This window comes from Pseudomonas sp. PS02290 (assembly GCF_029960075.1).
Taxonomy (GTDB): Bacteria; Pseudomonadota; Gammaproteobacteria; order Pseudomonadales; family Pseudomonadaceae; genus Aquipseudomonas.
Genome location: NZ_JASCOY010000001.1, coordinates 228,444 through 283,880 on the forward strand (window position 1 = coordinate 228,444; position 55,437 = coordinate 283,880).

At 60.4% G+C, this 55,437-nt stretch carries 56 protein-coding genes and 1 pseudogene (1 of these 57 cut by a window edge); 31 read left to right on the forward strand and 26 right to left on the reverse strand.

Going from position 1 to position 55,437, the window contains the following annotated elements; all coding sequences use genetic code 11:
• Positions 1 to 432: the end of a DNA-processing protein DprA gene (gene dprA / locus QMX88_RS01050; RefSeq protein ID WP_282365456.1), read on the forward strand. Its footprint begins 681 nt before the window's first position; 432 of the gene's 1,113 nt are visible here — the last part of the coding sequence; its start codon lies off the left edge, out of view; it ends in the stop codon at positions 430 to 432.
• A 39-nt stretch (positions 433 to 471) separates the two neighbouring features.
• Positions 472 to 1,029, forward strand: coding sequence for an L-threonylcarbamoyladenylate synthase (locus QMX88_RS01055; protein ID WP_282365457.1), 558 nt, complete (start codon positions 472 to 474; stop codon positions 1,027 to 1,029).
• 28 nt (positions 1,030 to 1,057) lie between these two features.
• Here QMX88_RS01055 and QMX88_RS01060 read toward each other — a convergent pair whose 3' ends face one another.
• On the reverse strand, positions 1,058 to 2,035 hold the full coding sequence (locus QMX88_RS01060; RefSeq protein WP_282365458.1) for an NADPH:quinone reductase: 978 nt from the start codon (positions 2,033 to 2,035) through the stop codon (positions 1,058 to 1,060).
• 225 nt (positions 2,036 to 2,260) lie between these two features.
• Between QMX88_RS01060 and hemF the strand changes: the two genes are divergently transcribed.
• Together hemF and aroE are read left to right on the forward strand one after the other, a co-directional pair.
• Positions 2,261 to 3,181 (forward strand): oxygen-dependent coproporphyrinogen oxidase, encoded by a 921-nt coding sequence (hemF, locus tag QMX88_RS01065; RefSeq protein ID WP_192174409.1) that lies wholly within the window; start codon positions 2,261 to 2,263, stop codon positions 3,179 to 3,181.
• Entirely contained in the window at positions 3,181 to 4,011 is an 831-nt protein-coding gene (gene aroE, locus QMX88_RS01070) for a shikimate dehydrogenase (protein ID WP_282365459.1), read from the forward strand. The genes hemF and aroE overlap by 1 nt, the downstream gene beginning before the upstream one ends.
• A gap of 141 nt (positions 4,012 to 4,152) precedes the next feature.
• Here the strand turns inward: aroE and choX are convergent, their stop codons facing one another.
• Complete coding sequence (gene choX, locus QMX88_RS01075) at positions 4,153 to 5,079, reverse strand: choline ABC transporter substrate-binding protein (protein WP_192174411.1); 927 nt, start codon at positions 5,077 to 5,079, stop codon at positions 4,153 to 4,155.
• A 38-nt stretch (positions 5,080 to 5,117) separates the two neighbouring features.
• The gene (gene betC, locus QMX88_RS01080; RefSeq protein ID WP_282365460.1) at positions 5,118 to 6,623 is read right to left on the reverse strand and encodes a choline-sulfatase; all 1,506 of its coding nucleotides are present in this window, start codon (positions 6,621 to 6,623) and stop codon (positions 5,118 to 5,120) included.
• A 114-nt stretch (positions 6,624 to 6,737) separates the two neighbouring features.
• Here betC and QMX88_RS01085 point away from each other — a divergent pair, with 114 nt between their 5' ends.
• On the forward strand, positions 6,738 to 7,688 hold the full coding sequence (locus QMX88_RS01085; RefSeq protein ID WP_282365461.1) for a choline sulfate utilization transcriptional regulator: 951 nt from the start codon (positions 6,738 to 6,740) through the stop codon (positions 7,686 to 7,688).
• 193 nt (positions 7,689 to 7,881) lie between these two features.
• On the opposite strand, the gene QMX88_RS01090 is transcribed toward QMX88_RS01085, so the two are convergent.
• The 3 genes from QMX88_RS01090 to trpB all read right to left on the reverse strand — a co-directional run bounded on the left by QMX88_RS01090 (position 7,882) and on the right by trpB (position 10,547).
• Positions 7,882 to 8,385, reverse strand: coding sequence for an anti-virulence regulator CigR family protein (locus QMX88_RS01090; protein ID WP_282365462.1), 504 nt, complete (start codon positions 8,383 to 8,385; stop codon positions 7,882 to 7,884).
• A 75-nt stretch (positions 8,386 to 8,460) separates the two neighbouring features.
• Entirely contained in the window at positions 8,461 to 9,321 is an 861-nt protein-coding gene (gene trpA / locus QMX88_RS01095; protein ID WP_282365463.1) for a tryptophan synthase subunit alpha, read from the reverse strand.
• On the reverse strand, positions 9,321 to 10,547 hold the full coding sequence (trpB, locus tag QMX88_RS01100; protein ID WP_282365464.1) for a tryptophan synthase subunit beta: 1,227 nt from the start codon (positions 10,545 to 10,547) through the stop codon (positions 9,321 to 9,323). The genes trpA and trpB overlap by 1 nt, the downstream gene beginning before the upstream one ends.
• Positions 10,548 to 10,667: 120 nt before the next feature.
• Between trpB and QMX88_RS01105 the strand changes: the two genes are divergently transcribed.
• On the forward strand, positions 10,668 to 11,567 hold the full coding sequence (locus QMX88_RS01105) for a LysR family transcriptional regulator (RefSeq protein ID WP_282365465.1): 900 nt from the start codon (positions 10,668 to 10,670) through the stop codon (positions 11,565 to 11,567).
• Here the strand turns inward: QMX88_RS01105 and QMX88_RS01110 are convergent, their stop codons facing one another.
• The gene (locus tag QMX88_RS01110; RefSeq protein WP_282365466.1) at positions 11,568 to 11,891 is read right to left on the reverse strand and encodes a DUF883 family protein; all 324 of its coding nucleotides are present in this window, start codon (positions 11,889 to 11,891) and stop codon (positions 11,568 to 11,570) included.
• A gap of 182 nt (positions 11,892 to 12,073) precedes the next feature.
• Between QMX88_RS01110 and QMX88_RS01115 the strand changes: the two genes are divergently transcribed.
• Positions 12,074 to 12,289, forward strand: coding sequence for a dodecin (locus QMX88_RS01115; protein ID WP_065987998.1), 216 nt, complete (start codon positions 12,074 to 12,076; stop codon positions 12,287 to 12,289).
• A 161-nt stretch (positions 12,290 to 12,450) separates the two neighbouring features.
• Positions 12,451 to 12,675 carry a DUF1161 domain-containing protein gene (locus tag QMX88_RS01120; RefSeq protein WP_192174418.1) on the forward strand — a complete coding sequence of 75 codons (225 nt, stop codon included), beginning with the start codon at positions 12,451 to 12,453 and terminating at the stop codon, positions 12,673 to 12,675.
• Between the two features lie 88 nt (positions 12,676 to 12,763).
• Here the strand turns inward: QMX88_RS01120 and QMX88_RS01125 are convergent, their stop codons facing one another.
• A complete protein-coding gene (locus tag QMX88_RS01125; RefSeq protein WP_192174419.1) occupies positions 12,764 to 13,765 on the reverse strand; it encodes an LLM class flavin-dependent oxidoreductase in 1,002 nt (333 codons plus the stop codon).
• A gap of 292 nt (positions 13,766 to 14,057) precedes the next feature.
• Here QMX88_RS01125 and QMX88_RS01130 point away from each other — a divergent pair, with 292 nt between their 5' ends.
• Entirely contained in the window at positions 14,058 to 14,489 is a 432-nt protein-coding gene (locus QMX88_RS01130) for an OsmC family protein (protein WP_282365467.1), read from the forward strand.
• A gap of 131 nt (positions 14,490 to 14,620) precedes the next feature.
• Positions 14,621 to 14,854 (forward strand): DUF1161 domain-containing protein, encoded by a 234-nt coding sequence (locus QMX88_RS01135; RefSeq protein ID WP_192174420.1) that lies wholly within the window; start codon positions 14,621 to 14,623, stop codon positions 14,852 to 14,854.
• 75 nt (positions 14,855 to 14,929) lie between these two features.
• Here QMX88_RS01135 and QMX88_RS01140 read toward each other — a convergent pair whose 3' ends face one another.
• Entirely contained in the window at positions 14,930 to 15,346 is a 417-nt protein-coding gene (locus tag QMX88_RS01140; protein WP_282365468.1) for a PA0061/PA0062 family lipoprotein, read from the reverse strand.
• 108 nt (positions 15,347 to 15,454) lie between these two features.
• Between QMX88_RS01140 and QMX88_RS01145 the strand changes: the two genes are divergently transcribed.
• A complete protein-coding gene (locus QMX88_RS01145; protein WP_282365469.1) occupies positions 15,455 to 16,519 on the forward strand; it encodes an aminopeptidase in 1,065 nt (354 codons plus the stop codon).
• 61 nt (positions 16,520 to 16,580) lie between these two features.
• Here the strand turns inward: QMX88_RS01145 and QMX88_RS01150 are convergent, their stop codons facing one another.
• Both QMX88_RS01150 and QMX88_RS01155 read right to left on the reverse strand, forming a co-directional pair.
• A complete protein-coding gene (locus QMX88_RS01150) occupies positions 16,581 to 17,231 on the reverse strand; it encodes an HAD family hydrolase (protein WP_282365470.1) in 651 nt (216 codons plus the stop codon).
• 8 nt (positions 17,232 to 17,239) lie between these two features.
• Positions 17,240 to 17,788 carry a gamma carbonic anhydrase family protein gene (locus QMX88_RS01155; protein WP_282365471.1) on the reverse strand — a complete coding sequence of 183 codons (549 nt, stop codon included), beginning with the start codon at positions 17,786 to 17,788 and terminating at the stop codon, positions 17,240 to 17,242.
• 90 nt (positions 17,789 to 17,878) lie between these two features.
• Here QMX88_RS01155 and prlC point away from each other — a divergent pair, with 90 nt between their 5' ends.
• A complete protein-coding gene (gene prlC / locus QMX88_RS01160) occupies positions 17,879 to 19,930 on the forward strand; it encodes an oligopeptidase A (RefSeq protein ID WP_282365472.1) in 2,052 nt (683 codons plus the stop codon).
• On the forward strand, positions 19,927 to 20,214 hold the full coding sequence (locus tag QMX88_RS01165; RefSeq protein WP_282365473.1) for a YheV family putative zinc ribbon protein: 288 nt from the start codon (positions 19,927 to 19,929) through the stop codon (positions 20,212 to 20,214). Before prlC ends, QMX88_RS01165 begins: the two co-directional genes overlap by 4 nt.
• A gap of 152 nt (positions 20,215 to 20,366) precedes the next feature.
• Here the strand turns inward: QMX88_RS01165 and QMX88_RS01170 are convergent, their stop codons facing one another.
• Entirely contained in the window at positions 20,367 to 21,044 is a 678-nt protein-coding gene (locus QMX88_RS01170) for a dual specificity protein phosphatase family protein (RefSeq protein ID WP_282365474.1), read from the reverse strand.
• 194 nt (positions 21,045 to 21,238) lie between these two features.
• Here QMX88_RS01170 and QMX88_RS01175 point away from each other — a divergent pair, with 194 nt between their 5' ends.
• The 3 genes from QMX88_RS01175 (at position 21,239) to QMX88_RS01185 (ending at position 24,930) form a co-directional block, all read left to right on the forward strand.
• Positions 21,239 to 22,297: a PA0069 family radical SAM protein gene (locus QMX88_RS01175; RefSeq protein ID WP_282365475.1), complete on the forward strand. Its 1,059-nt coding sequence runs from the start codon at positions 21,239 to 21,241 to the stop codon at positions 22,295 to 22,297.
• 306 nt (positions 22,298 to 22,603) lie between these two features.
• Entirely contained in the window at positions 22,604 to 23,269 is a 666-nt protein-coding gene (locus QMX88_RS01180) for a carbonic anhydrase (RefSeq protein WP_407073260.1), read from the forward strand.
• A gap of 131 nt (positions 23,270 to 23,400) precedes the next feature.
• Positions 23,401 to 24,930, forward strand: coding sequence for a SulP family inorganic anion transporter (locus QMX88_RS01185; protein WP_192174430.1), 1,530 nt, complete (start codon positions 23,401 to 23,403; stop codon positions 24,928 to 24,930).
• A 22-nt stretch (positions 24,931 to 24,952) separates the two neighbouring features.
• Here QMX88_RS01185 and QMX88_RS01190 read toward each other — a convergent pair whose 3' ends face one another.
• Positions 24,953 to 25,603, reverse strand: a complete 651-nt coding sequence (locus QMX88_RS01190) for a hypothetical protein (RefSeq protein WP_282365476.1) — start codon at positions 25,601 to 25,603, stop codon at positions 24,953 to 24,955.
• A 151-nt stretch (positions 25,604 to 25,754) separates the two neighbouring features.
• Here QMX88_RS01190 and QMX88_RS01195 point away from each other — a divergent pair, with 151 nt between their 5' ends.
• Entirely contained in the window at positions 25,755 to 26,387 is a 633-nt protein-coding gene (locus tag QMX88_RS01195; protein ID WP_282365477.1) for an SCO family protein, read from the forward strand.
• Between the two features lie 46 nt (positions 26,388 to 26,433).
• Here the strand turns inward: QMX88_RS01195 and QMX88_RS01200 are convergent, their stop codons facing one another.
• From QMX88_RS01200 to QMX88_RS01210, 3 genes are all read right to left on the reverse strand, one after another.
• Positions 26,434 to 27,207 (reverse strand): MetQ/NlpA family ABC transporter substrate-binding protein, encoded by a 774-nt coding sequence (locus QMX88_RS01200; RefSeq protein ID WP_282365478.1) that lies wholly within the window; start codon positions 27,205 to 27,207, stop codon positions 26,434 to 26,436.
• Between the two features lie 65 nt (positions 27,208 to 27,272).
• A complete protein-coding gene (locus QMX88_RS01205; RefSeq protein ID WP_065987960.1) occupies positions 27,273 to 27,947 on the reverse strand; it encodes a methionine ABC transporter permease in 675 nt (224 codons plus the stop codon).
• A complete protein-coding gene (locus QMX88_RS01210; RefSeq protein WP_192174435.1) occupies positions 27,947 to 28,954 on the reverse strand; it encodes a methionine ABC transporter ATP-binding protein in 1,008 nt (335 codons plus the stop codon). Before QMX88_RS01210 ends, QMX88_RS01205 begins: the two co-directional genes overlap by 1 nt.
• Positions 28,955 to 29,336: 382 nt before the next feature.
• On the opposite strand from QMX88_RS01210, the gene katE reads away from it, so the two are divergent.
• Positions 29,337 to 31,496 (forward strand): catalase HPII, encoded by a 2,160-nt coding sequence (katE, locus tag QMX88_RS01215; protein ID WP_282365479.1) that lies wholly within the window; start codon positions 29,337 to 29,339, stop codon positions 31,494 to 31,496.
• Between the two features lie 72 nt (positions 31,497 to 31,568).
• Here the strand turns inward: katE and QMX88_RS01220 are convergent, their stop codons facing one another.
• From QMX88_RS01220 to QMX88_RS01235, 4 genes are all read right to left on the reverse strand, one after another.
• Entirely contained in the window at positions 31,569 to 32,282 is a 714-nt protein-coding gene (locus QMX88_RS01220) for a PA5502 family lipoprotein (protein WP_282365480.1), read from the reverse strand.
• Positions 32,283 to 32,439: 157 nt separating this feature from the next.
• On the reverse strand, positions 32,440 to 33,222 hold the full coding sequence (gene znuB / locus QMX88_RS01225) for a zinc ABC transporter permease subunit ZnuB (RefSeq protein ID WP_172610143.1): 783 nt from the start codon (positions 33,220 to 33,222) through the stop codon (positions 32,440 to 32,442).
• Positions 33,215 to 34,015 (reverse strand): zinc ABC transporter ATP-binding protein ZnuC, encoded by an 801-nt coding sequence (gene znuC / locus QMX88_RS01230; protein ID WP_282365481.1) that lies wholly within the window; start codon positions 34,013 to 34,015, stop codon positions 33,215 to 33,217. The genes znuB and znuC overlap by 8 nt, the downstream gene beginning before the upstream one ends.
• Positions 34,015 to 34,497 carry a Fur family transcriptional regulator gene (locus tag QMX88_RS01235; RefSeq protein ID WP_122534313.1) on the reverse strand — a complete coding sequence of 161 codons (483 nt, stop codon included), beginning with the start codon at positions 34,495 to 34,497 and terminating at the stop codon, positions 34,015 to 34,017. Before QMX88_RS01235 ends, znuC begins: the two co-directional genes overlap by 1 nt.
• A gap of 57 nt (positions 34,498 to 34,554) precedes the next feature.
• Here QMX88_RS01235 and znuA point away from each other — a divergent pair, with 57 nt between their 5' ends.
• Positions 34,555 to 35,484 (forward strand): zinc ABC transporter substrate-binding protein ZnuA, encoded by a 930-nt coding sequence (znuA, locus tag QMX88_RS01240; protein ID WP_282365482.1) that lies wholly within the window; start codon positions 34,555 to 34,557, stop codon positions 35,482 to 35,484.
• A 91-nt stretch (positions 35,485 to 35,575) separates the two neighbouring features.
• On the opposite strand, the gene QMX88_RS01245 is transcribed toward znuA, so the two are convergent.
• On the reverse strand, positions 35,576 to 36,526 hold the full coding sequence (locus tag QMX88_RS01245; RefSeq protein ID WP_192174440.1) for a homoserine kinase: 951 nt from the start codon (positions 36,524 to 36,526) through the stop codon (positions 35,576 to 35,578).
• A 34-nt stretch (positions 36,527 to 36,560) separates the two neighbouring features.
• Positions 36,561 to 36,851 carry a DUF2782 domain-containing protein gene (locus tag QMX88_RS01250; protein WP_282365483.1) on the reverse strand — a complete coding sequence of 97 codons (291 nt, stop codon included), beginning with the start codon at positions 36,849 to 36,851 and terminating at the stop codon, positions 36,561 to 36,563.
• Between the two features lie 74 nt (positions 36,852 to 36,925).
• Here QMX88_RS01250 and polA point away from each other — a divergent pair, with 74 nt between their 5' ends.
• Positions 36,926 to 39,691, forward strand: coding sequence for a DNA polymerase I (gene polA / locus QMX88_RS01255; RefSeq protein ID WP_282365484.1), 2,766 nt, complete (start codon positions 36,926 to 36,928; stop codon positions 39,689 to 39,691).
• Between the two features lie 238 nt (positions 39,692 to 39,929).
• Here polA and yihA read toward each other — a convergent pair whose 3' ends face one another.
• A complete protein-coding gene (gene yihA, locus QMX88_RS01260; protein ID WP_065987940.1) occupies positions 39,930 to 40,565 on the reverse strand; it encodes a ribosome biogenesis GTP-binding protein YihA/YsxC in 636 nt (211 codons plus the stop codon).
• Positions 40,566 to 40,799: 234 nt separating this feature from the next.
• Here yihA and QMX88_RS01265 point away from each other — a divergent pair, with 234 nt between their 5' ends.
• From QMX88_RS01265 to QMX88_RS01290, 6 genes are all read left to right on the forward strand, one after another.
• Positions 40,800 to 41,417, forward strand: a complete 618-nt coding sequence (locus tag QMX88_RS01265) for a c-type cytochrome (protein WP_192174443.1) — start codon at positions 40,800 to 40,802, stop codon at positions 41,415 to 41,417.
• Between the two features lie 191 nt (positions 41,418 to 41,608).
• The gene (locus QMX88_RS01270) at positions 41,609 to 42,250 is read left to right on the forward strand and encodes a thiol:disulfide interchange protein DsbA/DsbL (RefSeq protein ID WP_108121293.1); all 642 of its coding nucleotides are present in this window, start codon (positions 41,609 to 41,611) and stop codon (positions 42,248 to 42,250) included.
• A 9-nt stretch (positions 42,251 to 42,259) separates the two neighbouring features.
• Positions 42,260 to 43,141 carry an endonuclease/exonuclease/phosphatase family protein gene (locus QMX88_RS01275; RefSeq protein ID WP_192174445.1) on the forward strand — a complete coding sequence of 294 codons (882 nt, stop codon included), beginning with the start codon at positions 42,260 to 42,262 and terminating at the stop codon, positions 43,139 to 43,141.
• A complete protein-coding gene (locus QMX88_RS01280; RefSeq protein WP_282365485.1) occupies positions 43,138 to 45,240 on the forward strand; it encodes a GGDEF domain-containing protein in 2,103 nt (700 codons plus the stop codon). Before QMX88_RS01275 ends, QMX88_RS01280 begins: the two co-directional genes overlap by 4 nt.
• A 99-nt stretch (positions 45,241 to 45,339) precedes the next feature.
• Positions 45,340 to 46,116, forward strand: coding sequence for an N-acetylmuramoyl-L-alanine amidase (locus QMX88_RS01285; protein WP_172610133.1), 777 nt, complete (start codon positions 45,340 to 45,342; stop codon positions 46,114 to 46,116).
• 92 nt (positions 46,117 to 46,208) lie between these two features.
• Positions 46,209 to 47,828, forward strand: a complete 1,620-nt coding sequence (locus tag QMX88_RS01290; RefSeq protein WP_282365486.1) for an EAL domain-containing protein — start codon at positions 46,209 to 46,211, stop codon at positions 47,826 to 47,828.
• A gap of 15 nt (positions 47,829 to 47,843) precedes the next feature.
• On the opposite strand, the gene QMX88_RS29525 is transcribed toward QMX88_RS01290, so the two are convergent.
• The 3 genes and pseudogenes from QMX88_RS29525 to algB form a co-directional block, all read right to left on the reverse strand.
• Positions 47,844 to 48,209: a sensor histidine kinase gene (locus QMX88_RS29525; protein WP_407073261.1), complete on the reverse strand. Its 366-nt coding sequence runs from the start codon at positions 48,207 to 48,209 to the stop codon at positions 47,844 to 47,846.
• 20 nt (positions 48,210 to 48,229) lie between these two features.
• Positions 48,230 to 49,631 (reverse strand): annotated as a pseudogene (locus tag QMX88_RS01295) (KinB sensor domain-containing domain); the annotation flags it as partial.
• A 10-nt stretch (positions 49,632 to 49,641) separates the two neighbouring features.
• Positions 49,642 to 50,988 (reverse strand): sigma-54-dependent response regulator transcription factor AlgB, encoded by a 1,347-nt coding sequence (gene algB / locus QMX88_RS01300; RefSeq protein WP_192174450.1) that lies wholly within the window; start codon positions 50,986 to 50,988, stop codon positions 49,642 to 49,644.
• A 256-nt stretch (positions 50,989 to 51,244) separates the two neighbouring features.
• On the opposite strand from algB, the gene QMX88_RS01305 reads away from it, so the two are divergent.
• From QMX88_RS01305 to gltP, 5 genes are all read left to right on the forward strand, one after another.
• A complete protein-coding gene (locus QMX88_RS01305) occupies positions 51,245 to 52,099 on the forward strand; it encodes a BON domain-containing protein (protein ID WP_282365487.1) in 855 nt (284 codons plus the stop codon).
• A gap of 272 nt (positions 52,100 to 52,371) precedes the next feature.
• The gene (locus QMX88_RS01310) at positions 52,372 to 52,656 is read left to right on the forward strand and encodes a hypothetical protein (RefSeq protein ID WP_192174452.1); all 285 of its coding nucleotides are present in this window, start codon (positions 52,372 to 52,374) and stop codon (positions 52,654 to 52,656) included.
• Positions 52,657 to 52,745: 89 nt separating this feature from the next.
• Positions 52,746 to 52,910: a DUF1328 domain-containing protein gene (locus QMX88_RS01315; protein ID WP_002555679.1), complete on the forward strand. Its 165-nt coding sequence runs from the start codon at positions 52,746 to 52,748 to the stop codon at positions 52,908 to 52,910.
• Positions 52,911 to 52,912: 2 nt separating this feature from the next.
• Entirely contained in the window at positions 52,913 to 53,380 is a 468-nt protein-coding gene (locus tag QMX88_RS01320; protein ID WP_192174453.1) for an inhibitor of vertebrate lysozyme family protein, read from the forward strand.
• A 699-nt stretch (positions 53,381 to 54,079) separates the two neighbouring features.
• Positions 54,080 to 55,411, forward strand: coding sequence for a glutamate/aspartate:proton symporter GltP (gltP, locus tag QMX88_RS01325; protein WP_282365488.1), 1,332 nt, complete (start codon positions 54,080 to 54,082; stop codon positions 55,409 to 55,411).
• The last annotated feature ends 26 nt before the right edge of the window (positions 55,412 to 55,437 follow it).

Sequence of the window (55,437 nt, forward strand, 5' to 3'; positions counted from 1 at the left end):
ATCATCAGCGGTTTGTCCCTGGGCGTGTTGGTGGTCGAGGCCAGCGTTGCCAGCGGATCACTGATCACGGCACGGCTTGCCGCCGAGCAGGGCCGTGAGGTCTATGCCATCCCCGGCTCGATCCATCATCCGGGCGCCAGGGGTTGTCACCAGCTGATCCGTGAGGGGGCAGTGCTGGTGGAAACCATCGACCATATTCTTGAGGCGCTGCAGGGCTGGAAAAACGTCGCGCCGAGTTCGGACGTCGTTGATAAGCCGTCGACCCCGCTTCATCCGCTGCTCGCCCTCTTGCACGCAGCGCCGCAAACCGGCGAGGCGCTGGCCCACAACAGCGGTTGGCCGTTGCCAAAGGTCCTGGCGGCGCTGACCGAGCTTGAACTCGACAGCAGCGTGACCTGTGAAGCCGGGCGATGGTTTGCCCGGGCACGCTGAGGTTAAACTGCCCTCCTGCGTAATTTGGGAGAACGGACGATGGTCAGCAGTTGGCGAGTGCAGCAAGCCGCACGAGAAATTCGGGCCGGGGCGGTGATTGCCTATCCAACCGAAGCGGTGTGGGGGTTGGGTTGTGACCCCTGGGATGCAGAGGCGGTGTATCGCCTGCTGGCAATCAAGGCGCGGCCTGTTGATAAGGGCTTGATCCTCATCGCAGACAACATCCGTCAGTTCGATTTCCTCTTCGAGGACTTCCCTGAGCTGTGGATCGACCGCATGGCCAGCACCTGGCCGGGACCGAACACCTGGCTGGTGCCACATCAAGGCCTGTTGCCGGACTGGATCACCGGAACGCACGACACCGTCGCCCTCCGGGTCAGCGATCACCCGACCGTACGCGAGCTGTGCGCCTTGACCGGTCCACTGGTGTCGACCTCCGCCAACCCGACCGGCCGCCCCGCAGCCCGCTCGCGACTGCGCGTTGAGCAGTATTTCCACGAGCAACTGGACATGGTGCTGAGCGGCAGCCTTGGCGGGCGTCGCAACCCGAGTGTGATACGGGATCTGGTCACCGCTGAGGTGGTAAGGGCAGGTTAATGCCCTTCCACTGTTTCGCAGGTTGAGATCAAGGCACCAGAATGATCGACCCAACCGTTCTGCGCCCTGCCAGTTCGGTATGAGCCTTCGCGGCATCGTTGAGGGGAAACTTCTGGATGTCGTCGACCTTCACCTTGCCGCTGGCGACCATTTCAAACACCTCATCCGCCATCGCCTGCAAGGCTTCCGGGGTGTTCGCGTAGGAGCCCAACGTCGGCCGGGTGACGTACAGCGAGCCTTTCTGAGCGAGAACCCCCAGGTTCACGCCGGTTACTGCGCCTGACGCATTGCCGAAGCTGACCAGCAGGCCTCGCAATTCCAGGCAATTCAGCGACGTTTCCCACGTGTCTTTGCCCACGCCGTCATAGACCACCGGGACCTTCTTGCCGTCGGTCAATTCCAGTACACGCTGGACCACGTCTTCCTTGCTGTAATCAATCACTTCCCACGCGCCGAGCGCTTTGGCGTGCGCGGCCTTCTCTGCCGAGCTCACCGTGCCGATGAGCTTGACGCCCAAGGCGTTGGCCCACTGGCAGGCGATCGATCCCACGCCGCCGGCAGCGGCATGGAACAGGATGGTTTCTTCAGGGCGGATTTCGTAGGTCTGACGAAACAGGTATTGCACGGTCAGGCCCTTGAGCATGACGGCGGCGCCCTGCTCGAAGCTGATACCGTCAGGCAGTTTGGCGATGTTCGCGGCCGGCGTTACGTGAACGTCCCCGTAGGCACCCAATGGACCGGTGCCGTACACCACCCGGTCGCCGACTTTGACGTGGGTGACTTCGCTGCCGACCGCTTCAACCAGTCCCGCGCCTTCGTTGCCCAACCCCGACGGGAGCGAAGGCGCCGGGTACAGGCCACTGCGAAAGTAGGTCTCGATGAAGTTGACGCCAATCGCCTTGTTACGCACAAGCACGTCTTTCGGCCCTGGTGTCGGGGGTTCGAAGTCTACGTACTCGAGCACTTCGGGACCGCCATACGCCTTGAACTGGATACGTTTTGCCATTTGCTTTCTCCGTCATGGATCGGACTTGCAGAGGATGACTGTCGATGCGAAAGGGCTCTATCGGACTCCTTCGTTGGCGCTTCGTCAACTGCGGCAGCCGCCATGCCGGTGATATGCTACGGGCCGAATTTCGCCGACGGGGTTTGCTGAGCAAGGCGTGCTATCAACGCCAAGCCCGGTCGAATCCCGCTCCCGACGCACGTTTCAGTTTATGCAGGTACCGCCATGTCCTTTCGCACCGATGCCGTCAAAGCCTACTTGCTCGATCTTCAGGACCGCATTTGCGCCGCGCTGGAAACCGAAGATGGCAGCGCCCGTTTCGTCGAGGACGCCTGGGAGCGGCCTGCCGGGGGGGGCGGACGGACCCGCGTGATCGAGAATGGCCATATCCTCGAAAAGGGCGGGGTCAATTTTTCCCACGTCTTCGGCGCCGGCCTCCCCCCATCGGCCAGCGCCCATCGACCGGAGCTGGCAGGACGTGGTTTCGAAGCACTCGGCGTGTCGCTGGTGATGCACCCGCACAATCCTCATGTGCCGACTGCCCACGCCAATGTGCGTTTCTTCATCGCAGAGAAAGAAGGCGAAGAACCAGTGTGGTGGTTCGGAGGCGGCTTTGACCTGACGCCCTATTACGGCGTCGAGGAAGACTGCGTTCATTGGCACCGCGTCGCCGAGCAGGCCTGCGCGCCGTTCGGCGCCGACGTCTATCCCCGTTACAAGGCGTGGTGCGATCGCTACTTCCATATCAAGCACCGCAATGAACCGCGCGGCGTGGGCGGCCTGTTTTTCGATGACCTCAACGAGTGGGATTTCGACACCAGCTTCGCCTTCATTCGCGCCATCGGTGATGCGTTCGTCGAGGCGTATGTGCCCATCGTTCAGCGCCGTAGAGACACTCCGTACACGCCGCAGCAACGGGAGTTTCAGGAGTTCCGCCGTGGGCGTTACGTTGAATTCAATCTGGTGTACGACCGTGGCACCTTGTTCGGGCTGCAATCGGGTGGCCGGACCGAATCCATCCTCATGTCGCTGCCGCCACAAGTGCGCTGGGGCTATGACTGGAAAGCCGAGCCGGGCAGCGAGGAAGCACGCCTGACGGAGTATTTCCTGCAGGATCGCGACTGGCTGGCTGAGGCGGCACAGTGATGACTGATCAGTACGTTGTCTTCGGTAACCCCATCGCCCATAGCAAGTCGCCGCTGATCCATCGCCTGTTCGCCGAGCAAACCGGTCAGGCGCTCGATTACAAGACCTCACTGGCGCCGCTGGACGGCTTCACCGCGTTCGCCAAGGCATTCTTCCAGACCGGCCGTGGCGCCAACGTCACCGTGCCGTTCAAGGAAGAAGCGTACCGGATGGCTGATCAGCTGACCGAGCGCGGCCGTCGTGCCGGGGCGGTCAACACGCTGGCGCTGCAGGCGGATGGCAGCCTGCTGGGTGACAACACGGACGGAGCCGGTCTGGTTCGGGACCTGACGGTCAATCATGGCGTAACGCTCAAGGACAAACGCATCCTTGTGCTCGGAGCTGGCGGCGCGGTGCGTGGCGCGCTGGAACCCTTGCTGGCGGAAGATCCCTACGTGCTGGTGGTTGCCAATCGCACGGTAGCAAAGGCCGAGCGATTGGCCGAGGAGTTCGCCGACGTCGGCCCGGTGCTGCCCGCCGGCTATGACTGGCTGGAGGAACCGGTGGACATCATCATCAACGCTACGTCGGCGAGCCTGTCGGACGAAGTACCGCCCATTGCGCCCAGTCTGATTCAGCCGGGCGTGACCATTTGCTACGACATGATGTACGCCAAGGAGCCGACCGCCTTTTGCCGCTGGGCCACGGAGCACAGCGCCGGACAGGCAGTGGATGGTTTGGGGATGTTGGTCGAGCAGGCCGCCGAGGCGTTTTGCCTGTGGCGCGGCGTGCGACCGGAGTCAGCGCCGGTTCTGGCGGAACTGCGGCGGTTGATGGTGCAGAACGGATAACGCTCACGTTCCAGGCTGACACTTATTTTGTGGTGGATGCCTGGTCGTCCAGACGCCGCACTGTCACGCTGCAAGCTCGCCCCCACAGACTGGTGTTGGTCCTGTAGGAGTGAGCTTGCTCGCGATGCTTCTTGTTGGCGCTTACAACTTGGCCTTAACCGCTGGCAGCGCGTCTTTGTCGTCAACGGTTTTCACGCCGTCGAGCCATTTGTCCAGCACCGCCGGATTGGCTTTCAGCCACGCTTTCACCGCCTCGGTGTTGCTGACCTTCTTGTCCACCACGGTCTGCATGATTGAGTTTTCCATGTCCTGGGTGAACACCAGGTTGGAAAGCAGCTTGGCCACATTCGGGCAGGCGTCGGCGTAACCTTTGCGCGTCACAGTGTAAACGCTGCCAGTATCACCGAAGTATTTCTCGCCGCCTTTCAGGTAGTGCATGCCTTTGATCTGCACGTTCATCGGGTGTGGCGTCCAGCCGAGGAACACCACGAATTCCTTCTTCTTCACGTTGCGCTGCACTTCGGCCAGCATCGCCTGCTCGCTGGACTCAACCAACTTCCAGTCACCCAGCTCGAACTCGTTCTTCTTGATGATTTCCTGAATCGACGCGTTGGCCGGAGCGCCCGAGCCGATGCCGTAGATCTTCTTGTGGAACTTGTCGGCAAATTTGTTCAGGTCGGCGAAGTCGTGAACGCCCGCGTCATAGACGTAATCAGGAACCGCGAGGGTGAACTCGGTGCCTTCCAGGTTCTTCGCGTATTGCGTCACGTCACCTGTGGCGATGAATTTGTCGTAGAAGCCCTGCTGCGCCGGCATCCAGTTGCCCAGAAAGACGTCGAGCTGCCCGTCCTTCAGACCGCCATAGGCGATGGGCACCGCCAGGGTGTCGATCTTGGTTTTGTAGCCCATGCCGTCGAGCAAAAAGCCTGCGGTGGCGTTGGTCGCAGCGATATCGCTCCAGCCTGGATCGGCCATCCGCACAGTGCTGCAGCTCGCGTCGGCGGCATAGGCCACGACGCTGCTCAAGCCCAAGACCCCAACCGCCAGCGTGGTGAACAGCTTATTCATGGTGTGCCCCTTTTTGATTTTCTAGGTGTTGGCAGGGTTCAAGGTTGCGGATAACGGGCCTTGCGCTCCAGATCGTCCAGATCAATATGGTTGCGCATGTACTGCTGACTGGCGTCGACCAGCGGCTGGTGATCCCAACTCTTCAGCTTGCCGATGGCCAGCGACTCGGCGACGAAGCGCCGGCGCCGCTGACTGGCGAGCACCTGGTGGTGTATCGCCGGAATGTCCCACTTGGCCTGTGCTTCGGCCAGGAACGCAGCGAACAGGTCGCGATGAGCCTCGGATCGACTCAGCTCTTCCTGCTCCTTCGGATCGTTGCGCACGTCATACAGCAGACATGGGTCCCGTTCCGAATAAATGAATTTGTACGCGCCGCGACGAATCATCATCAGCGGACTGTTGGTGCCCTCGGCCATGTACTCGCCAAACACCTCGTCGTGACCGCCCTCACCTTCCAAGTGCGGCAACAGTGAACGGCCATCGAGCGGCAAACCGGCGTCCAGTTGACCCTCAGCCAATGCCACAAAAGTCGGCAACAGGTCAGCGGTGGACACTGCGGCCTGCACACGGCCGGCCTTGAATTGCCCCGGAGCGTACACCAGCAGCGGGACCCGCGCCGACATCTCGAACCAGTGCATTTTGTACCAGAGCCCGCGCTCACCCAACATGTCGCCATGGTCGCCCGAGAACACAATGATCGTGTCGTCAGCCAAGCCTGTTTCTTCTAGGGTTTTCAGCAGTTTGCCGACGTTGTCATCAATGTAGCTGCATGCGCCGAAATAGGCGCGGCGCGCATCGCGAATCTTTTGCTCGGGCAGAGGCTTGTCCCACAGGTCATAGACTTTCAGCAGGCGCTGAGAATGCGGGTCCAGTTCGGACTGGGCCAACGGCGCGTGGGGCATCGGGATTTCGTCGTCGTTGTACAGATTCCAGTAGGACTTGGGGATGGTGTACGGATCGTGGGGATGGGTCATCGACACCGTCAGGCAAAACGGCTGATCCCCGTCTTCGCGCACATGGTCGAACAGATACTGCTGCGCCTTGAACACCACTTCTTCGTCGAAATCGAGCTGATTGGTGCGTACGCAAGGACCGGCCTGCAGCACCGAAGACATATTGTGGTACCAGGTCGGGCGCACGTCCGGCTCGTCCCAGTTCACAGCCCAACCATAATCGGCCGGATAAATGTCGCTGGTCAGGCGCTCTTCGTAGCCGTGCAGTTGATCAGGGCCACAGAAATGCATCTTGCCGGACAGCGCCGTGCGATAGCCGAGACGACGCAGGTAGTGGGCGTAGGTCGGCACATCAGCGGGAAAATCAGCAGCGTTGTCGTAGGCGCCGATCTTGCTCGGCAACTGACCGCTGACCAAGGTGAAACGCGACGGCGCGCACAGCGGGCTGTTGCAGTAGGCGGCGTCGAACACCACGCCTTCCGCTGCAAGGCGACTCAAGTGAGGCATCTTGATGGGAGAAGAGGCGTACATCGGCAACATGGGCGCGGCCATCTGATCGGCCATGATGAAAAGAATGTTCTTGCGCTTCATGTTTTCGCGGCATCCCATAGTCATTATTTATGCGAAAGTGCTCCGACCGAGGATGGTGTCCATGCCGTCCGCGGTAAAGCCCATGTGCGGCAATGCTTAGGATAAGTGCAGCTTATGTTTGAAGCCCTTGGTGCCATGTCACTGGATTTGCTTCGCGGTTTCGAGGCCGCCGCACGGCTGCGCAGTTTTACCGCTGCCGCCATCGAGCTCGGCACTACTCAGCCGGCCATCAGTCAGCAAATCAAGCGACTGGAAGAGCAACTGGCGACCCGGCTGTTTGATCGCATCTATCGCGGCATTGAGCTGACGGACGCCGGGCAGATTCTCTTCAATCACGTACAGACCGGGCTCGAGTCGATGGACGCGGGCCTCAGCGCCATCACCGAGCAGCATCAGCACGAGGTTTTGCAGGTGGCGACCGACTTCGCCTTCGCCGCCTATTGGCTGATGCCGCGCCTGCACCGTTTCCACAAGGACAACCCCGACGTCGACGTCAGCCTGGTCACCAGCGAGCGCAGTCACAGCATGCTGCGCGCGGATATCGATGTGGCCGTGTTGTTCGGCGACGGGCGATTCAAACAGGGAGAAAGCCACTGGTTGTTCAGCGAGGAAGTGTTCCCGGTCTGCAGCCCGCGATTGCTGAAGGGGCGCGACCTGCCCTTGCCCACCAAGGCGCTGAAAGACTTCGCGCTGCTGCACTTGCGTGGCGAAGGCGGCAATAACTGGTTCGACTGGAGTGGCGTGTTTCGCGCCCTGAATATCCCGCAAGCACCCGCGCCGGGGCAGCTGCGATTCGACAACTACACGCTGCTGATTCAGGCGGCGATCGGCGGCCAGGGCGTGGCCATCGGCTGGCGACATCTGGTGGATGATTTGCTGGAGCAGGGTTTGCTATGCCGCCCGATCGAAGCGAGCGCCGTCTCCGGATACGGGTATTACATCGTCCTGCCGCAACGCAAACGGCGCGTGCAGATCGTGCAGCGGTTCGTGGACTGGTTAAGAAGTGAACAGGCGTTGAGTGGAGATCTTTTGAAGGGCAAGTCGCTGCCGTCGATTGCGGTTTAGGGCCTTCGTGACAAACATTGGCGCTGATCTGGCGGCCTATCGATGGTGCCGAAGTTGTAGCTGCGACGCACGACTTGTGGGAGCGAGCTTGCTCGCGAAGAGTCCGGTAGATCCGCTAGATATCCAGCACCGGAAATGCCGTATTCGCGAGCAAGACGGAGCGCCACCCCGGTCACTCCCACATGGACGTGCCTTAGTTCAGCACGCCATCCAGAATTTCATAAACAATCCCGCTGCCAATGGCGATCAACACAACGTCCGGGCCCAGGCGGCGCCATTCGTAGCCGTCGTATTGAGGCAGATATTGCAGCGAGCGTTGGTCCAGTCGACGACCGTAACCGCGTGGCAGCGGGTGGCCTTTGACGATGTGGACGCCAAGGGGCAGCGGCTGACCGCGACCGATGACTTCCCGGTGCTCGCTGATGGTCCGGCGCACGTCGCCGAAGTCGGCAGGAGGACGCCCGCCACGCTGGTTGTTGCCACGGTTATCCGCACGCGGTTCGTTGCGATGGTCGTTGCCGTTGCCGCGATCGCCCTGCGGACCGCCTTGCGGACCATTGGGTTGGCCGTGATCCTGATGCTGGCCCAGGCCATTGTTATCTCCGCCGCGTTGATCCGGTGGTGCAGCCTGAACCAGCGCGCTGGCGCTGAGCATCAACACGCCCAACCCGGCGATCAAACGATTCGAGACTTTCATGTAGCGCACTCCTGAGCAAATACGGGCAGCAAAAAGGGGTTCAGGACGTGGTCCTGAACCCCTTCGCTGTACGGCTTAGTGTGCTGCCAGAGACCGAGATTCCTCTGTATCAGAAACTTTACCTTCGGCTACGCGGGCTTTACGCACGCCTTGCGACAACTGCGCGCACAAACCCAGCACGCCGCTGACCGCATGTTCCGGCGAAGACGCGTTGGCGATCTGATCGATCAGTGCCGAACCGACGACGACACCGTCGGCCACGCGCGCAATGGCGGCCGCTTGTTCAGCTGTGCGAATGCCGAAGCCGACACTGATTGGCAGATCGGTATGGCGGCGCAGGCGTTGCACGGCGTCCTTAACGTGATCAATCGTTGCAGAGCCCGCGCCTGTCACGCCCGCCACCGACACGTAGTAAACGAAACCGGAGCTGCCGTTGAGCACGGTCGGTAAACGAACGTCATCAGTGGTCGGCGTGGTCAGGCGGATGAAGTCCAGACCTGCGTCCTGCGCTGGGTCGCACAACTCGGCGTTGTGCTCCGGCGGCAGGTCCACCACGATCAGCCCGTCGACACCCGACGAATGAGCTTCGGAGATGAAGCGCTCGATGCCGTAGTTGTGGATCGGGTTGTAGTAACCCATCAGCACCAGCGGCGTGACGCTGTCTTCTTCACGGAATTCGCGAACCATCTGCAGCGTCTTCGCCAGGTTTTGCTTGGCGTTAAGCGCGCGAATGTTGGCCAGCTGAATTGCCGGGCCGTCGGCCATCGGGTCAGTGAACGGCATACCCAGCTCGATTACATCGGCACCTGCCTTCGGCAATCCCTTGAGGATCGCCAGCGAGGTGTCGTAGCCCGGGTCGCCTGCCGTGATGAACGTCACCAGGGCTGCGCGGTTTTGTTCTTTCAGTTCAGCAAAACGCGTTTGCAGGCGGCTCATCAGTGTTTCTCCTGCTGGGACAGATCCAGGTGGTGCATTACGGTTTGCATGTCCTTGTCGCCACGACCGGACAGGTTGACCACCATCAGGTGATCCTTCGGCAGGTTTGGAGCGCGTTTGAACACTTCAGCCAGGGCGTGGGCGGTTTCCAGCGCCGGGATGATGCCTTCGAGGCGGCAGCATTGGTGGAACGCAGCCAGTGCTTCATCGTCGGTGACCGAGGTGTATTCGACGCGACCGATGTCATGCAACCAAGCGTGCTCAGGGCCAATGCCTGGGTAGTCGAGGCCGGCTGAAATCGAGTGGGCGTCGATGATCTGACCGTCGTTGTCCTGCAACAGGAAGGTGCGGTTGCCGTGCAGTACGCCCGGAACGCCGCCGTTCAGGCTGGCGGCGTGCTTGCCGGTCTCGATGCCGTGGCCGGCCGCTTCGACACCGATGATGCGCACACTCGTGTCATCCAGAAACGGATGAAACAGCCCCATTGCGTTCGAGCCACCGCCGATGCACGCCACCAGACTGTCCGGCAGACGGCCTTCGTGCTCTTGCATCTGAACGCGGGTTTCCTTGCCGATCACGGACTGGAAGTCACGAACCATTGCAGGGTAAGGGTGCGGACCTGCGACGGTGCCGATCAGGTAGAAGGTGCTGTCGACGTTGGTAACCCAGTCGCGCAGTGCCTCGTTCATGGCGTCTTTCAGCGTGCCGGTGCCAGCGACCACCGGAATGATCGTGGCGCCCAGCAGCTTCATGCGGAACACGTTGGCTTGCTGACGCTCGATGTCAGTGGTGCCCATGTAAATGACGCATTCCAGGCCAAAGCGTGCCGCCACGGTAGCGGTGGCAACGCCGTGCATGCCGGCGCCGGTCTCGGCGATGATGCGTTTTTTGCCCATGCGCCGTGCCAGCAGGATCTGGCCGATGCAGTTATTGATCTTGTGCGCGCCGGTATGGTTGAGCTCTTCGCGCTTCAGGTAAATCTTCGCGCCGCCACAGTGTTCGGTCAGGCGCTCGGCGAAGTACAGCGGGTTTGGACGACCCACGTAATCGCGCTGGAAGTACTCCAGATCTTTCAGGAACGAAGAATCATTCTTCGCGATTTCGTACTCGCGGTTCAGATCAAGGATCAGCGGCATCAAGGTTTCAGCGACATAACGGCCGCCGAAGGCACCGAACATGCCACGGTCGTCCGGGCCTTGGCGGTATGCAGTTTGGGTCTGGGTCATGTGGACCTCCGGAGATACGAATAGAGTTAGCCGTCAGGCAATGATCACACTCTAACCAGCGCCAGCGACGATGAAAACCGATAAGATCGGGGCAACCTGTCAGGAAAACTCACACATCCCATGAGCCGAGACCTTCCGCCCCTCAACGCATTGCGTGCTTTTGAAGCCACCGCCCGTCTGAACAGTGTCAGCCAGGCGGCTGAGCAACTGCACGTGACCCATGGTGCCGTGAGTCGCCAGCTGAAAGTGCTGGAGGAACACTTGGGTGTGAGCCTGTTCAGCAAAGATGGACGTGGCCTGAAACTCACAGATGCAGGCATTCGGTTGCGGGATGCGAGTGCCGAAGCATTTGATCGTCTGCGCGGTGTCTGTGCTGAGCTTAGCCAGGGCAGCGCCAATGCACCGTTCGTATTGGGCTGCTCTGGAAGCCTATTGGCACGCTGGTTCATTCCAAGGCTGGGGCGCCTGAATGCTGACCTCCCCGACCTGCGCCTGCACCTCTCCGCAGGAGAAGGCGACCTTGACCCGCGACGTCCCGGGCTGGATGCGCTGCTGATTTTCGCCGAACCGCCATGGCCCACAGACATGCAGGTCTTCGAGCTTGCCAGCGAGCGCATCGGGCCGGTGATGAGTCCACGATTCGCGCGGTTCGACGAGCTGCGACACGCCCCGGTCCATGCGTTGTTGGGCGAGCCACTGCTGCAGACCACATCGCGGCTGCAAGCCTGGCCGGCATGGGCGACGCAAAACGGCATCGAGCCCAACGCGCTGAGCTACGGACAGGATTTCGAGCATTTGTATTATTTACTGGAGGCGGCTGTTGCAGGGCTTGGCGTGGCGATCGCGCCGGCGCCGTTGGTGGCTGACGACTTGAAAGCCGGACGCCTGGCCGCGCCATGGGGTTTCAGTGAAACCCCGGCGCAGCTGGCGTTATGGGTACCAAAGCGCGCCGCGGATGGGCGCGCTCAGCACCTGGCTCGATGGCTCAAGCAGGAACTCGAGCGATCGGGGCAGGCTTGATCAGCCGCGCTTGCACAGCAGGTAAGCTGCCAGCAGGCCGATTGCGCCAACGGCGACGCCTGCGGTAGTCCAAGGGTGCTCTTGGGCGTAGTCACGGGTCGCAACGCTGGTTTCGCGAGTTTTGACTTTGACGTCTTCGTAGACATCGCTCAACAGGCTGCGCGAATGGCCCAGCGCGCTTTCAGCGTTGGCTTTCAGGTTTTTCAGAGTCTTGCGCGACTCGTCGGAAGCGTCGGACTTCAAGCCTTCCAGCGACTTGAGCAGACTCTCGATCTCGGCTTCCATGCTTTGCAACGACGCTTTACGGGATGACGTGAATGCCATGATTTGACTCTCCTGCTGTGATGAGTGGCGTGTGTTGTTTCCGACTACAGGGTTTCGAGAAAGTGCAGTGCGTAATGCGAAGTGCCGTTTCTTCTGAACTTTTAGGCCGCATTTCGGCACAGAGATAGTGAACACAATCACTGCGGCGCTGCCACCGCGCAACACCTTTCAGGAGAACTGCCATGTCTGATCATCACACCTACAAAATGCTGGAGCTGGTTGGGTCATCGACCGTGAGCACCGACGACGCGATCCAGAACGCTATTGCCCAGGCTGCCAAGTCCGTGAAGCTCATGGAATGGTTCGAAGTGCTGGAAACCCGCGGCCACATCGAAGACGGCAAAGTCGGTCACTTCCAGGTGACCATCAAGGTTGGCTTCCGCATCGACAACAGCTGAGTCGCTGAACTTTTGGAGTGGCCGAGTGCCACAACCTTCGCTATACATACCGCGCAGTCGTGACTTTTTCCAAGGTTCATGACGCTGGTTCATGTAGTCAGGCCGCCCCGATTGGAGCGGCCTTGTTGATCCGAAAATGCGCCTGACGAGGGGATGTACCGATGAAAAAAGTTCTGTTGGCCATAGGCTTGTTGAGCATTGCGGGCACTACGATGGCCGCTGGTAAATCGTGCGATGACGTGAAAGCCGACATCGACGCGAAGATCAAAGCCAAGGGCGTCGCCTCCTACACGCTGGAAGCTGTAGAAAAAGGCAGCTCGGCGGACGGTAAGGTTGTTGGCACCTGCGAAGGCGGCAACAAAGAAATCGTTTACAAGCGCGGCTGATCTCGGCCCGCTGATACAAAAAAACCGGCGCACATGGCGTCGGTTTTTTTTGTTTATGGCAGGACAGATTTCAGCGAAAGGCCGTGACTCAGCCCCTCGCCGCTTGCGCCAAGATCTCGTAAGAGCGCAGGCGATCGGCATGTTCGTACATGTCACAGGTGAAGATCAGCTCATCTGCGTCGGTCTGCTCAAGCAGCACATCCAGCTTCGCACGAATCTTCTCCGGACCGCCGACGACCGCCAGCCCCAAGAAATCCATCACCGCATCACGTTCATGGGGCAGCCACAAACCATTCATGCTCTCGACGGGCGGCTTCTGCATCAGACTCTGCCCACGCATCAGACTCAGGATGCGTTGGTATACCGACGTCACCAGGTATTCAGCTCGCTCGTCGGTCTCTGCGGCGGCCAACGGGACGCCGAGCATCACGTAGGGCTTGTCGAGGACGTCCGAAGGTTTGAAGTGACTGCGGTAGACCCGAATCGCTTCGTGCATGAAGCGTGGCGCGAAGTGCGACGCGAATGCATAGGGCAGCCCCCGCTCACCGGCCAGTTGAGCACTGAACAGGCTCGAACCCAGCAACCAGATCGGCACATTGGTATTGGTGCCGGGCACAGCGAGAACGCGCTGATGGGGCTGACGCGGCCCGAGGTAGTTGACCAGTTCAGTCACGTCATCCGGGAAATCATCGGCACTGCCTGAGCGCTCGCGCCGCAGGGCGCGGGCGGTCATCTGATCGGAACCCGGCGCGCGGCCAAGACCGAGGTCGATCCGCCCCGGAAACAAGCTTTCCAGCGTGCCGAACTGCTCGGCGATTACCAGCGGCGCGTGGTTGGGCAGCATGATCCCGCCCGACCCAACCCGAATGGTCGACGTGCCGCCGGCCAGATAGGCCAGCAGAACAGAGGTTGCCGAACTGGCGATGCCGTCCATGTTGTGGTGCTCGGCCACCCAGAAACGGTTGTAGCCCCATTTCTCGACGTGTTGCGCCAGGTCCAGCGCATTACGCAGCGATTCCGCCGGGCCTTTGTCTTCGCGGACGGGCACCAGATCGAGCGTCGAAATCTTCACATCAGCTAATCGTTTCATAGGCCGTTGTTGATCCTCTTGAGGCTTGAATCGGCGCATCCGTAGGGGACATCACGCGAGCAAACCGGCATTAAGACTAAATATTTGCGTTAAGCCATAGGATAAGGGCGGATTTCAGAGTTGCAATGGGTAAGGCGAAATTTCCTACTAATTTGGTCGGATTTAACGTTGCGCCCGTCCGCAAAAAAGCACATGGGGCATAAGCGTTGAACTAAGTCCCGCCTACACTCCTCAGAACTTTAGAACTTTGGTCCGCGTGCGAGCGAAATCGCACTTTTCATGAGGAGACACCATGAGCATCGTCAAGAAAGCATCCGCCCACTGGGAAGGTGACCTGAAGTCGGGTATCGGCAGAATCTCTACTGAAACCGGCGTCCTGCGCGAAGCGCCGTACGGCTTCAAGGCCCGTTTCGAAGGCGGCAAGGGCACCAACCCTGAAGAACTGATCGGCGCGGCGCATGCCGGCTGCTTCTCGATGGCACTGTCGATGATTCTCGGCAATGCGAATCTGAAAGCCGACAGCATCGACACCACCGCTGACGTCACCCTGGATCAAGTTGATGGCGGCTTCGCGATTACTGCCGTGCACCTGACATTGAAGGCTAAAATTCCGGGCGCAACCCAGGAGCAGTTCGAGAAACTGACCAATGATGCGAAGGAAGGCTGCCCGGTTTCGAAAGTGCTGAACGCCAAGATCACGCTGGATGCCACGCTGGTGAGATGATTCGCGTTACTGTTGCACTCGATGGCCCGCAATTGCGGGCCATCTTCGTTATGGACGCGCCAGAACCGGCGTGCGCCCCCACGGTCACATGTTAGGCCGATGCGTATCGCACGGTGCCGAAGGAGTCGAACATGAAACGTATCGCCGCAATCCTGATTCTTGGTGCTCTGACCACCAGTGCCTTCGCTGCGCCCAAGCCGTGTGAAGAGCTTAAAGCTGAAATCGAAACGAAGATCCAGGCTCAGAGCGTCAGCTCATATACGTTGGAGATCGTGGCTAATAAAGATGTCACCGACCAGAGCATGGTCGTCGGTACTTGCGAAAACGACACGAAAAAAATCATCTACCAGAATAACGGTCGCTAGTCCGGGCGTGAGCTGAAGTATTTCGTAGGCTGTGTGTAAGCCATCTCGTGTGCGTGGCGAGGCCGAGATAACGCGTCACGGAATACAGAAAATGTCCCCCTCCTCCGCGAGCACGTTGCGTTGCTCGTCCCGCAACTGTGCGTCGATGCTGTTGGTGATATTGCGCACGTCGAGACGATAGCGGTGGCCGGCTTCGAAGCGGTCGTAGTTGATCGTTACGTAGCAGGTTCGCTCGTTGTAGATGTCCATCGACAGGCCCATGGCGCCGGGCGCGTAGTCATAGTCGTAACGCACTTCGAGCTTGTGTCTGCCGGGACTTACCTGAAAGAAGCGTCCGTCGTAGGTGCGCACGCCGTCCAGCTTGTCCGCCATCAGGGTTTTGCCGGTGAAGGTATGCAGATCGACCCACGCCTGCTGGGGATCAACCGCAGGCAGCGGCCCCGCGCATCCGGCCAGAAGACTCAGGGCAACGAGGGACAGAGGCAAGCGCATGATGAACTCCGCAGCAGGACAAGTGGCGATGATGGTTGCGTCAGAGGCAGGCTGTCCGGCATAACGCTGATGTTTGCACTTCATGAATATCGACGTTAAGGCTGCTGCATGATTCGATCGAAAAAGGCCTGGCTGCATCGCGGCCTGCCGGTGCTGGCGACTTTACTCCTCGGCGGCTGCTCCAGTCTTTCCTATTACTCGCAACTGGCCAGCGGCCAAATGGCCCTGTTGCGGGCGCGCGAACCGGTTGCCGACGTCATCGCTGACCCCAATCGCGACCCCACGCTGCGCGATCATCTGCGCACATCTCAGCAGGCCCGTGCCTTTGCCACCGAGCATCTGCATCTGCCGGATAACCGCAGCTACCGCCTTTACGCCGATATCCATCGGCCTTTTGTCGTCTGGAACGTATTTGCGACCGGCGAATTTTCCCTTGATCCTGTCACCCATTGCTTCCCCATCGCCGGGTGCGTGGCCTATCGCGGCTACTACACCCAGGGCGCCGCGCGGGGGGATGCGGCTGTTCAGAAGCTTGAGGGTAAAGACGTGTATGTCAGCGGCGTGGAAGCGTACTCAACGCTCGGCTGGTTCGATGATCCAATTATCAGCTCGATGATGAACTGGGGCGATGAGCGGCTCGCCACGCTGATCTTCCACGAGCTGGCGCACCAGCGGTTTTACGTGAAGGACGACAGCGAGTTCAACGAGTCCTACGCCAGTTTCGTGGAGCAGGAAGGCACACGTCAGTGGCGCGCGGCGCGGGGTTTGCCAGCGGACGGCGGGTCTTCGGAAACGCAACGACGCGATCAACTCACACAGTTGGCGCTCGACACCCGGGATCGGCTGAAGGCGCTGTACGCCGAGCCGCTGAGTCCGCAGGTCATGCGCGCACGCAAGGCCGCTGAGTTCGAGCGTCTGCGTAGCGAGTATCGGCAGCTGCGCGACAGCCAGTGGGGTGGCGACAAGCGCTTCGACGGCTGGGTGTATGCGCCGATGAACAACGCACGGCTGCTGCCCATTGGTCTGTACGATCAGTGGGTACCGGCGTTTGAAGCGTTGTTCAGGCAGGTGAACGGCGATTGGCCCGCATTCTATTCGGCGGTGGAAAAGCTGGGCGGACTGCCCAAGGATGAACGCAAGGTGGCGCTGCAGCGGCTGGCCCAAAAAGCCTAAGCGGCATGATCGCTCCCCCGCTCTGCGTGGAAACGATCATCGCTTGCCTGATTGAGTGCTCTCAGCTTTTGAGAAACGCCTGATGCAGTGCGCTCACCGAATCAAAATGATAGGTCGGCGCCTCGGCCTCCAGCTCTTCGCGACTGCCAAACCCGTAACCCACCGCTACCACATCCAACCCGTTGCGCTTGCCGCCAATCAAATCGTGTTTGCGGTCGCCGATCATCAGCGTCTGTTTCGGGTCGAGCTGCTCTTCATCCAGCAAATGCCGAATCAGCTCAACCTTGTCAGTGCGGGTACCGTCCAGCTCGCTGCCGTAGATCAGCTTGAAATGGCGCGTGAAATCGAAATGCCGGGCGATTTCATGGGCGAACACCCAGGGTTTTGACGTCGCGATGAACAGCGTGCGGCCCTGATCCGAGAGCATGTCCAGCAATTCGAACACGCCATCAAACACCAGATTCTCGTAAAGGCCCGTCACCTTGAAGCGCTCGCGGTAAAAGCCCACGGCCTCCCAGGCCTTCGCTTCGTCGAAGTCGTAGGCGCGCATGAATTGCTGCAACAGCGGCGGGCCAATGAAGTGCTCAAGCCGGGTGATGTCGGGTTCGTCGATGCCCAGCTTGCTCAAGGCAAACTGGATGGACCGGGTGATGCCTTCGCGCGGATCGGTCAGGGTGCCGTCCAGGTCGAACAGGATATTCTGGTAATGCATGGGTGCTCTCAGCAGGGTTTGTCGAAGCCTTCGGTCAGGTGCTGGTCTTTCAGCTTTACGTAATTGGTCGCGCTGTAGGGGAAGAAGGCGATCTCTTTCTCGGTCAGCGGACGCATTTGTTTCACCGGACGCCCGACGTAGAGGAACCCGCTCTCAAGGCGTTTGCCGGGCGGCACCAGACTGCCCGCGCCGATGATCACCTCGTCCTCCACCACCGCACCGTCCATGATCGTGGTGCCCATGCCGATCAGGATGCGATTGCCGACGGTGCAGCCGTGCAGCATGACCTTGTGGCCGATGGTCACTTCGTCGCCGATCAACAGCGGAAAACCGTCCGGGTTGAACGGCCCGGCGTGGGTGATGTGCAGCACGCTGCCGTCCTGCACGCTGGTGCGCGCGCCGATGCGGATGCGGTGCATGTCGCCACGGATGACGGTCAGCGGCCAGACCGAACTGTCGACGCCGATTTCGACATCGCCGATCACAACCGCCGAATGGTCGACAAACGCCCGCTCGCCAAGGGCCGGGGTGTGCTGCTGGAACGTGCGAATGGCCACGATAGGCTCCTTCTCTGGCGCCGATAGCTGCGGCCGACGCCGATTGTAATTAAGATGCGTGGGTGTTTCTTTTAGCCAAGGTGCCAAACCGTGAGCGCGAACAACCCTCTGTTGCAATCCTACGACCTGCCACCTTTCTCGGCGATTCGCGCCGAGCATGTAAAACCTGCCATCGAACAGATTCTCGCCGACAACCGCGCCGCGATTGCCGACATCCTCGCCAAGCAAGGTTCGCAGCCTACATGGGCTGGCCTTGTGCTGGCGATGGACGAACTCAATGATCGCTTGGGCGCCGCCTGGAGCCCGGTCAGCCACCTGAACGCCGTGTGCAACAGCCCGGAACTGCGCGAGGCCTATGAGTCTTGCCTGCCGGCACTGAGCGCCTATTCGACCGAGATGGGTCAGAACCGCGAACTGTTCCAGGCCTTCGAAGCCTTGGCCAACAGCCCGGAAGCGGCCAATTTCGACGTCGCCCAGAAGACCATTCTTGAACAATCGCTGCGTGATTTCCGCCTGTCGGGCATCGACCTGCCGCCAGAACAGCAAAAACGCTATGCCGAGGTGCAGAGCAAGCTGTCCGAGCTGGGCAGCCAGTTCTCTAACCAACTGCTCGACGCGACCCAAGCCTGGAGCAAGCACGTCACTGACGAAGCTGCCCTCACCGGCCTGACCGATTCGGCCAAGGCGCAAATGGCCGCCGCAGCCCAAGCGAAAGATCTCGAAGGCTACCTGATCACGCTCGAGTTCCCGAGTTACTACGCCGTCATGACCTACGCCGAAGACCGCGCGCTGCGCGAAGAAGTCTACGCCGCGTACTGCACCCGCGCGTCTGACCAGGGCCCGAACGCTGGCAAAAACGACAACGGCCCGATCATGGAACAGATTCTGGATTTGCGTCAGGAACTGGCCAAGCTGCTGGGTTTTGCCAGCTTCTCCGAGCTGAGCCTGGCCACCAAAATGGCCGAGTCCAGCGATCAGGTCCTCAGCTTCCTGCGTGATCTGGCCAAGCGCAGCAAGCCGTTTGCTGTTCAGGATCTGCAGCAGCTGAAAGCCTATGCTGCCGAACAAGGCTGCCCGGACCTGCAAAGCTGGGACAGCGGTTTTTACGGCGAGAAGCTGCGCGAACAGCGCTACAGCGTTTCCCAGGAAGCGCTGCGCGCCTACTTCCCGGTCGACAAAGTGCTGACCGGCCTGTTCGCGATCGTACAAAAACTGTACGGCATCGAAATCGCCGAGCAGAAGGGCTTCGACACCTGGCACCCGGACGTCCGCCTGTTCGAAATCAAGGAAAACGGCCAGCATGTCGGGCGCTTCTTCTTCGATCTCTACGCCCGCGCCAACAAGCGTGGCGGTGCGTGGATGGACGGTGCCCGCGATCGTCGTCGCACCGCTGAAGGCACGTTGCAAAGCCCGGTGGCCAATCTGGTCTGTAACTTCACCCCGGCGGTCAGCGGCAAGCCGGCGCTGCTCACCCACGATGAAGTCACCACCCTGTTCCACGAATTTGGTCATGGCCTGCATCACCTGCTGACCCGCGTCGAACACGCGGGCGCGTCGGGCATCAATGGCGTAGCGTGGGATGCGGTCGAGCTGCCGAGCCAGTTCATGGAAAACTGGTGCTGGGAGCCGGAAGGCCTGGCGCTGATCTCCGGCCATTACGAAACCGGTGAGCCGCTGCCTCAGGACCTGTTGGAGAAAATGCTCGCGGCGAAAAACTTCCAGTCCGGCCTGATGATGGTCCGCCAGCTGGAATTCTCGCTGTTCGACTTCGAACTGCACGCCACCCACGGCGACGGCCGCACCACGCTGCAAGTGCTGGAAGGCGTGCGTGACGAGGTGTCGGTGATGCGTCCGCCTGCGTACAACCGCTTCCCGAACAGCTTTGCCCACATCTTTGCCGGCGGTTACGCGGCGGGCTACTACAGCTACAAATGGGCCGAAGTGCTGTCTGCCGATGCATTCTCGAAGTTCGAGGAAGAAGGCGTGTTCAACGAGCAGACCGGCCGGGCGTTCCGTGAAGCCGTTTTGGCGCGGGGCGGGTCACAGGCGCCGATGGTGCTGTTCGTCGACTTCCGCGGACGCGAGCCTTCGATTGACGCACTCTTGCGCCATTCGGGCTTGAGTGAGGAAGCGGCAGCATGACCGAGACACCACGGGTGATTACCAAGAAGCGCTTCATCGCCGGGGCGGTTTGCCCGGCGTGCAGCGAGCCTGACAAGTTGATGATGTGGAACGAAGACGACGTGCCGCACCGTGAGTGCGTGCACTGTGGTTATTCCGACACCCTCAATGCGCAGGGGCAATCGATCCCGACAGAACTTGGCACGCGGGTGAACAAGCCTGTGGCAAAGCCGGCCGATCCCAAGGTGCAGGGCGTGCAGTTCTTCCCGAATCCGAAGCTGAAGAAGCCGGTTGATCCAAGCTGATATCGCTGCATTTCAGTGGGACCGGCTTTAGCCGGGAAAAGGCCGGTGCGAACACCCTCAATTTTGCGGCGTGGCGCGACGTCTTCCCGGCTAAAGCTGGTCCTACAAAATGCCTGCTAACGCCAGCCATACAATGTGCAAACTGTCCGGCTTCACAACCGCCACAGGATCGTCTGCACTCCCACCCCATCGGTTTTCTCGAACCAGCCCTTGACCGAGCACCGGGCAAACATGCTGGTGCTGCATGCGCCCGTGTCCATTGCCGACTTCAGCGCCGCCACATCGACGTTGTTGATGTAGGCAATCCCGCGCTTGAGGCTGTCTTCGTCGCCGTAACCGCCATGCTCCATCTCATCCAGCGCCGCCTGTTTGCTCCAGCCCTGGGCGACGATGCGGTACATCGCCGCCACCAGACCGGTTCGGTCCAACCCGTGCTTGCAGTGAATCAACACCGGCCCGTTTTGCTGGGCCGCCTGGATGGCGCGCAGGCTTTCGATCACGTCCGCGTCGTCGATGTGGACCACCTGCAACGGAATCTGCACTTGCACAACGGAGTCGTCGGACAGCCATTTGCTGTCACTCTCCTTAAGGAAGTTGATCACCGTGTGAACGCCAAGCCGCTGCAGAAGCGGCTGTGCTGCGGCGTCCGGCTGGCGACTGCGGTAAAGCGTCGGCGTGATCTGGTAGAGGTTGTAGTGCGGGTCGACGAGTTGCGCCCACTGCGCCGGGCGTGACGATTGCGCCGGTGAAACATCCTCGGCTTGAGCGAGAGAGGCAGATGACACGACCAGCAGCAGGAGGAGTTGAGCAGCGAGCGGGCGAAGGCGCATGGAAGACGTACCGTGGAAACCAGCCATTTATCGATGGCGCAAGTTTTCGCTCCCCAGGGTCAAGGCGCTGTGAGGCGCGTGTCAAAAGTTGGTGAAAGCCATTGATCGGCGCCGAGGTGTTTTTCCGAATCCGCGCGTGAAGGCCATGAGTATTTCGCGATACTGTATGCATAACCAGTTATCCAGGAGTCGTCATGTCCAGTCAGTTGCCCCCACGCGGGCGCGGCACCGCGACCAACCCGCATAACCGCTTTGCGCCCAGCCGATCCGTCGCCGAAGACGACGGCTGGTATCAGGAAGTGCCGCTGACCCAGGGCACCACCGTCACGCTGGAAACCGCCAAAAGCATCATCGCGCGCAACTCGTCGCCCGACATCCCCTTCGACCGCTCCATCAATCCGTACCGGGGTTGCGAGCACGGTTGTATTTATTGCTACGCCCGGCCGAGCCACGCGTATTGGGACATGTCGCCGGGGCTGGATTTCGAGACCAGGCTAATCGCCAAAACCAATGCTGCTGCCCTCCTGGAGCAGCAGCTGTCCAAGCCTGGCTACACCGTTGCGCCGATCACCCTGGGGGCGAACACCGATCCGTATCAGCCCATCGAGCGCGAATACACATTGAGCCGGGCGACGCTGGAAGTGCTGCTGCGCTACCGCCATCCGGTGACGATCATCACCAAAGGCTCGCTGATTCTTCGGGATCTGGACCTGCTGGCCGAGCTGGCAAAGCTGCGGCTGGTGTCGGTGTTCATCAGCCTGACGACGCTGGACGATGAGCTCAAGCGCATCCTTGAACCCAGGGCTGCCGCGCCCAAGGCCCGGCTGCGGGCGATCAAGGTTCTGCGTGATGCCGGTGTGCCGGTGGGCGTTTTGCTGGCGCCGATGATTCCAATGATCAATGACATGGCGCTGGAGAAGCTGATGGCCGAGGCCAAGGCCGCCGGCGCGTTGAGTGCGAGCTACGTGATGCTGCGTCTGCCGCTGGAGGTCGCCCCGTTGTTCGAAGAGTGGCTCCAGGCGCATTATCCGCAGAGGGCCGAGCATGTAATGAGTCTGGTACGGCAGAGCCGCGGCGGGGAGGTGTACGACAGCCGCTTTGGCTCGCGAATGCGCGGTGAGGGGGTGTTCGCTGAACTGCTGGCCCAGCGTTACAGCCTCGCGATCAAGAAGCACGGCTTGAACCGGCGGGAAAGTTTTCAGCTGGACTGCACCGCGTTTTGCCCGCCTGGCGGTCAGATGTCGCTGTTATGACTTGAGCGGCGTCTTAAGGGTGTTGCGCCACGACAGGCGCTTGCGATTTAGATTTTCTAACGCAAGAGCCCCGATCTAGAGCCACGCATTCAGTTTCAATTAAGTTTGCGTCGTTAAGGTGAGTCGGAAGTGACCGATTGGTCTTGTAGGAAAATTAACGCAAGAAGACCAGAAAAAAGTGGGTCATCCACAGGATTCGCCGGAAAATCCACTTAAATCCGTCAGAGAGGATGAAACATGAGTGACCAGGATAAGCAGCCCAAGGCTGCGACGACAGGCGTAACGCCTCAGGTGGAAACCGCCGAAATGGCGCTGAAGCAAATTGTTGATGGCTTCAAGCATTTCCGCCATGACGTCTTCCCTCAGCAGGAAGAACTGTTCAAGAAACTCGCCACCGCCCAACATCCCCGGGCCATGTTCATCACCTGCGCCGACTCGCGCATCGTCCCGGAACTCATCACGCAAAGCTCGCCGGGCGACCTGTTCGTCACCCGTAACGTAGGCAACGTCGTTCCGCCTTATGGGCCTATGAATGGCGGCGTTTCAACGGCTATTGAATATGCCGTCCTGGCCCTTGGCGTCCAGCACATCATCGTTTGCGGCCACTCCGATTGCGGGGCGATGCGCGCCGTTCTCAACCCCGACACCCTGGAAAAGATGCCGACTGTCAAAGCCTGGCTGCGCCATGCCGAGGTCGCCAAGACCGTTGTGCAGGACAACTGCAACTGCACCGGCGAGCACGAAACCATGCACGTGCTCACCGAAGAAAACGTCATCGCGCAGCTGCAACACCTGCGTACGCACCCTTCCGTGGCGTCCAAACTGGCCAGCGGTCAGTTGTTCATCCATGGCTGGGTCTACGACATCGAGACCAGCGAAATCCGCGCCTACGATGCCGAGCAGGACTGCTTCCTGCCGTTGGATGGCGACCATCCGGTGCCAATGGCGTCGATCCCCCGCGGTCGATATTGATCGCCGGCTGACCCGCTGCGCCTGAGTGCAGCGGCGTCGGCCCTGACGCTTCCACCCTCATACAAGCTCGTAGCGGCCGCGTTCAGCGCGTGCCGCCGGGCGTTGTCACGTCTGAATTCCGGAGAGTCGTCATGGCTACTACTGATCTGAAAGCGTTGTTACCACGGGAGCTGCTGGCTTCCGTGGTGGTTTTTCTGGTGGCCCTGCCGCTGTGCATGGGGATCGCCATTGCGTCCGGCATGCCGCCGTCCAAGGGTTTGATCACCGGCATCATCGGCGGTCTGGTGGTGGGCTGGCTGGCAGGCTCGCCGCTTCAGGTCAGCGGCCCGGCGGCAGGTCTGGCGGTGCTGGTGTTCGAGCTGGTCCGTGAACACGGCATGGCCATGCTCGGGCCGATTTTGCTGCTCGCCGGTGCGCTGCAGTTGCTGGCCGGTCGCTTGAAGCTCGGCTGCTGGTTTCGCGTCACGGCGCCGGCGGTGGTGTACGGCATGCTGGCGGGCATCGGCGTACTGATCGTGCTTTCCCAGGTCCACGTGATGTTCGACAGCGGGCCCAAGCCTTCCGGGCTGGACAATCTGGTGGCGTTTCCGCAGACCGTTATCGGTGCGATGGGAATGGGCAGCGCCATGCAGGCCGGTCTTCTCGGGCTGGGCACCATCGCCGTCATGTGGCTGTGGGAAAAGCGTCGGCCCCATGCACTGCGGTTCGTACCAGGCGCGTTGCTAGGCGTCGGTATCGCGACGGTGGTGAGTCTGGTGATGAGCTTGCAGGTCAAGCGCGTCGAGGTCCCGGCGAACCTTGCCGAGGCCATCGACTGGCTGCGCCCTGCAGACCTGCTGAACCTGGCGGACCCTGCCATCCTGATCGCGGCCATTGCCGTGGCCTTCATTGCCAGCGCTGAAACCCTATTGTCAGCAGCGGCGGTGGATCGCATGCACGACGGCCAGCGTTCGGACTTCGACAAAGAGCTCAGCGCCCAAGGCGTAGGTAACATGTTGTGCGGTCTGGTCGGCGCGCTGCCGATGACGGGCGTGATCGTGCGCAGTTCGGCCAACGTGCAGGCGGGTGCGAAGACGCGGCTGTCGGCGATGTTCCACGGTCTGTGGCTGCTGGCGTTCGTACTGTTGCTGTCCAGCGTGTTGCAGAGCATTCCTGTGGCCAGCCTGGCCGGCGTGCTGGTCTACACCGGCGTGAAGCTGGTAAATATTCAGGCGCTCAAGGGGCTGGGGCGTTATGGCCGCATGCCGATGTTCATCTATGGCGCGACCGCCAGTGCGATTGTCCTGACCGACTTGCTGACGGGCGTGTTGATCGGCTTTGGCCTGACCCTGGTGAAGCTGGCGCTGAGCGCATCGCGCCTGAAGATCAATCTGGTCGACCTGCCGGCCGAGGGGGAAATGGAGCTGCGCCTCAATGGTTCTGCCACGTTCCTCAAGGTGCCGGCGCTGACGCAGACTCTGGAAACCGTGCCGCCTGGCACCACGCTGCATGTGCCGCTGGGCAACCTGAGGTATATCGACCATTCCTGCCTGGAGCTGCTGGAGGAATGGGGCCGCGCCAACGCCGCGCAGGGCTCGCGTTTGCTGCTGGAGCAACGGCTGCTCAAACGTCGCGTGGAAGGGCGGATCCGCACGTCGATCGGAGGGGCAGCGTTGCACTGAGGCGGGTGAAGGGGGTGCGGGGTCAGTCTTTCCCGCGCTCCAGTTCCAGCCCTACGCCCAACTGACGTGACAGGCTAGGCCAGCGTTTCCACGCCGCATCGGTGTCCGGGCTGGCGAGGCGCTCGCGGTAGGCTTCCACCGATTCCAGCGAGAAGCTGTCGTCATTGAGCATTTCGTCGATGGCGTGATGCACCACTTCGTCCAGCTGATTGGCAAACGATTCGCCGATCAGTTGGTGGGCGATGACGCTGGCCACCGTGGTGTTCATCGGGATCAGCGGCTGGCCGAAATGCTTGATGTACAGATCGTTCACTTCTTCCACCAGCCGGTGGGCCAGATAGGCTTCGTCCAGCAGACCGTCCAGCCCTTCGTGGGCCGCCATGATGGCGGGAGGCGCGCTGAAGAATTGCTCGGCGATTTTCAGGACCGGCTTGATCTGGCTTTCAATGCCCGCCTGCAACGCCACGTCATGGGCGGCGTCAAGCAAGTCCGGCACCTGACCGATGTAGGCAATGACGAAACGCGTCAGCACGCCTCGCGCGTCTACGTCAGGCAGGTGAATGGAGGGGTGCAGATGAGGAAGTTGCGACTCCAACTGGCGCGCTAGCTGACCGGATTGGTTTTCGTGTTCCTGAGCTCGGGTGATCTGCTCGCGCAATGCGGCGGTGTTCATGGATGCTCCATAGGCAGTGAAACCAGACGGTCATTATAGGGAAGTCCATACCTTAGCTTGCCCACAAATGGCGCTAAGACGTAATTGTCATAACAGTTTCATGGTTATGTGCATAATCGCGCGACCGTGGATCACTCATTGTGCTGAAGTCATGACCCGAACCCAGAAAACCGTTTTCATCCTGGCGGCCATCGTGGCGCTGGTGCTTGGCCTGACCGTCTACCGTGTGCTGTCCGGTCCCGATCAGGGCGATCAGACCGCGCTCGTCGACGCAGGCATTATCCTTCTCCCGCAGAGCCGCACTGTGCCGGATCTCTCGCTCACCGATCAGGACGCCCAGCCCCTTTCACTGAGGGAATTGAAGGGCAAATGGACGGTGCTGTTCTTCGGTTACACCTTCTGCCCGGACATCTGCCCGACCACCCTCGCCCAGCTGCGTCAGATCAAAAGCGAGCTGCCCAGTGAGGCCGTCGACAAACTGCGCATCGTGCTGGTCAGCGTCGATCCCGATCGCGACACCCCGCAACAGCTCAAGCAATACCTGGGGTATTTCGACAAGCAGTTCATCGGCCTGAGGGCGCCGGTGGATACGCTGCAGAAGCTGGCGAATGCCGTGAGCATCCCGTACATCCCGGCGGACACCAGCAAGCCGGGCTATACAGTCGACCACAGCGGCAACCTCGCCCTCCTGGGCCCCGACGGTACCCAGCGCGGTTTCATCCGCGCGCCGCTGAACAGCCAGAAGCTGGTGGCGCAGTTGCCGGGGCTGGTTGAGAGAAAGTAAGGACTGATGATCTCGGCGTTGCGCCGAGATCATTAGTGTGTGGCGATCAGAACGCCGGAACCACGGCGCCTTTGTACTTATCAACGATGAATGCCTTGGTTTCCGGGCTGTGCAGCGCGGCGACCAGTTTCTGGATGGCCGGGGCATCCTTGTTGTCTTCGCGGGTCACCAGGATGTTCGCGTATGGCGACTCCGACCCTTCGATGATCAGCGCATCCTTGGTCGGATCAAGCTTGGCGGTCATGGCGTAGTTGGTGTTGATCAGCGCCAGGTCCACCTGCGTCAGTACCCGTGGCAGGGTCGCGGCTTCCAGCTCGCGGAATTTCAAATTCTTCGGATTCTGCTGCACGTCGCTCGGCTTGGCGGTGATGCTGGTCGGATCCTTCAGGGTAATCAGACCAGCCTTGACCAGCAGCAGCAGCGCGCGGCCCTCGTTGGTGGCGTCATTCGGGATGGCGACATTGGCGCCATCCGGCAGCTCGGCCAGGCTCTTGAGCTTGTCCGAGTACGCGCCAAACGGCTCGATGTGAACCTTGGCCACGCTCACCAGATGGGTGCCCTTGCCCTTGTTGAACTCATCCAGATATGGCTGGTGCTGGAAGAAGTTGGCGTCCATGCGGTTCTGGTCGACCTGCACGTTCGGCTGAATGTAATCGTTGAACACCTTCACGTTCAGCGTCACGCCTTCCTTCGCCAGCATCGGCTTCACGAACTCGAGAATCTCGGCGTGTGGCACGGCGGAGGCCGCGACGGTCAAGGTCTCATCAGCATGGGCAGACAGCGCCGCCACAGCCGCAAATACAGCCAACAACTTCTTCATTTCTACTACTCCTGAAATGTACGCGCAGCGGCGTGCACCTGCCGGTCAGTGACCGGCGAACTCGGTTAACGGTGTGAAAAGTGCGCGACCAGTCTGTCGCCAACGGTTTGCAGGATCTGCACCAGCACCAGCAGCAATACGACCGTCACAAACATCACATCGTTCTGGAAGCGTTGATAGCCGTAGCGAATCGCCAGATCGCCCAGACCACCGGCGCCGACCGCACCGGCCATGGCCGTGAACGACACCAGCGCAATCGCAGTCACGGTGATCGCCGCGAGGATGCCGGGGCGTGCTTCAGGCAACAGCGCCTTGATCACGATCTGTCGAGTCGTGGCGCCCATCGCCTGAGTAGCCTCGATGATGCCGCGATCCACTTCCCGCAGGGCGGTTTCCACCAAGCGCGCGAAGAACGGCGTAGCGCCTGCGATCAATGGCGGCAGCGTGCCGAGAATGCCCAGAGAGGTGCCGGTGATGATTTCCGTCAGGGGCATCATCACGATCAGCAGGATGATGAACGGCAGCGCTCGCAGCATGTTCACGATCAAGCCGACGGTGGTGTAGACCGGCTTGTTCTCAAGCAACTGACGCGGCGAGGTCAGGAACATCAGCACGCCGAGCGGCAAGCCCAGCAATACGGTGAAGGCAAGCGAGACACCAAGCATGATCAGGGTGTCGCCGGTCGCCAGCCAGATTTCGTACCAGTCGACGTTGGAAAACAGGTTGAGAAATGTGTCCATCAGCGCAGGACCTCCATGTGAACGTCGGCTGCGGTGAAGCGGGCGAACGCGGCGTCCATGTCACCACCGGTGATGGCCAGCGTCAGTTGCCCGTAAGGCGTGTCTTTGATGCGGTCGATACGGCCGGCCAGAATGCTGTAGTCCACGCCGGTTTCCCGCGCGACCGTTCCCAGCAATGGCGCGTAGGTCGCGTCGCCCTGAAACGTCAGGCGCACGATACGGCCCTGAACATGGGCGAAATCGCTGTTCAGCTGGTTTTCGTCGACTTCTTCGTCTTCCTGCACAAAGCGGCGAGTGGTCGGGTGCTTGGGATGCAGAAACACATCGGCCACAGCGCCCTGTTCGACGATCACGCCCGCATCCATGACCGCCACCTGATCGCAGACGCGACGTATCACGTCCATTTCGTGGGTGATGAGCACGATGGTCAGCTGCAGTTCGCGATTGATCTCGGCCAGCAGCTGCAACACCGATGCCGTGGTTTGTGGGTCTAGGGCGCTGGTGGCCTCGTCGCACAGCAGAATCTTTGGCTTGGTCGCCAGCGCGCGGGCGATGCCGACCCGCTGCTTCTGACCGCCAGATAACTGCGCCGGGTATTTTTTGGCGTGATCGGAAAGACCCACGCGGGCGAGCAGTTCGGCCACGCGCTGATCGATCTGCGCGCGGGACATGTCCCCGGCCAGCGTCAGCGGCATGGCGACGTTATCGGCCACCGTCTTGGACGACAGCAGATTGAAGTGCTGGAAGATCATGCCGACCTGGCGGCGGAAGCCGCGCAGACCGTCGGCGTCCAGTGCGGTGACATCGACGTCATCGACCAGAATCTTGCCGCCGCTAGGGGCTTCAAGGCGGTTGATCAGGCGAAGCATCGTGCTCTTGCCGGCGCCGGAGTGGCCGATCAGGCCAAACACCTGGCCGTTTTCGATGCGCAGGCTGGTGGGGTGCAGCGCGGGAATTTCCCGGTCGGCGACCCGATAGGTTTTGTGGACGTTTTGGAACTCGATCACGGAGCGAACCTTGTGGGGCGCGTTGAAAAATCAGCGTGGAGACTCGGGCCTTCATCACGCTGCTGAGCGATGCCATTTCGGCTTCGGCTGGGTAAACCGGGCGCGCATTTTAGCCTGTGAAATCCGGGTTGGGCCCAGCCTTCTTAGCATTTATTTCGCACTGCACCTGCCGAATGGTCATATGGATGGCCGCCTGTCAGTCTGGCGATGGAAATCGAAGAATCGGAAAAACAAACGGAACGGCTGATTTCATCGTCAGTCATTTACTTAGCGCCTGAATATTGCCTGGCTGCATGTCAGGCATTTCCGCCTACGAGCTTCTGCTGCCTCCACGTCGTTGGAGGCTAAAAAAGGAGCCGTCCGAACTGAGGAGTTTTGCCTGATGAGTAAGAACACCAATCCACCTGTTAGCCCCAACGGCAACAGTGAACTGGCTGGCACTGACACGCTGGACCGTGGCAACACCAATGCCAAGATCGAAAGTCTTGAAACGTTCCGCTCCGACGCTACCGGCGAGGCTTTGCGCACCAATCAGGGCGTTAAGATCTCCGACAACCAGAACACGCTGAAAGTCGGATCGCGCGGCCCTTCGCTGCTCGAAGACTTCATCATGCGCGAGAAGATCACCCACTTTGACCATGAACGCATTCCGGAGCGCATTGTTCACGCGCGCGGTACCGCGGCCCACGGTTACTTCCAGACCTACGAGAACCATTCGGCGCTGTCCAAGGCGGAATTCCTGCGTGATCCGGGCAAGAAAACCCCGGTGTTCGTACGCTTTTCCACAGTTCAAGGCCCACGTGGCTCCGGCGATACAGTCCGTGACGTACGTGGCTTCGCGGTCAAGTTCTACACCGGCGAAGGCAACTACGACCTGGTCGGCAACAACATGCCGGTGTTCTTCATCCAGGACGCCATCAAGTTCCCCGATTTCGTACATGCCGTGAAGCCAGAGCCTCACAACGAAATCCCTACCGGCGGCTCGGCCCACGACACCTTCTGGGACTTCGTTTCCCTGGTGCCGGAATCCGCGCACATGGTGCTGTGGACCATGTCGGACCGTGCGATCCCGAAAAGCCTGCGCTCCATGCAGGGTTTCGGCATCCACACCTTCCGCATGATCAACACCGAAGGTAAGTCCTCGTTCGTCAAATTCCACTGGAAGCCCAAGTACGGCACCTGCTCCCTGGTGTGGGACGAAGCGCAGAAGCTTGCGGGCAAGGACACCGACTTCCATCGCCGCGACCTGTGGGAGTCCATTGAGATGGGCGACTACCCGGAATGGGAACTGGGCGTACAGATTGTCGCCGAGGAAGATGAGCACAAGTTCGACTTCGACCTTCTGGACCCGACCAAGATCATCCCGGAAGAGTTGGTGCCGGTAACGCCGCTGGGCAAAATGGTGCTTAACCGCAACCCGGACAACTACTTCGCCGAAACCGAGCAGGTTGCGTTCTGCCCAGGCCATGTCGTGCCGGGTATCGACTTCTCCAACGATCCACTGCTGCAGGGTCGTCTGTTTTCCTACACCGATACGCAGATCAGCCGACTGGGTGGGCCGAACTTCCACGAGATCCCGATCAACCGTCCGGTCTCGCCGAACCACAACAACCAGCGTGATGCGCAACACCGCACCACCATCGACAAGGGCCGTGCTTCCTACGAGCCTAACTCGATCGACGGCGGCTGGCCGAAAGAAACCCCTGCAGGTCCTGAGGATGGCGGCTTCGAGACTTATCACGAGCGCGTCTCGGCAGAGAAGGTGCGTGAGCGCAGCCCCTCATTTGGCGATCACTTCTCCCAGGCCACGCTGTTCTTCAACAGCATGAGCGAGCACGAGAAAGAGCACATCATCGCGGCGTACAGCTTCGAGCTGGGCAAGGTTGAGCGTGAGCACATCCGCGCACGTCAGGTGAACGAGATTCTCGCGAATATCGACCTCACCCTGGCTGAACGTGTGGCTGAAAAGCTTGGCTTGCCGGCGCCGAAAGCAGCGACCGTCCAAGCGCAAAGCAACGGCAAGCTGAGCGTCGACAAATCGCCGCTGCTGAGCCAGGCGAACCTGCTGCCTGCCGACATCGCTTCGCGCAAAGTTGCCATCCTGGTCGCCAATGGCGTCGACGACAAAGCGGTAGCGGCGATGAAAGCGGCGGTGGAAGCCGAAGGCGCACACGCCAAGGTGCTGGGTCCTACCTCCGCGCCGGTCAAGACCGCAGGCGGCGCGTCCCTGGCCGTTGACGCTTCGATGGAAGGTTTGCCATCGGTTGCGTTCGACGCCGTGTTCATCCCGGGCGGCGACGCTTCGATCAAAGCCCTGAGCGGCGACGGCGTGGCACTGCATTACGTGCTTGAGGCGTACAAGCACCTCAAAGCCATTGCTTACGCGGGTGATGCACAGAAACTGATCGACCTGCTGCGTCTGGAAGCCGATGCCGGCTTGCTGGCCGTTTCGGACAGCGCCTCGTTCAAGGCGTTTTTCAAGGCGATCCAACAACATCGCGTTTGGGCTCGTGAGCCAAAAGCGAAGGCAATTCCTGCGTAATCTGCAGGACTAGCTGCAACAAAAAAGGCGTTGCCCGCGAGGGCTACGCCTTTTCTTTTGATCAAAAATCGATCAGAGCTGAGCGGGTTTCAGCACGATCTTCGCAGGCTCGGTGCGCTCGATTTCACGCTGCATCTGCAATTCGAAATCGGGGTTGATCTTCGTGACACGCTTGGTCAGCAAGGTCGCCAGCCAAGGGTAGTCGTCGGTGCGCGGCACCTGCACAGTGACGTCGCAATTGAAGGCTGTCACGTCTTCAGCGATGTCGCTCAGCTGACGTCGCAGCTGTTTCATGTCGCTGAGCTTCAGCTCGATGGTCGTGCTCTCGGCGCTCGGGTCGATTACTTTCGCCTTGCGCTTGGCTTCGGCAGCCCGCAGATCGGCTTCTGCCTTCTCCAGCTCGGCTTTACGGGCGTGGGCGATGGCACCGTTGACGCCGCTGGTCAGCGCCGGGGCTTTTGGCATCAAGGCACGGGCGCGGCTGAGCGCGGTTGCGGCAGCGTTCATGTCGCCCTTTTGCAGCACGATCTGGCTACGGCTCAGGTACGCCTCGGCCAATTGACGCTGGTACTGCTCGAGTCGGGGATCGTCCGGGGATTTGCTTTGCAGCGCAGCGAGTTGATCTTCGGCGGTCGCCAACTCGCTGCTGGCGATATTCTGTTCCAGCTGCTGATAGGCATCGGGCGCAGCCACAGGCGCGGGCTGCTCGACGGGCTTGCTCTGGCAAGCGCTCAACAGAACGGAAAATGCAGCAAGCAGCAGATAACGGGATGCGAACGGCTTCATTCCTGCGATTCTCTATTTGCGCAAAAAACGAGCAAGTCTACACACAAGTGACTTGCACCGAAAATAACTGATGACTATCGGTGGGCGCGCAAGGAGTCATTGCACATTGCCGCCATTGGATTATTGCGGAGTATGACTCTACGCGCCACCCAAGGTTCTACCGCTTGGGCAAAAGGAAGCTGAGCAGAAACAACGCCGCTGCCGAGACCACGATGGACGGGCCTGCCGGGGTGTCCTTGAACCATGACAACGCCAGACCCGCGCACACCGCAATGACGCCGATGATGCTTGCCCCCAGGGCCATTTGCTCCGGCGAGCGGGCGTGACGCTGTGCCGCAGCGGCGGGGATGATCAACAGCGAGGTAATCAGCAACACGCCGACGATCTTCATGGCCACCGCGATGACCACGGCAATCAGCAGCATCAAGGTCATGCGCAGGGTCGCCACCGGCAGACCTTCAACCGTCGCGAGTTCTTCATGCACGGTGATGGCCAGCAGCGGTCGCCACAGCGCACAGATCAACACCAGCACCAACGCGCTGCCCGCGAGAATCCACGCCAGATCGTTCGGGCTGATGGCGAGCAGGTCGCCGAACAGATAGCCCATCAGGTCAATGCGCACGTCACGCATGAAGCTCAGCACCACCAGCCCGAGGGACAAGGTGCTTGGCGCCAGAATGCCCAGCAGCGTGTCGGAGGCCAGCGGTTGACGCTGCTGCAGGGTCACCAGCAACACTGCCAGCAACAGGCAGCCCACGGTGACGGCGATCGTCGGACTGATATCCAGCAGAAAGCCCAGCGCCACGCCGAGCAGCGCGGCATGGGACAGCGTGTCGCCGAAATAAGCCATGCGCCGCCACACCACGAAAGACCCCAAAGGGCCTGCCACTACCGCTAACGCGAGGCCTGCGAGCAAGGCGTAAAGAAGAAAATCAGCCATGCTTGCAGCTGTCCCCGTAGTCGTGAGTGTGGGTATGAACGTGATCGTGGACTTGAGCGGGTTGGCAGACTTCGCCATGCAGGTCGTGCGCATGATCGTGATGGTGGTGATAGATCGCCAGGCTCGGCGCGTTCAGGCCGAACAGCTCAACGAAAGCCGGATCGTTACTGACCTGCTCGGGGTGACCGGAGCAGCACACGTGGCGATTGAGGCAGACCACTTGATCGGTGGTGCTCATCACAAGGTGCAGGTCATGGGAAACCATCAGCACACCGCATTGATGCCGATTGCGCAGCTGAGTGATCAGCGCGTACAGCTCGGCCTGTCCGGCGACATCCACGCCCTGCACCGGCTCGTCGAGCACCAGCAGCTCCGGTTTGCGCAATAGCGCTCGCGCCAGCAGCACGCGCTGCATCTCGCCACCGGAGATCCCTTGCAGCGGGCTGTCGATGACTTTCTCGGCGCCGACCTCGACCAGCGCTGCCCGAGCGGTGTCGCGATCAACGCCGGGCACCAGCCGCAGGAAGCGCAGGACCGACAACGGCAGCGTGGCATCAATGTGCAGCTTTTGCGGCATGTAACCGACGCGCAGTTTCGGCTTGCGCCAGATCTCCCCCGAGTCAGCCTTGAGCAGCCCGAGCACGGCGCGCACCAGCGTGGTCTTGCCCGCCCCATTGGGGCCGATCAGGGTGACGATTTCGCCCGAGCTGACGCTCAGCTGAATGTTTTCCAGCACGCTCTGGCCGGCGCGGGTCACGCTGACGTCCTTCAGGCGGATCAGTGCATCGCTCATCAGGCGGCCTTGCATCCGGCACACACGCCAACGACTTCGACGGTCTGGGCTTCAACGTCAAAGCCCACCTCGTTGGCAGCGTCGACGATGGCGGCGCTGATGGTGGCGTGCTGCAACTCGATGGCGGCGTGACACTCGCGACAGATCAGGAACTGGCCCTGATGCGCGTGGGTGGGGTGATTGCAACCTGCGAAGGCGTTCAGCGACGCGATGCGGTGAACCAGACCGTTTTCCAGCAAGAAGTCCAGCGCGCGGTACACAGTAGGCGGCGCGGCGCGGCGGCCATCTTCTTCGCTGAGCACGGCGAGGATGTCGTAGGCGCCCAGCGGCTTGTGGCTCTGCCAGACCAGCTCCAGCACGCGACGACGCAGGGCCGTCAGGCGCAGGCCTTTGCCCGCGCACAGCGTGTCGGCTTCAGTGAGCGCACTGTGCACGCAGTGGGAGTGATCGTGGGGGCGACTGGCCAGGGGTGTTTTAGACATGAGCGGCGACGGCCTTTGAGAGAGACGTTATTATGTTACCCGTTCCTGCCCCCATGAGTGGTTATCGTGTCCCGACTTTTTTTACTTTTTGTCGTATTTATTACCGGTTTTTCAACCATCACTGCCGCTGAAGCAAACGTCCGCGTCCTGACCAGCATCAAGCCGCTTCAGCTGATCGCCGCGGCTGTGCAGGACGGAGTCGCGGTGCCGGAAGTCCTGCTTCCGCCGGGCGCATCCCCTCATAACTACGCGCTACGGCCGTCCGACGTACGGCGCGTACAGGAAGCCGATTTGCTCTACTGGATTGGCCCGGACATGGAGACGTTCCTGCCTCGCGTGTTGTCCGGGCGCAGCAAAGCCTCGGTCCCGGTCGAGTCGTTGCCCGGCATGCACCTGCGTCATTTCACCGCCAGCGCCGAGCATCACGATGATGACGAAGACGAGCATGACCACGATCATCGCCCGGGCAGCGTCGATGCGCACTTGTGGCTGTCGTCAGTCAATGCGCGGGTAATTGCGGCGAAGATGGCCGCTGACTTGAGCCAGGCCGATCCGGCCAATGCGGCGCATTATGAGAGCAACGTCAAAGCCTTCAGCGCACGCCTTGACGCGCTGGACGCCAAAATCAAACAGCGGGTCGCCGGTATTTCAGGCAAGCAGTATTTCGTGTTCCACGAGGCGTTTGATTATTTCGAAGAAGCTTATGGGTTGAAGCATGCGGGCGTCTTTGCCGTCAGCAGCGAGGTTCAGCCGGGTGCTCAGCACGTCGCTGCCATGCGCGCGCGGTTGACCGAATTCGGCAAGACCTGCGTGTTCAGCGAGCCGCCTCTTCGCCCGCGTCTGGCCGACACGTTGAGTGCGGGTCTGCCGGTCAAACTGGCCGAGCTGGACGGATTGGGCGGCTATACACCCGCCACCGCCCAGGGTTATGAGCAATTGCTGAGCAAACTGGCGGATGATCTGGCGGGGTGTCTGGAAGGTTTGTAAGTGCTGGGCCGATGCCTTCGCGAGCAAGCTCACTCCTACAGTTGAACGCGGTCCCTGTGAGAGTGAGCTTGCTCACGAAGCTTTCTGATGTCTACAACGCAAACGGCAACGGGATATGGGTTTCCTGCCGCTGTTCCAGGCGTTTGCGGAACTCGTCCGGATCATGGATCAGCACGTCCTGGCCGGCGAAGGTTTCGGCGGCAATGAGGCGTGACAGCCAGAAGCGCACGCAACCCACACGCAGCATCGTCGACCACAGCTCGGCTTCGGCGGCTGTAAACGGCCTCAGCGCGGCATACGCACCCAGAAACGCCCGGGCGCGCGGCGCATCGATGGTGCCGTTCTCAAACGAGCACCAGTCATTCACCGCAATCGCCACGTCGTACAGCATCGGCCCGGAACAGGCGTTGTAGAAATCGATCACGCCCGTCAGGTGGGTGCCTTCGAACAGCGTGTTGTCGCGGAACAGGTCGGCGTGCAGATTGGCCCGCGGCAGCGCCATGATGGCCGCCTTGCGACGCTGAATTTCCTCGACGGCTTTGGTCAGCAGCGCGCCCTGCGCCTCGTCCAGGTGAGAGATGAAATTACCGCCCTCCTCCAGCATCCAGTCCAGACCACGGTCGGTTTTACGCTCGATAGTCGCGCTGCGTGTGGCCATGTGCATGTGCGCCATGAACTCGCCAATTTGCACGCAGTGCTGGGTGTTGGGTTCGGCCGGGTGCTTGCCGGACAGACGCGGTTGCAGCAGCGCCGGTTTGCCTTTCAGCTCGCGCAGGGCCTGGCCGTCGGTGGTGCGCAGTGCGTAGGGCACGGGCAGGTTGGCATCGTGGAGGACGTCCAGCAGCTCGATGAAAAACGGCATTTCCTGAACCGGGCCGCGCTCGACCAGGGTCAGCACGAATTCGCCCTGCTCCAGGCTGATGAAGAAATTGGTGTTTTCACTTCCAGCGGCAATGCCCTGAAAATCACGCAGGGCGCCAAGCCCGTACGGGGCGAGAAAAGCTTCCAGCTCGGGCCGAGCCAGGGGAGTAAAAACGGACATAGAAGACTGCCAGCAAGAGAGTGAATGTAGGGCGTTACCAGCTGAATAGTACCCATTGGGGTATCAGCATGTCCGGTTGATCCGAACGTATGAATTGACCACTTGTGCCGTCGGCGCGCACCAGATAATAAGGCTTGCCGTGTTTAGGCGTGATCTTCACGGCGTACACGAATCCGTTCGCACGATACTCCGTGATGAAGCCGTCGCTGTCCTGACGGATGGTCACATCAGGCTCTGCCGATGGCGCTTCGTCATCCGCCGCGACCGCCAGCCACGAACAGGCCAGCAACCCGCCGAGCAGTAACAGGCGATTCAGCGCGCGCATGATAACCTTGTGCCTTTGTCGTCAACGGTCCGCGCATTCTAGCGCCGACCCCGCCGAAAAGGTTGATCTTGCACATGAGTCTTGCGCCCCTCGTCCTGGTGGACGGTTCTTCTTATCTTTACCGCGCGTTCCATGCGCTGCCGCCGCTCATGACCTCCAAAGGCCTGCCCACCGGTGCGGTCAAGGGCGTGCTGAACATGCTCAAAAGCCTGCGCAGGCAATATCCTGAAAGCCCGTTTGCCGTGGTGTTCGACGCCAAGGGCGGGACATTCCGCGACGCGCTCTACGGCGAATACAAAGCCAACCGCCCCAGCATGCCGGACGACATGCGCGTGCAGATCGACTTCCTGCACAACTGCGTGCGAGGCCTCGGCTACCCGCTGCTGTGCGTCGAAGGTGTGGAGGCCGATGACGTGATCGGCACATTGGCGCGCAGTAGCGCGGCCGCCGATCGTCCGGTGGTGATCTCCACCGGTGACAAGGACATGGCGCAGCTGGTCGATGGCCACATCACGCTGGTCAACACCATGACCGGCAGCGTGCTGGACGTCGCCGGAGTGAAAGAAAAGTTCGGCGTCGGCCCGGAACACATCATCGATTACCTGGCGCTGATGGGCGACAAGGTCGACAACATCCCCGGCGTGCCCGGTGTCGGTGAGAAAACCGCAGCAGGCCTGCTGGTGGGCATCAACGGCGGCCTGAAAGAGCTTTACGCGAACCTCGACAAAGTGGCAGCGCTGCCGCTTCGCGGCGCCAAATCCCTGCCGGCCAAGCTCGAGGAACACAAGGAGATGGCCTTCCTGTCCTACGAGCTGGCGACCATCAAGATCGACGTGCCGCTGGACATCGAGCTCGACGCTCTGCACTGCGGCGAGCCTGATCGTGAAGCGCTGATGGCGCTGTATACCGAGCTGGAATTCAAAAGCTGGATCACTGATCTGCAGCGTGATGCCCGCCAGGAAGGCGCGGAAGTCGTCCCCGCTGCCGAGCCGGCGCCGATCATCGAAGCCACGTACGAGCTCATTCTTGAGCAAACCCAATTCGACGACTGGCTGAAGAAGCTCAACGCCGCGCAGTTGTTTGCCTTCGTGGTGCAGAGCAACGGCACCGACGCCCAGCGCGCGCAGATCGTCGGTCTGTCGTTTGCGATCAAGACCCACGAAGCCTGCTACATCCCACTGACCCATTCCTATATGGGGGTGCAGCAGCAACTGGATCGCGACGCGGTGCTGAAAGCGGTCAAGCCCATCCTGGAGGACGCGAGCAAAATCAAGGTCGGCCAGCACGCCAAGTTTGCGATCAACCTGCTGGCAAACTGCGCCATTGACGGCGACCAGAGCCAGGGCATCAACGTGCAGGGCGTCAAGTTCGACACGATGCTCGAATCCTACGTGCTCGACTCCACCGCGACGCGCCACGACCGTGACAGCCTGGTCGCCAAGTACCTGGATCACACGCCGGTCAATTTCCAGGACATCGCGGGCAAGGGTGCGAAACAGCTGAGTTTCGATCAGATCGCGCTGGAGCAGGCCGGCACCTATGCGGCTGAAGAGGCTGACCTGACGCTGCGCCTGCACGAGGTGCTGCAGGACAGGCTGGCCAAGACGCCGAGTCTGGCGCCGGTGCTGAACGACATCGAAATGCCGCTCATGCCCGTGTTGGCGCGCATCGAGCGTCAAGGCGCGCTGGTCGATGCCAATCTGCTGGGCAATCAGAGCGTCGAGCTGGGCAACAAAATGACCGAGCTTGAGCGCGAAGCGTTCGCCATCGCCGGTGAGGAATTCAATCTCGGCTCGCCCAAGCAGCTCGGGGTGATTCTCTATGAAAAGCTCGGCATGCCGATCATCAGCAAGACCGCCACCGGCCAGCCGTCCACCGCTGAAGCGGTGCTCGCTGAACTGGCCGAGCAGGAATATCCGCTGCCGAAAGTGCTGATGCAGTACCGCTCGATGAGCAAACTGAAGAGCACGTACACCGATCGCCTGCCTGAGCAGATCAACCCGCGCACCGGGCGAATTCACACCTCCTACCATCAGGCGGTGGCGGTGACCGGACGTTTGTCCTCCAGCGACCCGAACCTGCAGAACATCCCCATCCGGACCGCCGAGGGTCGTCGCATTCGTCAGGCGTTTGTCGCCCCCCAAGGCTACAAACTGCTGGCGGCGGACTACTCGCAGATCGAGCTGCGGATCATGGCGCATCTGGCCAAGGACGAAGGCTTGCTGCACGCCTTCCGCAACGATCTGGACGTACACCGCGCGACGGCGGGCGAGGTGTTCGGTGTCGAACTGCCGGACGTGACCAACGACATGCGCCGCAGCGCCAAAGCGATTAACTTCGGTCTGATCTACGGCATGAGCGCGTTCGGGCTGGCCAAGCAGATTGGTGTTGATCGCAAGCAATCCCAGGCGTACGTGGATCGCTACTTCGCGCGCTATCCCGGCGTGCTGGATTACATGGAGCGCACCCGTGCGCAGGCGGCGGAACAAGGGTATGTCGAGACCATCTTCGGTCGCCGCCTGTACCTGCCGGACATCAACGCGAAGAATCAGGCGCTGCGCAAAGGTGCCGAACGCATGGCGATCAACGCGCCGATGCAAGGCACGGCGGCGGACATCATCAAGCGGGCGATGGTCGCGGTGAACGGCTGGCTGGAAGACTCAGGTCTGGATGCTCGCGTCATCCTGCAGGTTCACGATGAACTGGTGCTGGAGGTGCATGAGGATCTGGTCGAGCAGATCAGCAAGGACATCCGCGTGCACATGAGCGGCGCCGCCGAGCTGGACGTTCCGCTGTTGGTTGAAGTGGGTGTGGGGAACAACTGGGACGAGGCGCATTGATACTGGTTTGCCGTTCCGATTCTGCAGGGAGTCGGAACCGCGCCATCATTAAATTTCCGCCGGTTTTGAACTTCGGCGGACAAAACCCGGTCTGAGTTTGCGAATGGCTGACGTAGCCATTCATGCTCCTATGTTGTGTTAAGTGTTGGCAGATATCCGGACCCCTTCCGAGAGGTCTGGACTTGGACCCCGAACTTCCCCTCCCCACATGAAGTCCGGGGTTTTTTTTGCCTGCGATTCAGGCCGCCGGTGCCTTGTCTTCCAGTTCCATCCAGTCCGCCAGCACGGTGTAAGCCTCTTCCAGGCCCATGCGCTTGGGTGCCGAGAACAGCTGGATGGTGATTGCGTCACCCCAACCGCGATGGATTTCCGACTGGACTTTGAGCAGCGTGTTTTTCGCCGCGCCGAAGGTCAGCTTGTCGGCTTTGGTCAGCAGAATATGCATCGGCATACCACTGGCGATGGCCCAGTCGAGCATCAAAAGGTCGAAGTCGGTCATCGGGTGGCGGATGTCCATCATCAGGATCAGCCCCTTCAGACTTTCACGGCCGCCCAGATAGGCTTCGAGGTGGCGCTGCCAGTGCAGCTTCAGCGGAATCGGCACTTTCGCGTAACCATAGCCAGGCAAGTCGACCAGACGGCGGTCGTCGTCCAGGCTGAAGAAGTTCAGCAGCTGGGTGCGGCCAGGGGTTTTCGACGTGCGCGCCAGGCTGGCGTGAGTCAGGGTGTTCAGCGCGCTGGATTTACCGGCGTTGGAGCGGCCGGCGAACGCGACTTCAAAGCCTTCGTCATCCGGGCATTGGTCGACTTTGGCAGCGCTGAGCATGAACTTGGCTTGTTGGCACAGGCCGAGAATAGGGTTCTTGAGTTGCATGGGATATCCGGTGAGGGCGTTGCGACGTGCGCGGCAACGGGGTGTCTTTTTCCGTTCAATGGGCGCGAGTATATAATGCCGCGGATTTTCATGTGTGCCTTGTCCTGCCCCCGCAAGGGTGTTGTCGACGCAAGAGCCCGCCCGGCATCTGCACTGAAACGTCCAAAAACAGGCCGCTTCTTCTCAAGCCAGCCCATCATGAGGGCCGTACTTTCAGCCGCATCGGATCAACCCATGAACGCATTTCTGTCGAGCCTGCTGTTGACCCTGAGCCTGAATGGCGTCGTGCAGGCCGCTGAATCGCCCGTGGGCGATCCGCTCGCCGGCCAAGGGAAAACAGCAGTCTGCGGCGCCTGCCATGGGCCCGACGGTAACAGTCTGGTGCCCATCTTCCCGAAGCTCGCCGGCCAGGGCGAACGCTATCTGCTCAAGCAGCTGCACGACATCAAGGACGGCAAGCGGGTTGTGCTGGAAATGACTGGACAGCTTAATCCGCTCACGGATCAGGACCTGGCCGACATCGCCGCTTACTACGCCGGCCAGAAAGGCAGTGTCGGCACTGCCGATCCCGATCTCGCCGCCCGAGGTGAAGCGCTGTTTCGCGGCGGCAAGCTCGATGAGGGCATGCCGGCCTGCATCGGCTGCCATTCTCCACACGGCGCGGGCATTGCAACGGCAGGCTTTCCGCACGTGAGCGGGCAGCACGCCGATTACATCAAGAAACAGCTCACGGCGTTCCGCGCAGGTGACCGCACTAACGACGGCTACACGCTGGTCATGCGCACCATCGCCGCGAAGCTGAGCGATAAGGATATCGACGCGCTCGCGGCTTACATTCAAGGGCTGCATTGAGCGTCAGGGCAGCGATCCTGACGGACACGGCTGGTAAAACAAATTGCTCACAGACCTGCCCGGACGGGCCAAAAAGGGTAGCGAACGGCTGCCCTTTTTTGTGGCTGCAGGCGTTACACTTGCGAACTCATATCACCTCGGCCGGTCGAACTGCGGCCACCGAAGTGACCTTCCATGCCCAGGAGTTAAGCATGCGTAATCTGATTCTCAGCGCCGCTCTGATTTTCACCAGCCTGTTCGGTCTGACCGCTCAAGCAGCAGAGCCCATCGAAGCCGGCAAGCAATACGTCGAGCTGAAAAGCGCTGTTCCTGTTTCCGAGCCGGGCAAGATCGAAGTCGTCGAAATGTTCTGGTACGGCTGCCCGCACTGCTACGCCTTCGAGCCGGTCATCAACCCATGGGTCGAAAAACTTCCCGCCGACGTCCACTTCATCCGCGTTCCCGCCATGTTCGGCGGCCCTTGGGACGCTCACGGCCAGCTATTCATTACCCTCGACACCATGGGTGTGGAGAAGAAAGTCCACACCGCCGTGTTCGACGCGATTCAGAAAGGCGGCAAGCGTCTGACCGACCCGAACGACATGGCCGAGTTCGTCGCCACCCAGGGCGTCGATAAGACCAAGTTCCTTGAAACCTTCAACTCGTTCGCTGTGAAGGGCAAGATCGCTCAATACAAGGAACTGGCCAAGAAGTACGAGATCACTGGCGTTCCTACCATGATCGTCAACGGCAAGTACCGCTTTGATCTCGGCACTGCCGGTGGTCCTGAGCAAGCGCTGCAAGTGGCCGATCAGCTGATCGCCAAAGAGCGCGCGACGCTGACCGCCAAGTAAGCGCTGACCATGGCGCGCTGGGGAACTACTGAACGGGTCGTTGCCCGGCACAAGCCGAAGGTCAACGAGCATCATCTTCACGAAACAGGGTTGCCGGCCGACGGTCGGCTTCGCCTGCTCAGCTTCAATATCCAGGTGGGTAATAGCACCGAACGCTACCGGCACTACCTGACCCGGGGTTGGCAGCATCTGCTGCCCCACAATGGCAGAGCCGGGAATCTGCAGAAGATCGGCGATCTGCTGCGCGACTATGATCTGGTCGCGTTACAGGAAGCTGATGGCGGCAGCCTGCGCTCGGGCTACATCAATCAGGTCGAACACCTCGCCCAGCTCGGTTCTTTTCCGTACTGGCACCAGCAACTCAATCGAAACCTCGGACGCCTCGCCCAGCACAGCAATGGCGTCCTCAGCCGTTTGCGTCCGTGGGACATCGAAGACCATCCGCTGCCAGGTCCCGCCGGGCGTGGCGCCATTCTCGTTCGCTTCGGCGAAGGTCCGGACGCGCTGGTCGTAGTAGTCATGCACCTGGCACTGGGCGCGCGGACCCGTACACGGCAGCTCGCGTACATTCGCGAGCTGATTGGCGGGTATCGCCATCAGGTGCTGATGGGCGACATGAACACCCACGCCAATGACCTGCTGCAAACCTCGCCACTGCGCGATCTCGGCCTGCTCGCCCCGCAGATCGAAGCGACTTTTCCGAGCTGGCGTCCCCAGCGATGCCTGGACCACATCCTTCTGAGCCCGACCCTGACCCTTGAAAAAGTGCAGGTACTGGCGCAGCCCATTTCCGATCATCTGCCCGTCGCGGTGGAGATTCGCTTGCCGGCCTCATTAATCGGTGACTCGCTGCCGATAACAAGCACATCTCCTCGCGGACCTGTGGAATGACCGACGAAGCGCAGCGCTGGAAAGAAAAGTACCTCAAGAGCATCGAGCAGCAAGACAAACTGGAGCGGCGCTGGAACGCGCGGCTCGACTTGCTGCGTCGAGGCCTCGTGCGCAGCAGCCTGGCGGCCGAAGGTGCCGACAAGGCGGTTGATGCGTGCATGAAGGAAATGCGCGAAATCGTTCGCAAGGACGACATGGACGCAGGCCTGGCAGCCTTGATTCCGCGCCTGGAAAAAGCGGTGCTGGACTCCGAACAGCGTCGCGAGCAGCGCGTCGAGCAGATGGGCACGGCGTTGACCTCGTTGGTCACGCAGTTGCAGGCGTTGCCGCTGCCGAAGGACGTCAGCAAGCCGCTCAAGCGATTTGCCAAGAGCCTGGAAGATCGCATTACCCAAGCCCGTGAGCTGCCGTTGTTATTGAGCGAGTTGAGTGGACTTCAGGGGCAGGCCCTGTCGCAGATCGAACACCCGGATGAAGCGTCCCGCCCGGGTTTCCTGCAGCGATTGTTTGGCAGTCACCGTGAGGCTGGCGGCGAAGGTGATGAGTCGGCCCCGTTGCCCCATTCCGTTACCGAGCCGGCCGGGCTGCAGGCTTCCGATGATGCGCCTCAGCATCCGGCCGCCGTGCCGGAAGGTGCCCCAGAGAACACTGAGCTGGAGGCTGAACTTCGCAGCACGGTCCCGCCGGTCCCCCAGCCTGTCGCCGAAGAGCCCGAGCGCTCCATTCCGACGCCCCCCTTGGAAGTTGCAGTCCAGCCGGTAATGCCCGAGCCCGAGCCGGCCCGGCCAGACCAAGAGCCCGAGCCGGCCCGGCCAGACCAAGAGCCCGAGATGCCGCTCCACACCGCTGATGTCCCACAGGCCTCCGCCGCCGAGTCTTCCGACGACGAAGCATCCGAGCCTGCGGCTGAAGCGCCCTCTCCCGATCCCGAAGAGACTGCTGAAGCCGTCGTTATTGCCGACGGCATCGAAACCGTCCCTGAAGACGAAGAGCCTGACGAGACCGCCGCCGAAGACGACAGCCCCTACGCGCTGCCCTCCTCGCCCGAGCCGAGTTACAGCTCGGTCGCCGCCCATATCGAAGAAACACTGCTGGGCCTGCTCGACGAACTGACGCTGCCTGAACACCATCGGCCGCAAGCCGAAGCCATGCGCGCCCGGCTTGAACATGGGCTGAACTGGTACGAACTGCTGCCGATCCTCGACGATCTCGCCGTGCTGATGCTCGCCATCACCGACAGCGGCCAGCACGAATTCGAGGCTTATCTCAAGCAGCTCAACGAGCGCCTTGAGTCGTTTCAGAGCGGCTTGCTTGCTGCCAGCGAAGACCACGCCGATCAGCACTCGGCGTCACGTCAACTGGACCATCAATTGCGTGAACACGTCGACGATCTGCAAACCAGTGTGCAGCAGGCGGCCGATCTGGACAGCCTGAAGCACGTGTTGGAAAGCCGTCTCGAAGGGCTGATTGGCACCATGGATCATCATCAGCAGCAACGCGATCAGCGCGAACAGGAAGTCGCCACCCGCCTGCAAGCCCTCTCCAGCCGCGTGGCAACGATGGAGCAGGAAGCGCTGGGCTTCCGGGTTCATCTGGAGGAACAACGGCAGAAGGCGCTGATCGACACACTGACAGGCCTGCCGAACCGCGCCGCGTGGAACGAGCGGCTGGAGCATGAGATCGATCAGTTGCAGAGGAAGCGTTCAAGCCTGCTGCTCGGCATTCTCGACCTGGATCACTTCAAGCGCATCAATGACGGTTACGGCCATCTGGCGGGCGACAAGGTCTTGAAGATCATCGCCGGTCAGCTGCGAAAGCGGTTACGGGCTTCGGATTTCATTGCGCGTTTCGGCGGAGAAGAGTTCGTGATCCTGCTGCCGACCACGCCGATGGATGAGGGGCTGGCGCTGTTGGAGCGTCTGCGGGAGGGCATCGAACAATGCCCGTTTCACTTCAAGGGCGAGCGGGTGACGGTCACGGTGTCCATGGGCATCACGCTGTTCGCTCCGGGTGAGCGCAGTGATGTGGTGCTCAAACGTGCGGATCAGGCGCTGTACCGCGCCAAGCACGAAGGACGTAACCGTATCGAGCAGGGTTGAACGCTTCGTCTGGTTGGCTGCGTAGGCTTGATGCATTTTTGAATGCGCCGCCGACGTTACGTTACACTGTTGCATTATTTGCCTACACGTCGTGCCGCCATGAAGTCTATTTCCGCCCTGTTTCTGTTGTTGCTGCTGACCGCTTGCAGCAGCGGTCCGAAGATCGACACCAGCCACCCTTCCGTCAATTTCGACAGCCGCGTGCAGTTCGTGGTGGTTCATTACACCTCTGCTTCCCTCGACCGGTCGCTGGCCTTGCTGACCCACGGTGAGGTCAGCGCGCACTACCTGATCGGCGACGGTCCGGCCACCACCTACAAGCTGGTCGACGAATCCCAGCGCGCATGGCACGCCGGTGAAAGCGAATGGGACGGGCGCACCTGGCTCAACTCAAGCAGCATCGGCATCGAGATCGTCAATCCGGGCTATCGCGACACGCCTACGGGTCGGCTTTGGTATCCGTACAGCGAAGCGCAGATTCAGGCGCTGATCGTTCTGCTCAAAGACATCGTTAAACGCAACCACATCGAACCCCGTCACGTCATTGGTCACAGCGACATCGCGCCGTTGCGCAAGCTCGATCCGGGACCGTTGTTCCCGTGGAAGCGGCTGGCCCAGGAAGGCCTGGGCATCTGGCCGGATGAACAACAGGTCGCACAGCGTCAAACCCAGTTGATGGGCGTCGTACCAAATATCGTGTGGTTCCAGCAGCAACTGGCGCTGCTGGGTTACCCGACGCCGCAGACCGGTGAGCTGGACATCGCAACACGTCACACACTGGCTGCGTTTCAGATGCACTATCGACCACAAAAATTTGACGGTGAGCCGGATCTGCAAAGTGCAGCTATGCTGCAAGTACTTAACTTCAGGCACTAAATTCCGCTAATTGCCGGTTTTTTTCGGACTATTTCTGCGCTTGTTGCTATACCTCAGTGGTTATGGAAATCCCACCATCTGGATGACTGCCGATGTTCACGGCGACGCCGCGACTGCGCTCTTTACTTTATCGTCCCTGGCTTCTGGCATTAGTGGCCGCGCTGTTAAGCGCGGCCGTCTTGCTGGCGGGCAGCTTCGGGCTGGCGATGCATCAGGCCCGGCAGGACGAACGTGCCCAAATGAATGCACAGGGCGAGCGCTTTCTGGTGCGATTGGAGCAATTATTCGGTCAGTTGAGGGCCGGGCTCGATCAACTTGAAGCGCAGCCGTTGCGCGGTTGCAGCCCCGCAATGATCGAGCAGTTACGTCAGGTGAACTCGCGCTACCGTTTTATCTACGAAGTGGCGTACGTCAGTGAAAGTCAGTTCTGTTCAAGCTGGACGCGGCAGAGCCTGATTGGCAAGCCCAGGCCGCCGGACATTCGCGGCCCCACTTATGATTACTGGCTGAATACCTCCACCCAGCCTGACGACAACCTGGCTTCACTGATGCTCGGGCGCGGGGAGTTTCGTGTTTCCACCTCCCGCGGCCATTTGACTGACGTCGTTGACCTGCCGGTGGGCGGCAGTCTGGTGGTGGTGCTAGATCGTGGCTCCAAGGCAGTCCCGGTCCTTGGCCCGCCTCAGACATGGCCGCCCACGCCGGACTGGTCGCCGACCTCCACCGAAACGCTGATGTCCACCCAAGACAAACTCGTCTACCGGATGCCGACCCAGAGCCCGGAATATCAACTGGTCCTGATTACCCCGCGCAGTGCCTTGCAACAGAAGATCACCGGTGCGTGGTGGCTGTTGGTCCCGGCCAGCCTGTTGATTTCGTTGTTCATCGGCATTCTCGTCCTGCAACTGGTGCGTCAACGGCAGTCATTGGGCGGTGAGCTGCACGGGGCATTGCGCCGCGGAGAGCTGAAGGTTTTGTATCAGCCGATTTTCGACCTCAACACGCGGCTGTGCGTGGGCGCCGAGGCCTTGGTGCGCTGGCGGCGACCGGACGGCACGTTGACCAGTCCTGACCTCTTTATTCCGCTGGCGGAAAACACCGGGCAGATCCGTCAGATCACCGATTTCGTGCTCCAGCAATTGCTGGAGCAGCTCGGCCAGCTTTTACGCGCCAATCCGCACCTGTACGTGTCAGTCAATCTGGCAGCGTGCGACGTCATGGCCCCGCGCATCGGCCGGGTAACCGCGAAGCTGCTGGCATTGCATCGAGTGGCGCCTCGGCAGATTGCGTTTGAAGTGACCGAACGCGGTCTCGTGGACGTGGTAGTCGCGCGCAATCATCTTCAGGCGCTGCGCGATCGGGGCCATCAGGTGTTGATTGATGACTTTGGCACCGGCTATTGCAGCCTCGCCTATCTGCAGACGCTGCCGGTGGACTGTTTGAAAATCGACAAGGCGTTTATTGACGCCCTCGGCCACGATGCCGCCAGCAGTGGCGTGGCGCCGCATATCATTCGGATGGCCCATGCGCTGCAACTGCGGGTGATCGCCGAGGGCATCGAGTTCGAGTCACAGGCGATGCTGCTGAAAAGCGAAGGGGTGATGTATGGCCAGGGCTGGCTGTTCGCCCGGCCCCTGAGCGCGACCAAGTTCACTGAACTGGTGACCGGCGGCAGACGCAGCGCCGGGCGGCGTGCGGATGATGTGGCGTAGCCCAGCAATGCCGGTCTAGAGCGGCAGCGCCATGTAGAACTGCGTACCCTGCCCAGGTCGGGAATACACGCCCATTCGCCCGCCGTGCAACTGAACGATTTCCTTGCACAGGGCCAGCCCCAGGCCTGCCCCACCTTTCTTGCGTCCAACCTGAACGAAAGGCTCGAAGATTCGGGCTTGCTGGCCGTAGGCAATGCCCTCGCCGTTGTCTTCCACGCTGATGATCAACCGCTCGCCATGACGCCGCGCCTGCAAGCGGATCAGGCCGGATTTCGGGGTATGGCGCAGGGCGTTATCAAGCAGGTTGTCGAGCACGCGGTCCAGCTGCGCCTTGTCCGCCTGCACCCGTGGCAGCGGCTCCTGGGTTTCCAGCAGCACCATGACGTCCTGATCGTGGGCGGTATCGGCGAAGCGCTGACGCGCCGCTTCGAGTAATTCGTTGATGTCACAGGGTTCGAGCGTCAGCTTCTGCAGGCCGTTCTGGTAGCGCGAGAAGTTGAGCAGGTCGTTGATCAACTGCATCAGGCGCTGCATTTCTTCATTGACGGTGTCGAGCAGGTCCTTCTCTCGCGAATCCGGCGGGAAATGCACGCGCTCCTGAAGCAGGCCGAAAGCCATGTGCATGCCGGTGACAGGCGTGCGCAACTCGTGGGAAGCGCGCAGCACGAACTCGCTGCGTACCCGTTCGAATGCGCGCTGCTCGGTGACGTCGTGCAGCACCATCACGGCGCCGACGATGTGCCCTTTGGTGTGGCTGACCGGCGTAAGGCTGTAGGTCAGCAGGCGGACTTCACCGTCGATCTCGATGGAAAGGTCATCGGGTGCCCGTTCCAGCGTGCCGCCGCGCAGCACCAGATACAGCTGCTCGTCCAGTTCCGGGCGTTGCAACGCTTCGCCGAGCCCTTGGCCCAAGCGACTTTCTTCCCAGCCCAACTGCCGTTGCGCGACCGGGTTCAGGTGCTCAAGCCGCCCTTGTCGATCAATCATCAGCAAACCGTCGTCAATGCTGTCCAGCACCGCCTGCAAGCGCTGTTGGCCGGCGAGCAATTCATCGACATTGGTTTTCTGATGCTGGCGCAATGCGTCGGCCATCATCCCGAAACGGTGAGTCAGCAGATTCATTTCATCCGACGAGGATGTGGGCAGCGTAACGTCGAAATCCCCTTGGGCAATCCGGTCCGCCGCCTTGGCCAGCTGCTCGATGGGGCCGCCGAAACGCCGGGCGATGCCGTGGGCGGTGACGAAGCCGATAACCAGCACCGCCAGCCCCACCAGTCCCAGCAGCGCGGAAACCCAGAGCGCTCGCGATCTCGACGCGGTTTCGGCCTGGCTGATGTTCTCAAGCGCCTGACGATGGGCGTCGAGCAAGCCGTTACGCAACGTGTTGAACGCCTCTGTCACGGCCTCATCGTCGCGGATCGCGTCACCATGTTCGCTGGATTGCTCAATGGTTTTGACGAAGCGGGCGTAGTTCACCCGTGCCGCTTCGAATCCGCTGGGAACGCCGGTCTGCTGATCATGATCAATGCCCTGATCGAGCAGGTTCTGGAACTCCTCCTGATTGCGCTTGATCGCCGCTTGATCGGGGTTGTCCTGGAGCATCAAGACCAATTGGTCGCCCAGGTTCTGTCGCAGCTTCAGGCCGATATCAAGGGTGATGAAGTTGTGCCGAATTGATGATTCCTGAGATTTGGCCATCTGCATGACGCTGACGAGCCCCAGCACCAGGCCCAGCAGGGCAACGGTGATAAGGGCGGAAATACTCAGGAAGAGTCGGGTGCGCAACTTCATCGCAAACATCATCGGCGCCCTGTCACAGGTTGTACTGCTTGCGTTTTCGATACAGCGTCGAGGCGTCGATGCCCAGCGTGCGCGCGGCCTGATCCAGCGTATCGCTGGTGGCCAGTACTGCGCCGATGTGGGCTTTCTCCAGCTCATCCAGGCTCAACGCTGCGCCGACACGCGGGGCATTGTTGACCGGTTGTTCGGCCATGCCCAGATGCGTGATTTCGACTTTTTCCTGTGGGCAGATAATGCTCGCCCGCTCGATCACGTTACGCAGCTCTCGGATGTTGCCGGGCCAGCGGTAGTTGAGCAGCGCACTGCGCGCCTGTTCGCTGAAGCCACGCGCCGGGCGGCTGTATTCCTTGACGAAGCGCGCCAGAAAGCGGTCCGCCAGCGTCAGGATGTCTTCGCTTCGTTCGCGCAGCGGCGGCAGGTTCAGGGTGATCACGTTCAGGCGATACAACAGGTCCTCGCGGAAACGCCCTTCGCGGACCATGTCTTCGAGGTTCAGGTTGGTCGCCGCCAGGATGCGCACGTCGGCACGACGGGTGACCGGGTCACCGACGCGTTCGTATTCCTTGTCCTGAATAAAGCGCAGCAGTTTCGGTTGCAACGTGAGCGGGAAGTCGCCGATTTCATCAAGGAACAATGTACCGCCGTCTGCCTGATTCACCCGACCGAGGGTGCTTTCGCTGGCGCCGGTGAAGGCGCCACGGCTATGGCCGAACAGTTCGCTTTCCATCAATTCGGCGGTGAGCGATGGACAGTTGATGGTCACGCAGGCCTTCTTGGCGCGCTTGCTCCAGCCGTGAATCGCCCGCGCCAACTCACCTTTACCCGTACCGGATTCGCCGAGGATAAGGATGTTCGCGTCAGTGTTGGCGACCTGGCGGGCGGTTTCGAGGATCGCCATCATCGACGGGCTGTGTGAATCAAGGCCGTCCTTCGGTTTGCGTACTTCGCCTTCCAGCGCTTCAAGTCGCGCGGACAACTGGCGGACTTCAAGCTGCTTGGCAGTGGCGAGGCGCAGTTGATCCGGGCTGCAGGGTTTGACCAGGTAATCGGCGGCGCCGGCCTGTATCGCATCTACGGCGGTGTCGACCGCTGAGTGCGCAGTCACTATCACCACGCGCATCCAGGGCGCCTGCACGCGCATTTGCGCCAAAACGTCCAGCCCGTTGTCCTCGCCCAGACGCAGGTCGAGGAAGCACACATCGAATACCTGACGCTGCAGCAGCGATTCCGCCTGCGCCGCGCTGTTGGCGGTGGCTACGCTGTAGCCCTCGTCTTCCAGGCAATAACGGAAGGTGCGAAGGATGGCGGATTCATCATCCACGAGCAGAATACGGCCCTGATTCTCAGCGGCTGCTTCCATTTTTCCTACGCTCCTCAGTGAATAGTCTGTGTTAGTCCCGGAAAGATCGGGCAAGTTGCATGGTTCATTCTGATTGATTCTTTACGCTGCATGGTAGCGATCTTCTGAAAAAAGCCGTTATGCGCTGATCCATGGCAGGGCACGTGGGATTACCGTTGCCCCGAATCTCCATGTGGGCAAAATCAGGCCGCGCCGAACATCTGGGCGAAAGACCAGTCTGTCCAGAGGTACCTTTTGCAATTGTCTGGAGATTCCCATGCCCCCGTTGAAGAAGATCGCCCTGGCCATCACCACCGCCAGCCTGCTCGGACTGACGCCCGTCATTGCCCATGCCGCAGCCGCCGATCTGCCGACCCAACTGGCCGAAGCGCGCCAGGAGGGCTCGATCTGGACCGCCTTTGCCCTGAACCGGCATTTGAGTCCCTTCAAGATCAGCGTGGATGTGGAACAAGGCACGGCAATCCTCAAAGGCAAGGTCGAAAACCAGGTCGACAAGGATCTTGCGGCGCAGATAGCGGGCGACATTCAGGGCATCAACAAGGTCGATAATCAGCTTGAGATCGATCCGCAGGTCGCGGCCGATCCGGGCACCAAAGCCACCATGGCCCAGCGTTTCGACGACGCAACGCTGACAGCAACCATCAAATCCAAGCTGCTGTGGAACAGCGTGACCGAGGCATTGAATATCGATGTCAGCGCTGCTCAGGGTGTCGTCACCCTAAAGGGACAGGCGAAAGACGCAGATGCCAAGCAGCTGGCCGGAAGCCTGGCCACCAATACGGACGGCGTGACGGAGGTGAACAACCTCATCAGCGTCAGTGCGCGAGATACCCAGGCCATCAAAGAGCAGAGCGAACTCCAGGCCAATGCCGTTCGCGAGGAATTCAGCGATGCATGGATCACCAGCAAGGTGAAATCCAGCCTTATATATAGCCGCACCCTCGATGGCTTGAACATCAAGGTTGAGACCAAAAACGGAGTAGTCACGCTGGACGGTGTGGTGGCCAATTACGCCGAGAAGGAACTCGCGGTCGAAATCGCGCGCAATATTCGCGGGGTTAAAGGCGTCGATGCCGACACCCTGCGCGTCACGGCGCGCAGCGCAGGCTAGAGCGTTACGCGGCGGTCGAATGACAGTTCTGAGATTAGAAATTACATCCTGAATGAATTCGGCCGCCAACGTGGTGTCAGGCGGTTCGTGCATTCCGCACGATGGCAAATGTTCAATCGTGCAGCTTGCGCGTAAGACGCTTCCGGGTGGTAGTTATAAGTTATTGATTTATAAAGGTTTATTGGCCTTCAGAAAGCTGGCACACAGCGTGCAATACCCTTGGTAACAAAGGCCCGAACAGACGGCCGACAAGATTGCCAGGAGTCCGCTGAATGAACGCTCAACATCTCGCCAACAAACTGCGTATCTCACCGCTGCATTTGCAGCAGGTTTTGTTTGCCAGTCTGGCGCTGATGATCACGCTCATTGGTGTGCAGCAGTTCAATCACTGGAATCAGAAGCAGGAAGTGACTCAGGTCCACTACTCCCATGCCCACACCGTACCGTTTGCCAAGGCAAGTGCGCTGAAAGCCTCGGATGTCGCCCTGAGCATGCAAGTTGATGACGCGGCCGCTACTCCTGATGAAGCGCCACGTCAGCAAAGCTGGGTTTTCTGAACTTCCGGGTCGAAGACGCGATCTACCCCGAGGGTCATTCCGACGCCTCGACGTAGCAAAAAAATCAATAAACAGTAAGGAGATTCACCATGTTGAGTTGGGCAATCACATTTCTGATCATCGCTATCGTTGCAGCCGTCCTTGGTTTTGGTGGTATCGCAGGTACTGCTACCGGCATTGCCAAGATCCTGTTCGTGGTCTTCCTGGTCATGTTCGTGGTGTCGTTCTTCTTTGGCCGTCGCGGCCGAGGCTGAATATGGGCTTCAAGCATTTCCATGCACTGACATTGGCGCTCCTTGGGAGCGCCAGCGTTACAGCTATGGCGGCCAACGATGGTCAGTCTCGGGCGAACGAGCTTTTGAGCTCCAATCCCGAGTACCGCGAGACGTGGTCGAGCGTCGTGAAGAAGGAAGAGCGACTGCCTGACTGGGTGATCAATCTCTCGGGTGCCGCGGAGCAAATGAACGCCGTGACCGAAGACGGTGACAAGTATCTGGTAGGGCCGCTCTGCGAAACCCAGGACACTTGCCGCAACAAGCGTCTCATCGTCGCTTTCAGTCTCGACAAATCCCATGCTTACGCCATGTTGGTCGAAGTGCCGGCGGGACTTCCCGCAGACAAATCGCCGACGCGTCATGCGGATTACCGGTTTTTGGGCAAACCGGACGAAGGCATGCAAGGCCTTCTGAAAGAGCAGCTCAAGAAAGACCCGAACTGGTACTGATTTGAATGAGGGGAGACCTGTCCCTGACAGACCTTCCTGATAGGCGCGCAGCCCGAAGACGGTGCGCGTATGACCAAGGGGCCGGGGCGTTACGATCAACGGAGTGATTGAAGCGTCCTAGGTGTACAAGGAGTACTCCCACACGTGGGCCGGGTCAGGCAAGCCGCAACGCAAGTCCATCGTCCGATACGGTTTTAGCCTTTATCCGACAGTGGACTTGTGAGGCGCAAATATCCTCTATTTTCTTCAAGGTCTCCGGTCTTCAAGAGTCCTACAGAGCTGCTTCTACGTTTCCTACGACCGTATATCGCCAAAAATCCCCCGCTTAAATGGCTTGTCGGCCACCTTTGACCAATCTGTCATATTGCCACCACGCCTCGCGTAAATCGGCTACAGGCGACGTTTTAGCCACTTCTCAGCATTCTCCAGTCAACTACGTTCGCCCTCTTTTGGCGCACTGCAACGTAAATGATTGATTTTCATCATGCCGATTCGGCATGGGGTAGTCATTTACGGCATTAGACGATGACAGTCACCGTGGGAATAGTTGCGCCTTTTTCGCCTGCTCAGAGCTCGGATGCTCGCCTGCGGCCACTTACGAGACAGTCCTGACGGCGACCGCGGCGTCGCGCTTGCTGGCAAGCGCAATGATGAACGTGTGGTTGGGGGATGTCCCGGCAATGACAACAAGGTAATGACATGAAGAAGGCAAAACTGAGCCTCGCCTGGCAGATCCTCATCGGCCTGGTCCTGGGTATCGCCATCGGCGCCGTCCTGAACCACTTCAACACCGAGAAGGCCTGGTGGATCAGCAACATCCTGCAGCCGGCGGGCGACATCTTTATCCGCCTGATCAAAATGATCGTTATCCCGATTGTGATCTCCTCTCTGGTCGTAGGCATTGCGGGCGTTGGGGACGCCAAGAAGCTTGGCCGCATCGGCCTGAAGACCATTCTCTATTTTGAAGCCGTCACCACGATCGCCATCGTTGTGGGTCTGCTGCTGGCCAATGTCTTTCATCCCGGCACCGGCATCGACATGAGCACGCTGGGCACGGTGGATATCTCGCAGTACGAGAAGACCACCTCCGAAGTGCAGCATGACCATGCCTTCGTCGCGACGATCCTCAATCTCATCCCGTCGAACATCTTCGCGGCGGTCGCCCGTGGCGACATGCTGCCGATCATCTTCTTCTCGGTGTTCTTCGGGCTGGGCCTGTCGAGCCTGAATGCGGAAGTGCGTGATCCACTGGTTAAGGTCTTCCAGGGCGTGTCGGAGACCATGTTCAAGGTCACCCACATGATCATGAATTACGCGCCGATTGGCGTGTTCGCGCTGATCGCCGTGACAGTCGCCAACTTTGGCTTTGCCTCGTTGCTGCCATTGGCCAAGCTGGTGATTCTGGTTTACGTCGCCATCGCCTTCTTTGCCTTTGTGGTGCTGGGCCTGATTGCGCGCCTGTTTGGCTTTTCGGTGCTCAAGCTGATGCGCATCTTCAAAGATGAATTGGTGCTCGCCTATTCCACCGCCAGCTCCGAGACCGTGCTGCCGCGCGTGATCGAGAAGATGGAAGCGTACGGGGCGCCCAAGGCCATCAGCAGCTTCGTGGTGCCGACCGGTTACTCGTTCAACCTCGACGGCTCGACGCTGTACCAAAGCATCGCGGCGCTGTTCATCGCGCAGCTGTATGGCATTGATCTGTCAATCGGCCAGCAGTTGATGTTGGTCCTGACCCTGATGGTGACGTCCAAGGGCATTGCCGGTGTACCGGGCGTATCGTTTGTCGTGCTGCTGGCAACCTTGGGCAGCGTGGGCATTCCGCTGGAAGGCTTGGCGTTCATTGCCGGCGTCGACCGCATCATGGACATGGCGCGCACCGCGCTGAACGTGATCGGCAACGCACTGGCGGTGTTGGTGATCTCGCGCTGGGAAGGCATGTACGACGACGCCAAGGGCGAGCGCTACTGGAACTCCCTGCCGCACTGGCGCGGCAAGGACCCTCTGCCGACGGGTCAATCGACGGTGGAGTAATCACTGTCTGGCGTAAATCAGCAAAC

Bases quoted from the DNA above. Each gene is read 5' to 3' on its own strand.
- QMX88_RS01055 (WP_282365457.1), top strand. From the start codon at position 472: ATGGTCAGCAGTTGGCGAGTGCAGCAAGCCGCACGAGAAATTCGGGCC.
- QMX88_RS01060 (WP_282365458.1), bottom strand. From the start codon at position 2,035: ATGGCAAAACGTATCCAGTTCAAGGCGTATGGCGGTCCCGAAGTGCTC.
- hemF (WP_192174409.1), top strand. From the start codon at position 2,261: ATGTCCTTTCGCACCGATGCCGTCAAAGCCTACTTGCTCGATCTTCAG.
- aroE (WP_282365459.1), top strand. From the start codon at position 3,181: ATGACTGATCAGTACGTTGTCTTCGGTAACCCCATCGCCCATAGCAAG.
- choX (WP_192174411.1), bottom strand. From the start codon at position 5,079: ATGAATAAGCTGTTCACCACGCTGGCGGTTGGGGTCTTGGGCTTGAGC.
- betC (WP_282365460.1), bottom strand. From the start codon at position 6,623: ATGAAGCGCAAGAACATTCTTTTCATCATGGCCGATCAGATGGCCGCG.
- QMX88_RS01085 (WP_282365461.1), top strand. From the start codon at position 6,738: ATGTTTGAAGCCCTTGGTGCCATGTCACTGGATTTGCTTCGCGGTTTC.
- QMX88_RS01090 (WP_282365462.1), bottom strand. From the start codon at position 8,385: ATGAAAGTCTCGAATCGTTTGATCGCCGGGTTGGGCGTGTTGATGCTC.
- trpA (WP_282365463.1), bottom strand. From the start codon at position 9,321: ATGAGCCGCCTGCAAACGCGTTTTGCTGAACTGAAAGAACAAAACCGC.
- trpB (WP_282365464.1), bottom strand. From the start codon at position 10,547: ATGACCCAGACCCAAACTGCATACCGCCAAGGCCCGGACGACCGTGGC.
- QMX88_RS01105 (WP_282365465.1), top strand. From the start codon at position 10,668: ATGAGCCGAGACCTTCCGCCCCTCAACGCATTGCGTGCTTTTGAAGCC.
- QMX88_RS01110 (WP_282365466.1), bottom strand. From the start codon at position 11,891: ATGGCATTCACGTCATCCCGTAAAGCGTCGTTGCAAAGCATGGAAGCC.
- QMX88_RS01115 (WP_065987998.1), top strand. From the start codon at position 12,074: ATGTCTGATCATCACACCTACAAAATGCTGGAGCTGGTTGGGTCATCG.
- QMX88_RS01120 (WP_192174418.1), top strand. From the start codon at position 12,451: ATGAAAAAAGTTCTGTTGGCCATAGGCTTGTTGAGCATTGCGGGCACT.
- QMX88_RS01125 (WP_192174419.1), bottom strand. From the start codon at position 13,765: ATGAAACGATTAGCTGATGTGAAGATTTCGACGCTCGATCTGGTGCCC.
- QMX88_RS01130 (WP_282365467.1), top strand. From the start codon at position 14,058: ATGAGCATCGTCAAGAAAGCATCCGCCCACTGGGAAGGTGACCTGAAG.
- QMX88_RS01135 (WP_192174420.1), top strand. From the start codon at position 14,621: ATGAAACGTATCGCCGCAATCCTGATTCTTGGTGCTCTGACCACCAGT.
- QMX88_RS01140 (WP_282365468.1), bottom strand. From the start codon at position 15,346: ATGCGCTTGCCTCTGTCCCTCGTTGCCCTGAGTCTTCTGGCCGGATGC.
- QMX88_RS01145 (WP_282365469.1), top strand. From the start codon at position 15,455: ATGATTCGATCGAAAAAGGCCTGGCTGCATCGCGGCCTGCCGGTGCTG.
- QMX88_RS01150 (WP_282365470.1), bottom strand. From the start codon at position 17,231: ATGCATTACCAGAATATCCTGTTCGACCTGGACGGCACCCTGACCGAT.
- QMX88_RS01165 (WP_282365473.1), top strand. From the start codon at position 19,927: ATGACCGAGACACCACGGGTGATTACCAAGAAGCGCTTCATCGCCGGG.
- QMX88_RS01170 (WP_282365474.1), bottom strand. From the start codon at position 21,044: ATGCGCCTTCGCCCGCTCGCTGCTCAACTCCTCCTGCTGCTGGTCGTG.
- QMX88_RS01175 (WP_282365475.1), top strand. From the start codon at position 21,239: ATGTCCAGTCAGTTGCCCCCACGCGGGCGCGGCACCGCGACCAACCCG.
- QMX88_RS01180 (WP_407073260.1), top strand. From the start codon at position 22,604: ATGGCGCTGAAGCAAATTGTTGATGGCTTCAAGCATTTCCGCCATGAC.
- QMX88_RS01185 (WP_192174430.1), top strand. From the start codon at position 23,401: ATGGCTACTACTGATCTGAAAGCGTTGTTACCACGGGAGCTGCTGGCT.
- QMX88_RS01190 (WP_282365476.1), bottom strand. From the start codon at position 25,603: ATGAACACCGCCGCATTGCGCGAGCAGATCACCCGAGCTCAGGAACAC.
- QMX88_RS01195 (WP_282365477.1), top strand. From the start codon at position 25,755: ATGACCCGAACCCAGAAAACCGTTTTCATCCTGGCGGCCATCGTGGCG.
- QMX88_RS01200 (WP_282365478.1), bottom strand. From the start codon at position 27,207: ATGAAGAAGTTGTTGGCTGTATTTGCGGCTGTGGCGGCGCTGTCTGCC.
- QMX88_RS01205 (WP_065987960.1), bottom strand. From the start codon at position 27,947: ATGGACACATTTCTCAACCTGTTTTCCAACGTCGACTGGTACGAAATC.
- katE (WP_282365479.1), top strand. From the start codon at position 29,337: ATGAGTAAGAACACCAATCCACCTGTTAGCCCCAACGGCAACAGTGAA.
- QMX88_RS01220 (WP_282365480.1), bottom strand. From the start codon at position 32,282: ATGAAGCCGTTCGCATCCCGTTATCTGCTGCTTGCTGCATTTTCCGTT.
- znuB (WP_172610143.1), bottom strand. From the start codon at position 33,222: ATGGCTGATTTTCTTCTTTACGCCTTGCTCGCAGGCCTCGCGTTAGCG.
- znuC (WP_282365481.1), bottom strand. From the start codon at position 34,015: ATGAGCGATGCACTGATCCGCCTGAAGGACGTCAGCGTGACCCGCGCC.
- QMX88_RS01235 (WP_122534313.1), bottom strand. From the start codon at position 34,497: ATGTCTAAAACACCCCTGGCCAGTCGCCCCCACGATCACTCCCACTGC.
- QMX88_RS01245 (WP_192174440.1), bottom strand. From the start codon at position 36,526: ATGTCCGTTTTTACTCCCCTGGCTCGGCCCGAGCTGGAAGCTTTTCTC.
- QMX88_RS01250 (WP_282365483.1), bottom strand. From the start codon at position 36,851: ATGCGCGCGCTGAATCGCCTGTTACTGCTCGGCGGGTTGCTGGCCTGT.
- polA (WP_282365484.1), top strand. From the start codon at position 36,926: ATGAGTCTTGCGCCCCTCGTCCTGGTGGACGGTTCTTCTTATCTTTAC.
- yihA (WP_065987940.1), bottom strand. From the start codon at position 40,565: ATGCAACTCAAGAACCCTATTCTCGGCCTGTGCCAACAAGCCAAGTTC.
- QMX88_RS01265 (WP_192174443.1), top strand. From the start codon at position 40,800: ATGAACGCATTTCTGTCGAGCCTGCTGTTGACCCTGAGCCTGAATGGC.
- QMX88_RS01270 (WP_108121293.1), top strand. From the start codon at position 41,609: ATGCGTAATCTGATTCTCAGCGCCGCTCTGATTTTCACCAGCCTGTTC.
- QMX88_RS01275 (WP_192174445.1), top strand. From the start codon at position 42,260: ATGGCGCGCTGGGGAACTACTGAACGGGTCGTTGCCCGGCACAAGCCG.
- QMX88_RS01280 (WP_282365485.1), top strand. From the start codon at position 43,138: ATGACCGACGAAGCGCAGCGCTGGAAAGAAAAGTACCTCAAGAGCATC.
- QMX88_RS01285 (WP_172610133.1), top strand. From the start codon at position 45,340: ATGAAGTCTATTTCCGCCCTGTTTCTGTTGTTGCTGCTGACCGCTTGC.
- QMX88_RS01290 (WP_282365486.1), top strand. From the start codon at position 46,209: ATGTTCACGGCGACGCCGCGACTGCGCTCTTTACTTTATCGTCCCTGG.
- QMX88_RS29525 (WP_407073261.1), bottom strand. From the start codon at position 48,209: ATGGTGCTGCTGGAAACCCAGGAGCCGCTGCCACGGGTGCAGGCGGAC.
- algB (WP_192174450.1), bottom strand. From the start codon at position 50,988: ATGGAAGCAGCCGCTGAGAATCAGGGCCGTATTCTGCTCGTGGATGAT.
- QMX88_RS01305 (WP_282365487.1), top strand. From the start codon at position 51,245: ATGCCCCCGTTGAAGAAGATCGCCCTGGCCATCACCACCGCCAGCCTG.
- QMX88_RS01310 (WP_192174452.1), top strand. From the start codon at position 52,372: ATGAACGCTCAACATCTCGCCAACAAACTGCGTATCTCACCGCTGCAT.
- QMX88_RS01315 (WP_002555679.1), top strand. From the start codon at position 52,746: ATGTTGAGTTGGGCAATCACATTTCTGATCATCGCTATCGTTGCAGCC.
- QMX88_RS01320 (WP_192174453.1), top strand. From the start codon at position 52,913: ATGGGCTTCAAGCATTTCCATGCACTGACATTGGCGCTCCTTGGGAGC.
- gltP (WP_282365488.1), top strand. From the start codon at position 54,080: ATGAAGAAGGCAAAACTGAGCCTCGCCTGGCAGATCCTCATCGGCCTG.